This is a genomic window from Shewanella waksmanii ATCC BAA-643, assembly GCF_000518805.1.
Taxonomy (GTDB): Bacteria; Pseudomonadota; Gammaproteobacteria; order Enterobacterales; family Shewanellaceae; genus Shewanella; species Shewanella waksmanii.
The window spans coordinates 57672-101342 of the sequence record NZ_JAEH01000017.1 but is presented as its reverse complement, the minus strand read 5'-3'; the positions used below and the strand labels follow the sequence as shown (position 1 = coordinate 101342).

33 protein-coding genes, 1 pseudogene and 1 other annotated feature (1 of these 35 cut by a window edge) are annotated in these 43671 nt (G+C 44.8%); of the genes and pseudogenes, 19 read left to right on the top strand and 15 right to left on the bottom strand.

Annotation, left to right across the window (positions count from 1 at the left end):
- Window positions 1-281: integrase core domain-containing protein (locus tag L865_RS0110350; protein WP_028773171.1), on the top strand; the 281-nt coding region annotated here is incomplete at its 5' end.
- Window positions 282-528: 247 nt separating this feature from the next.
- Here the strand turns inward: L865_RS0110350 and L865_RS0110345 are convergent.
- Window positions 529-1272, bottom strand: a complete 744-nt coding sequence (locus L865_RS0110345) for a FadR/GntR family transcriptional regulator (protein WP_028773170.1) — start codon at window positions 1270-1272, stop codon at window positions 529-531.
- Between the two features lie 412 nt (window positions 1273-1684).
- Here L865_RS0110345 and L865_RS0110335 point away from each other — a divergent pair, with 412 nt between their 5' ends.
- From L865_RS0110335 to L865_RS0110300, 7 genes are all read left to right on the top strand, one after another.
- Window positions 1685-3997: a polysaccharide lyase 6 family protein gene (locus L865_RS0110335; protein WP_084632515.1), complete on the top strand. Its 2313-nt coding sequence runs from the start codon at window positions 1685-1687 to the stop codon at window positions 3995-3997.
- Between the two features lie 77 nt (window positions 3998-4074).
- On the top strand, window positions 4075-6294 hold the full coding sequence (locus L865_RS0110330; RefSeq protein WP_157577525.1) for a heparinase II/III domain-containing protein: 2220 nt from the start codon (window positions 4075-4077) through the stop codon (window positions 6292-6294).
- Complete coding sequence (locus tag L865_RS0110325) at window positions 6291-6638, top strand: cupin domain-containing protein (protein ID WP_028773167.1); 348 nt, start codon at window positions 6291-6293, stop codon at window positions 6636-6638. Before L865_RS0110330 ends, L865_RS0110325 begins: the two co-directional genes overlap by 4 nt.
- On the top strand, window positions 6635-7927 hold the full coding sequence (locus L865_RS0110320; protein WP_028773166.1) for an MFS transporter: 1293 nt from the start codon (window positions 6635-6637) through the stop codon (window positions 7925-7927). The genes L865_RS0110325 and L865_RS0110320 overlap by 4 nt, the downstream gene beginning before the upstream one ends.
- A 63-nt stretch (window positions 7928-7990) precedes the next feature.
- Window positions 7991-8932: a sugar kinase gene (locus L865_RS0110315; RefSeq protein WP_028773165.1), complete on the top strand. Its 942-nt coding sequence runs from the start codon at window positions 7991-7993 to the stop codon at window positions 8930-8932.
- Between the two features lie 822 nt (window positions 8933-9754).
- The gene (locus L865_RS0110310) at window positions 9755-12739 is read left to right on the top strand and encodes a TonB-dependent receptor (RefSeq protein WP_028773164.1); all 2985 of its coding nucleotides are present in this window, start codon (window positions 9755-9757) and stop codon (window positions 12737-12739) included.
- Between the two features lie 295 nt (window positions 12740-13034).
- Entirely contained in the window at window positions 13035-13913 is an 879-nt protein-coding gene (locus L865_RS0110300) for an NAD(P)-dependent oxidoreductase (protein ID WP_028773163.1), read from the top strand.
- Between the two features lie 171 nt (window positions 13914-14084).
- Here the strand turns inward: L865_RS0110300 and yaaA are convergent, their stop codons facing one another.
- Window positions 14085-14858, bottom strand: coding sequence for a peroxide stress protein YaaA (gene yaaA, locus L865_RS0110295; protein WP_028773162.1), 774 nt, complete (start codon window positions 14856-14858; stop codon window positions 14085-14087).
- Window positions 14859-14981: 123 nt separating this feature from the next.
- Window positions 14982-16460, bottom strand: a complete 1479-nt coding sequence (locus L865_RS23530; RefSeq protein ID WP_084632516.1) for an alanine/glycine:cation symporter family protein — start codon at window positions 16458-16460, stop codon at window positions 14982-14984.
- A gap of 435 nt (window positions 16461-16895) precedes the next feature.
- On the opposite strand from L865_RS23530, the gene L865_RS0110285 reads away from it, so the two are divergent.
- From L865_RS0110285 to L865_RS0110265, 5 genes and pseudogenes are all read left to right on the top strand, one after another.
- Complete coding sequence (locus L865_RS0110285; RefSeq protein WP_028773161.1) at window positions 16896-19262, top strand: phosphoketolase family protein; 2367 nt, start codon at window positions 16896-16898, stop codon at window positions 19260-19262.
- A gap of 232 nt (window positions 19263-19494) precedes the next feature.
- Window positions 19495-20591: pseudogene (locus tag L865_RS23525) on the top strand (OmpA family protein).
- A gap of 273 nt (window positions 20592-20864) precedes the next feature.
- Window positions 20865-21821 carry a transaldolase gene (gene tal, locus L865_RS0110275; RefSeq protein WP_028773160.1) on the top strand — a complete coding sequence of 319 codons (957 nt, stop codon included), beginning with the start codon at window positions 20865-20867 and terminating at the stop codon, window positions 21819-21821.
- A 12-nt stretch (window positions 21822-21833) separates the two neighbouring features.
- Window positions 21834-23471 (top strand): glucose-6-phosphate isomerase, encoded by a 1638-nt coding sequence (gene pgi / locus L865_RS0110270; protein ID WP_028773159.1) that lies wholly within the window; start codon window positions 21834-21836, stop codon window positions 23469-23471.
- Window positions 23472-23697: 226 nt separating this feature from the next.
- Window positions 23698-23886 carry a DUF3545 family protein gene (locus L865_RS0110265; protein WP_028773158.1) on the top strand — a complete coding sequence of 63 codons (189 nt, stop codon included), beginning with the start codon at window positions 23698-23700 and terminating at the stop codon, window positions 23884-23886.
- 53 nt (window positions 23887-23939) lie between these two features.
- Here L865_RS0110265 and L865_RS0110260 read toward each other — a convergent pair whose 3' ends face one another.
- Window positions 23940-24482 carry a hemerythrin domain-containing protein gene (locus L865_RS0110260; protein WP_028773157.1) on the bottom strand — a complete coding sequence of 181 codons (543 nt, stop codon included), beginning with the start codon at window positions 24480-24482 and terminating at the stop codon, window positions 23940-23942.
- Window positions 24483-24791: 309 nt separating this feature from the next.
- Between L865_RS0110260 and nfo the strand changes: the two genes are divergently transcribed.
- On the top strand, window positions 24792-25646 hold the full coding sequence (gene nfo / locus L865_RS0110255; RefSeq protein WP_028773156.1) for a deoxyribonuclease IV: 855 nt from the start codon (window positions 24792-24794) through the stop codon (window positions 25644-25646).
- 10 nt (window positions 25647-25656) lie between these two features.
- On the opposite strand, the gene L865_RS0110250 is transcribed toward nfo, so the two are convergent.
- The 4 genes from L865_RS0110250 to thrA form a co-directional block, all read right to left on the bottom strand.
- Complete coding sequence (locus L865_RS0110250; RefSeq protein ID WP_169732699.1) at window positions 25657-25953, bottom strand: hypothetical protein; 297 nt, start codon at window positions 25951-25953, stop codon at window positions 25657-25659.
- Between the two features lie 267 nt (window positions 25954-26220).
- Window positions 26221-27501: a threonine synthase gene (gene thrC / locus L865_RS0110245; protein WP_028773154.1), complete on the bottom strand. Its 1281-nt coding sequence runs from the start codon at window positions 27499-27501 to the stop codon at window positions 26221-26223.
- A 32-nt stretch (window positions 27502-27533) separates the two neighbouring features.
- Window positions 27534-28466: a homoserine kinase gene (thrB, locus tag L865_RS0110240; RefSeq protein WP_028773153.1), complete on the bottom strand. Its 933-nt coding sequence runs from the start codon at window positions 28464-28466 to the stop codon at window positions 27534-27536.
- Entirely contained in the window at window positions 28463-30931 is a 2469-nt protein-coding gene (gene thrA / locus L865_RS0110235) for a bifunctional aspartate kinase/homoserine dehydrogenase I (RefSeq protein WP_028773152.1), read from the bottom strand. The genes thrB and thrA overlap by 4 nt, the downstream gene beginning before the upstream one ends.
- Window positions 30932-31648: 717 nt before the next feature.
- Here thrA and slyD point away from each other — a divergent pair.
- Window positions 31649-32266 carry a peptidylprolyl isomerase gene (gene slyD, locus L865_RS0110225; protein WP_028773150.1) on the top strand — a complete coding sequence of 206 codons (618 nt, stop codon included), beginning with the start codon at window positions 31649-31651 and terminating at the stop codon, window positions 32264-32266.
- A 157-nt stretch (window positions 32267-32423) separates the two neighbouring features.
- Entirely contained in the window at window positions 32424-32804 is a 381-nt protein-coding gene (locus L865_RS0110220; RefSeq protein ID WP_028773149.1) for a hypothetical protein, read from the top strand.
- A 15-nt stretch (window positions 32805-32819) separates the two neighbouring features.
- Here the strand turns inward: L865_RS0110220 and trpR are convergent, their stop codons facing one another.
- Window positions 32820-33095: a trp operon repressor gene (gene trpR, locus L865_RS0110215; protein WP_028773148.1), complete on the bottom strand. Its 276-nt coding sequence runs from the start codon at window positions 33093-33095 to the stop codon at window positions 32820-32822.
- A 332-nt stretch (window positions 33096-33427) separates the two neighbouring features.
- On the opposite strand from trpR, the gene L865_RS0110210 reads away from it, so the two are divergent.
- Complete coding sequence (locus L865_RS0110210; protein WP_157577523.1) at window positions 33428-33889, top strand: c-type cytochrome; 462 nt, start codon at window positions 33428-33430, stop codon at window positions 33887-33889.
- Between the two features lie 44 nt (window positions 33890-33933).
- Here the strand turns inward: L865_RS0110210 and L865_RS0110205 are convergent, their stop codons facing one another.
- Window positions 33934-34626 (bottom strand): cytochrome b/b6 domain-containing protein, encoded by a 693-nt coding sequence (locus tag L865_RS0110205; RefSeq protein ID WP_028773146.1) that lies wholly within the window; start codon window positions 34624-34626, stop codon window positions 33934-33936.
- Window positions 34627-34968: 342 nt separating this feature from the next.
- Between L865_RS0110205 and hpf the strand changes: the two genes are divergently transcribed.
- Window positions 34969-35322 (top strand): ribosome hibernation-promoting factor, HPF/YfiA family, encoded by a 354-nt coding sequence (gene hpf, locus L865_RS0110200; RefSeq protein WP_028773145.1) that lies wholly within the window; start codon window positions 34969-34971, stop codon window positions 35320-35322.
- 783 nt (window positions 35323-36105) lie between these two features.
- Window positions 36106-36222: a sequence feature (Phe leader region), on the top strand.
- 39 nt (window positions 36223-36261) lie between these two features.
- Entirely contained in the window at window positions 36262-38235 is a 1974-nt protein-coding gene (locus L865_RS0110190; protein ID WP_028773144.1) for a chorismate mutase, read from the top strand.
- 70 nt (window positions 38236-38305) lie between these two features.
- On the opposite strand, the gene L865_RS0110185 is transcribed toward L865_RS0110190, so the two are convergent.
- The 5 genes from L865_RS0110185 to L865_RS0110165 all read right to left on the bottom strand — a co-directional run.
- Entirely contained in the window at window positions 38306-38641 is a 336-nt protein-coding gene (locus tag L865_RS0110185) for a hypothetical protein (RefSeq protein WP_028773143.1), read from the bottom strand.
- Between the two features lie 74 nt (window positions 38642-38715).
- Window positions 38716-39765 (bottom strand): FAD-binding oxidoreductase, encoded by a 1050-nt coding sequence (locus tag L865_RS0110180; protein WP_028773142.1) that lies wholly within the window; start codon window positions 39763-39765, stop codon window positions 38716-38718.
- A 59-nt stretch (window positions 39766-39824) separates the two neighbouring features.
- Window positions 39825-41489, bottom strand: coding sequence for a hydroxylamine reductase (hcp, locus tag L865_RS0110175; RefSeq protein ID WP_028773141.1), 1665 nt, complete (start codon window positions 41487-41489; stop codon window positions 39825-39827).
- A gap of 240 nt (window positions 41490-41729) precedes the next feature.
- Window positions 41730-42869: a bifunctional chorismate mutase/prephenate dehydrogenase gene (tyrA, locus tag L865_RS0110170; protein ID WP_028773140.1), complete on the bottom strand. Its 1140-nt coding sequence runs from the start codon at window positions 42867-42869 to the stop codon at window positions 41730-41732.
- Window positions 42870-42883: 14 nt separating this feature from the next.
- Window positions 42884-43671, bottom strand: the 3' portion of a protein-coding gene (locus L865_RS0110165) for a 3-deoxy-7-phosphoheptulonate synthase (RefSeq protein ID WP_028773139.1). 304 nt of this gene lie beyond the right edge of the window; the window shows 788 of its 1092 coding nt (coding positions 305-1092); its start codon lies beyond the right edge, outside the window — the gene reads right to left on this strand; it ends in the stop codon at window positions 42884-42886.

The following is a 43671-nucleotide window of genomic DNA, read 5'->3' as shown; positions in this document are numbered from 1 at the left end:
AGTACTGCTCATCTGAATACCAAGCGGCACTAGCCGCCTATGGAATGACCCCATCAATGACAGATGGATATGACTGCTACCAAAATGCACAAGCAGAGCGTGTGAATGGTATTTTGAAGCAAGAGTTTTTGCTTAATCGCTGCAGAACGATGAAAGAGCTTGGCGTTTTAATCAAGGAATCGATAGAGATTTATAATCAATTACGGCCGCACCTTAGTTTAGGAATGAAAACCCCAAATGAGGTGCATGAAAAAGCCAGTTGGGAATACCAACTGGCTTAATAAAAACCGTCAACCTATTTTAGGACTAGACAACCGACTAAACCGCCTTTCATCGATACCAACTTAAAGCAGCGATACAAACTAAGTGCATCTATACAAACGGGAGCTTTGTATCCTATTGCCAATTTGTAACGCTCACTTAGAAAGTGTGAACAGGGCAGGCAAAAACAATCGTGCAAAAGGCAGTGCGACTTATAACCGCTTTATTAGTACTCGAGGCGTCCAATTGCATCGACTGTAATGCCATTTACTCAGCGGCTCGATTGACTAAGTTATTGATCGAATATAAATCGCGCTTTTCACTATTTTTACGTCTAACTTCTTCTAATGCTTGCGCTTCAACAGTATCAAATAACACATTGATAAGTCGATTAAAGTGACTATGCATTGCTTGTCTAGCTAAAGAGGCTTCGCCCGCCATCAGAGCTTCATAAATGGCAGTATGCTCATCCAAAGTCTTTTGATTATCTTTACTACAAACACTGTCGTAATCAACAATAATTTTTTGACTGGAAGTTCTCAGTGCCCACAGGTTTTGAAAGGAGTTGATCAAGGCACTGTTGCGGGTAGCGCCAGCTATAATTTGATGGAACATTTCATCTGCTTCTTCAACATATGATCTGTTTTCCATCATGGTCAGTGTTTTCTTTAACTCAACAAGCTCTTCTGCGGTTATCGTTTTCGCTGCAAGTGCGGCAATTTCACCCTCAACCAACGCACGAGCTTGGGTCAGTTCAAAAGCATTTATCTTACTCATCGGGTTCGATGTCGCTGCCGAATGTAAGACATATACGCCAGAACCTGTTTTAACTTCTATCTTCTCGCGAACTTCTAACGCAATAATGGCCTCACGTATTGTCGGTCGGCTCACATCAAATTTCTCAGCCAACTCTCTTTCCGGCGGCAAACGACTACCAGGCGCATATTCACCGTTAACAATAGATGCTTCAATCTCATCAACTATGCGCCAAAACATACGCCGACTCTTCATATCTAGTCCTTAGACAGTTAAATCATTTACATTTCTATACGGTCCATAATATCGATTTACATTACCAACGCAAACCGAATTTTGCTTTTTTTATCAGAAATATTGCGACTTCGCGCTTAAATCGGCACCTAATACAAACAATATTGGTAATAACCAAGTATCCACAAAACCTTTAAATTGGTAACACAAATCGGTTGACAGGTGTAAGTGTAATTGGTTAGTGTCTAATCATTGTTAATTTCTTGTTTGTTTTTGTGCAATTCAACCACAAACGCTAACAACTCATAAACAAGCAATAAGTCGACAGTCATGGTCGACGACTAAGTCACTGCATAACTATCAATAGGTCGAGCTGTAGCCCAATGGCACAGTGAGGTTGGTTACTCAGACAACAATAATAAAGAGAGTCTTCATGCAATTACATCATCAAGCTGAAAGTCTACTAACACAAAAATTGGTTTCACTTTCTGTTTTAGTTAAGCCCGCCCTCTTTATAGCGGCATGTATAAGTTCAGCCTCACTATATGCCGAAACCTATACCGTCAGTAACCAACAAGAATTCAATCAAGCAGTCAGCAAGCTCACCGCCGGTGATAATGTCGTTCTTGCTAACGGCATTTGGCCAGACTTTGAAGTTGTGTTTACCGGCAATGGCCGTGAAAATGCCCCGATATCACTGTCAGCCCAAACCCAAGGGCAAGTTATCTTAACCGGTCAATCCAATCTGAAGCTGTCCGGCAGTTACTTACATGTTTCAGGTCTGGTTTTTAAAGACGGATTCACTCCAAGCAATGAAGTCATTGCTTTTCGCACTTCGAAAAATCAGCTTGCCAACCATTCCCGTGTTAGCCAAGTGGTAATTGACAACTACAACAACCCCGATCGCCATGAATCTGATTCTTGGGTGTCAATTTATGGCAAACATAATCGATTCGACCATAACCATTTAGTGGGTAAACGAAATAAAGGCGTCACACTAGCAGTAAGACTCAACACCGCTGCAAGCCAAGAAAATCACCATAGAATTGATCATAACTACTTCGGTCCGCGCCCTATATTGGGCTCCAATGGCGGCGAAACACTGCGCATTGGTACCAGCCACTATTCAATGAGCAACTCATTCACTGTTGTAGAAAACAATTATTTTGACCGGTGCGATGGGGAAGTAGAAATTATCTCGGTTAAATCTGGTAAGAATATTCTACGTAACAACACCTTCTTTGAGTCTCGCGGCACCTTAACCATGCGCCACGGCAACGGCAATAACATTAGCGATAATGTATTTATTGGTAATGGCGTTGATCACACTGGCGGTATCCGGGTAATTAATCGCGACCAGACCATTACTAACAACTATTTAGAAGGGCTAAAGGGCTACCGTTTTGGCAGTGGTTTTACTGTGATGAATGGCGTACCTAATTCACCTATCAACCGTTATCACCAAGTCGTCAACGCCAATGTAAGCCATAACAGTTTTATCGACGTTGACCACATTCACCTTGCAGCAGGCAGTGATAAAGAACGCTCAGCCATTCCGCTAGATTCTCTGTTTAGTCACAACCTTTTTGTTAACCGCAATTCACAAGCGCCGTTTTCTGTCTTTGATGACATTAGCGGTATTCAGTTTGCAGACAACCTCTCCAACCAATTGGATAATAACCTCATTAAACAAGGCATCAAAGCGGACAGGGTATCACTTGAACGTGCCAGTAATGGCTTGCTTTATCCGGCAAACGAACACAGTGAAACTTTCGGTGCTAGCAAGCAGCTCAACCCGATAGCTAAAGAGGCAACAGGGGTAAATTGGTATCCGAAGCGCGAACCAGAAGTTGCATTTGATTCGGGCCAAACCCATACCGTGAGTGATAGCAATGCATTAGTGGCAGCGGTTAAAGCCGCAAGCGCAGGTGACACCATTGTTTTGACTGCCGGTGACTATGCAATTGAAAAAATCATCAAAATCAATAAAACCCTGAGTATTGTGTCTGAGCAGCCCAAACAAGCAAAACTGACTTTTAGCCGGCCAACCTTATTTGAAATTCAAAACGGCGGAAGTCTAAAACTGGCTGGGTTAACGATATCTGGAGAAAACAGTTTAGATTCAGCTGGCAATACTGTTGTAAGAACAAGCAAATGGGGCATGTTAACTAACTACCGATTTAGCTTGTTAGATAGCGATATCAGCCAGTTAGACATCAACCATTCCTTTCATTTCTTTGATTCTGGGGCACGTGCATTTGCCCGAGATATCACCATTGCCAATAACCGATTTAGTAACATCACCGGCGATCTATTCAGACTCAATAAAGAGAGTGACGACTTAGGTATTTACAACGCCGAATACCTCACTATCGAAAATAACCAATTTACTGATATCGAAGGCGCACTGGTTAAATTGTATCGTGGCGGCACTGATGAAAGTACCTTCGGTCCCCACCTTATTTTCAACAATAACCAACTAATCAGTGTCGGTAATGGCAAGCGTAACAAGCAAAAAGCAAGTTTGTACTTACACGGTACCCAAGTGGCAAGTATCAGTGGCAACAACTTCACACAAAGCGCTGGTATTAATATTGAACACACCACGGGTGAGCCCATCACTCAAGTGACTGACAACCAGTTCATCGATACTAAGCAACCGCAAGTTGCCGAACTCTATGCCGTTGGTACAAGCACAGCTGTGATTCGTAATAACACGACAACTTTTTCTAACGACCGTAAATAATCATCATGACTTATAAATACATACCAAGCTTGAAGATATTCAACGCCCTACTGATAACAGTAATCGGCTTGTTGCTAATGCCCCTAAGCGCTCAGGCTGCAAAGCTAAACCACCCAACATTGGTCGTCAATCAACAAGATGTCGACACAATGCGCGAAGCGATTAAGCAGCCAGGGCTTTTCCAGCAAGCGTTTATTGCTAAAAAGGCCAGTGTCGACACTTTTATCGGTCAAGCTACTGATGTCCCCACCCCGACAGATGCTGGAGGCGGATACACCCACGAAAGACACAAGAAAAACTATCAGCATATGTACGATGCGGGAATGATGTATCAACTCACTCAAGAGTCAAAATATGCTGATTTCGTTCGTGACATGCTGTTGCAGTATGCAGTGCTCTATCCAACACTACCTCGCCATCCCAAGCGCAAAAGCAGTAATGAGGGCAAACTGTTTTGGCAAGGATTAAATGAGGCTGTTTGGCTAGTGCACACAATACAAGCCTATGACTTTATTGTAGAGACACTGTCTCCCGCACAAGTAGATAGTATTGAGTCAAATCTATTGTTGCCAGTCGCTAACTTTCTGTCGGTTGAATCTCCACATACCTTTAATAAGGTACATAACCACGGCACTTGGGCCACTGCAGCTGTGGGCATGACAGGCTTTGTCCTTGATCGACCTCACTTAGTGGATATCGCCCTTTATGATTTAGAAAAATCGGGTAAAGGCGGGTTTCTGCGTCAGCTAGATGAGTTGTTCTCACCTGATGGCTATTATAACGAAGGCCCTTATTATCAACGTTATGCGTTACTGCCATTCGTGACTTTTGCTAAAGCGTTACAGCAAAACCAGCCTGAACGAAAGATCTTTGAATACCGAGATGGCATTCTGTTGAAAGCCATCTATAGCACCATAGAGTTAAGCTACAACGGTCTATTTTTCCCACTTAACGACGCCATTAAAAGTAAAGGCATCGATACGATGGAGTTGGTTATTGCCGTTAGCATGGCCTATGGGTTAACCGCCGACCGCAATTTGGTCGATATCGCCAAGCAACAAGATACCATTCTATTAACGGGTGATGGATTAAAGCTGGCACAGGCGATCGCGACAAATACCGCTACACACTACCCGTTTAGCTCTCGACTATTTACCGATGGTAAGAACGCAGATGAGGGTGCACTTGTTGTGATGCGCCACTCAACTCCTAGCCAACCTGCCGTAGTGTTTAAAGCCACCGCACAAGGGTTAGGCCATGGCCACTTCGATAAGCTGACTTGGCAGTTTTATGATGGCGGCAATGAAATTATCTCCGACTACGGCGCCGCACGATTCTTAAACATCGAAGCCAAAGCTGGCGGCCGCTACCTACCAGAAAACAAAACTTGGGCGAAGCAAACGATTGCCCACAACACCCTAGTTGCAGATGAAACCAGTCACTTTGACGCCGATGTCAAAGTAGGCAACAGCAACCATCCAAGCATTAATTACTATTTTAGTGATGCAAAAGTGACACTAGCCTCGGCCAGTATTGCCACTGCATATGAGGGCATAGATATCACCCGAACCATGGCGTTAGCGACTATCGGCTTACCGCAAGGCCCTGTTCCTTTGGTGTTTGATATTGTTGATGTCAAAAGCAATGATGAGCACCAATATGATCTGCCAGTGCACTACCAAGGGCAGCTAATTGACACCAACTTTAAGCGTATTGCAGCAACAACTGAACTCAAGCCGCTTGGCACTCAAGCTGGGTATCAACATTTGTGGTTGCGAGCGAAATCGGCAACGAATGTCGACACTGCTCAATCATCTATCAATCAAATCACTTGGCTCAACGACAACGGTCGCTTCTACACTCACAGCAGTATTACTGACGGTAACGTAGAAATGCTGTTTACTCAGCTAGGTGCCAATGATCCAAACTTTAATTTACGCACAGAAGATAGCTTCATCCAACGGGTGGCTCAAGCCAAAAATCAGCGTTTTGTCAGTGTGATTGAGCCCCACGGTGAATACAACCCGTCGGCCGAATACACCTTAAACGCCACCAGCAATGTGCAGGCACTGTCATTCCAAAAACAAGACGATGTCAATGTCATCGGCTTCTCTTTGGCAACACACAGCGGTGAAATTAAGCAGTACGTGTTGGCAATCTCAGATAAAGCACAATCTAACCACACTAAAAATAACGTTAAATCGTCAAACCTGAATAGCTTTTACTATAACGACAAGCCATATCGCTTCGCGGATAGATACCAGTTATTAGACATTACTCAGCGGGAGTCAAAATGACGCAAAGTAAACATTTTTCCTTTGGAAATGAAACTGAAATTGAAGATATCGGTGGCGGCCTAAAGCGTCAAATGCTTGGGTACAATCATGAGCTTATGGCGGTGAAAATATGGTTTGAGAAAGGCGCTATTGGGTACAACCACGCCCATAGACACTCTCAAGTCACTTACGTTGTTGAAGGTGAGTTTCACTTTAATATTGATGGCGTAACCCAGATTTTAAAAGCCGGTGACAGTTGTATGATTCCGCCGCACACAGACCATGGCGCAACATGTCCTACCGGTGGAATACTAATCGATACCTTTAGTCCAGCACGCGAAGACTTTCTTGAGGCCTCATCATGAAAATTACCAATTTAAGATGGTGGGTCATTTTGCTCATCGCTCTGGCCACAGTGATCAACTATATTGATCGTTCCGCCTTAAGCGTGCTTTGGCCAGATATCGTCGAAGAGGTTTTTCCAGAGAAAACCACACTGGAACGTAAGCAAATTTATGCAAACATCTCCATTGTGTTCATTTTATCCTATGCATTTGGCCAAGCCATTTTTGGTAAAATTTTTGACTGGCTCGGCACCCGGTTGGGCTTTGTGTTATCAATCGGTGTATGGTCGCTGGCAACCGCAGCCCACGCATTTGCCCAAGGGGCATTAAGCTTCTCAATTTTCAGAGCGATATTAGGTGTCGCTGAAGCCGGAAACTGGCCTGGTGCAGCAAAAAGTAATGCCGATTGGTTTCCAACTAAAGAACGCGCCTTAGCACAGGGGATTTTCAACTCTGGTGCCGCAATCGGCGGCATCGTGTCTATCCCACTTATCGCCTATATGACAGTGTATTTCAGCTGGCAAATGGTGTTTATTCTTATCGGTTTAATTGGTCTGTTATGGCTGATCCCATGGATAATTTTAGTTAAAGCTCCGCCTCAATCTCACCCATGGATCACAGAGGAAGAGCGCGAATACATCCTCACGGGACAAAAGTGTACTCCAGAGGAACAACCCGATGCTAAAGAATACAACCCAACGACCAAAGAGCTGTTATGCCATAAACAAAGTTGGGGCGTCATTATTGCCTCTGCAGCAATCGACCCTATTTGGTGGCTATTTGTTTTCTGGATCCCCATCTACCTTAATGAAGTTTATGGTATGGATGTTAAATCGATTGGTATCTACGGTTGGGTTCCCTATGTCGGCGCAATGCTAGGCGCTTGGTGTGGTGGTTTACTCGCTCAGAACCGCCTCAAAGCCGGTTGGACTGTAAACCGCACCCGAAAATTCACAATTACCTTAGGTTGCCTGATCATGCTACCCGCCTTGCTTGCAATGGCAGATCCTGGCGCACCAACCACAGCCGTACTGATTATGGCGGTGATTTTGTTTGGCTTTCAAACCGCTATTGGTAATGTGCAGACTTTACCCAGTGATCTCTATGGTAAAAAGGCCGTGGGTACACTAGCAGGCTTATCTGGCATGGCCGCCAAATTAGGCGCCTTGGGGTTAACAGCACTAGTGCCCTACTTAACCGCTGATGGTAACTATACCCCAGCGTTTGTTATTGGCGCTTCGTTAGCCGTTATTGCAATTGCTGCTGTATGGGTACTGATCCCTAAAATAGCGCCAGTTTGCAAGCACTAACCAACAATATTAAGTGAACATTGGCAATTCAATTTAAAGTTTTAAGCAGATAGGAACCCGTTAATGAAGAACATTTATTTACTTGGCGAATGTATGATTGAGTTAATGAATACCTCGGTTAATACCATGAAGCAATCTTTCGCCGGCGATGTTTATAACACTGCGGTGTACCTTAAACGGACGTTTCCACAAACCAATGTTCACTTAGTCACCGCCGTTGGCACTGATAGGTTTAGTCAGAACATGATTGCATGTTTTAAAGATGAAAATATTCAATCGGATCTGGTATTCCAATCTAAAAACAAAACGCCAGGGCTTTATGCGATCGATCTCGATGAGAACGGCGAGCGTAGTTTTACCTATTGGCGAGAAAACTCAGCAGCTCGACAAGTTATGCAGCATATCGATGATGCGGCCATAGCCCAACTTAGCCAAGGCGATATGTTTTTCTTTTCTGGAATTTCTATCGCCGTCATTGAACCGCATGCCCGAGCAGGCTTTTGGCAGATGGTTGACCAATTAATACAAGCGGGTGTACAGATCGTCTTTGACCCAAACTATCGCCCAAGAATGTGGTCAAGCGCAGACGAAGCCCAAACCCAGTTCAAATTGGCCTTCGCAAAAGCATCAACTGTTTTACCCGGAATCGACGACTTTGAGCAATTGTTCGCTATCGACACAGCACAAGGGGTTATCGACTTTTTGGATCCTTACCCCATCACAGAGCTGATCATCAAAAACGGCCCAGCATCACTGATTGTGGTTAAGCAAAACCTAAACGATGGCCACCCCCAAGAGATACAGGTCAGCCCTGTTAAGCACGTGGTTGATACTACGTCGGCCGGAGATTCATTTAATGGGGTATATTTAGGCGCTAAGCTCAATGGCATCAATGACCTCGAGGCTATCAATATGGCAGCACAATCCGCCGCCTATGTTATTCAACATAAAGGCGCCATAGTGGATAAAAGCGGCTTCGAAGCGTTTTGGCAAGCACAATTTTAACCACCCGCCTCATCTATCTATACGGTTCACCTTATCATTTTACTGATTAAGGTGAACCCACTCCTCATTCGTAGACGACTTTAGCAAGCTCCTCCCCACATCTCTCGCTCAACATCTCTCGCTCAACATCTCTCGCTCAACATCTCTCGCTCAACAACTCTCGCTCAACAACTCTTGCTCCATATCTCTCACGGCACTTTTGCTCCACAGTAAAGGCTCCCCCGCCTCTACGGCTACTCGGCACTAAGGTTGTCCATCACGGTTTAAAACATTTAGCCACTCGGTTAATCAATTGTAATACCAATCACCAGCCAGACCTTACCAATTATTTAATTAAGCTATCCCCGTGAGATAAATCATTAAACCTATGTCCAAAAGGAACTTGTGAAAAACAGCAGTTTACAAGGCGAGATAAAAACAATTTAAAATCAACAGTTTACAAAAACCACAACTCAATCTAATACATCAGTATTCATCTGTAACGAAAGCGATATAACTGTGAACATTAAGCCCAATTAGCAGAGTTTACCTCTTTCACAGTGATTAATTCTTAATTATTTTCTGCTACCAGCAAAATAATTGGCCTTAAACCCCAACACGCTAAGACGCTGATAAATAGTAACAATTCAACCAAACCTTGAATGAAAGCGCTTACATAAAACCAAGCCAACTTACCCAGATGTATGACAGAGGGCGATTATTTGGTAATAACAATTTGCATTCACCGGTCAGGTGTTATATAAATGTTACTAGCAGTTAAAAATACAGCAATTGGTAATACAACATCACAACATAATTAAAATTGCGTTTTTGGGGGAGACAATGAAACTGAATAAAATAAGTGCCATGTTTAGTCATGCCAAGAGTAGAACCAGCAACCGAGCTCTTTTTGGTACAGCACTAACAGCACTGTTAAGCATGCCAGTTGTTGCAGCAGAGCCAGCAACTGATGCACAACAATCAGACACCAGTGAAATTGAAGTTATCGCCGTAAAAGGTATCTTTGGTAGTTTAAAGGCTGCCAATTTGATCAAGCGTGCTGATGACCGCATTGTCGACGCCATTGTTGCAGAAGATATTGGTAAGTTACCTGACAACAATATCGCTGAAGCGCTACAACGCATTACCGGCGTTTCCATTGGCACTGATTTTGGTGTCGGTGAATCTGTAACTATCCGCGGTGTCTCCGAAAACCTTATTCTATTAAATGGTCGCTCGACTGCAGGTTCAGGTCGTGGCGGTATTGGCCTAGATGATTTCCCCTCTAGCTTCCTTAAAACCGTTGAGGTCATTAAGTCACCTACCCCAGATATGATTGAAGGGGCGCTTGGTGGTACGGTAAACATGGAAACCATTCGCCCATTAGAACTTAGCGAACCGCTAGTGGCTATTACACTTGATGGCGAGTACTCTGACAAAACTGAAAATACAGCACCTAACTTCTCTCTAGGTATAGGTAATAACTGGGACTTAGGCGCAGCCGGTACGTTTGGTGCATCGGCTAATGTCGCGTACTTAGACCGTGAACTGCGTCGCGATGAATACTTCAACAAAGTCGATTTAGTGGATAACATCGATATTAATGGCGATGGCGTTGTTGATGATTCAAATGGCCCAAATGGAAAATATCTACGCCGTACTCAAACTACGGTAGAGCAGAAAACAGAGCAACGTGAACGCACAGCCTTTGGTGTCTCTTTACAATGGGCACCGGTCAGTGAAGAGGTCAACATCTACCTAGACCTTAATGCAACTAAGCTTGATGGTGGTCAATCAGCATATTCTATTCTCGATGTTGGTGGCAGCTCCGTCGCCAGAAGTGATTCATACTACGACGGCAATGGTCAATTGCATAACTATGACTTAGATGGAGTGCTGGTTATTCCAAAAACTTGGAGTGACTTCACCACATCAGATACCACCTCTCATGCCATAGGCGGTGATTGGTTTATCACCGATAATATTGAGTTATCAGCCGAGTATTCATTATCGAAATCAGAAGAAAAGCAAACCGCTAACGAATTCAACCTACGCCCAATTGAGCGTACTGACCCAACGTTAGACTTGGTTACTCATACCAGTACTGGTAGCTCAACAACAGGTAGCGGCATTCCTGCGTATATGTATGCTGATCCTGGCATGCTGACCAATCCAGATAACTTAGTTTTCCGTGAGTTTTTCCATAAAACTTTAGACACAGATAACGAAGAGCAAGCGTTACGATTTGACATTAAAATCAGTGACGTGGGCGTCGATTGGATTTCAGGTGTTAAAGCGGGGGTACGTTTTACCGAGCGTGACTTCACTGCCAACCGATATGATCTAAAACCGATTAATGGCAATACCACTCTTAAAGATTCTTACAAGAAAGCAGTCAATGCTGATGGCCTATACAGCCCAATCTGGATCGATAACCCACTGCTAACCGACAGTTTTAAAACCGTCAATATGAACAACTCATTTGACCAAACTGGCATCGCAGGTCAAAACGACATGCTGACATACAATGTCTATGACGCTGACCTATTGCAAAACACTGAAGCGACCTATGCTCTTGTGCAGCAAATGTTGCAAGGTACATCTTATGCAATGACAGGCTCACTGGCTGACAACATGGTTGAAGACAACGGTGCCTATAAAGAAATCAATGAGAAAACCGGTGCAATATACGCACAATTCCATTTGGACTTTGATGACTTAACCGCAGTATTCGGTGGTCGTTATATTCAAACCGAGCTTGAGTCGAGTGTTGTCGCATCCGTTGATGCTAACGGTAACAAGATTCTTGAAACAGGTAAGAACGATTATTCTGACTTCCTACCTAGCTTGAACGTGACTTACACCCTAACTGAAGAAACATTGATGCGATTTGCAGCGGCTAAGGTTATGCGTCGTGCTGACTTTAGTGAACTAAGTCCTGCACTTTCTATCGATAACTCTTTGGTAACCGGTACCCAAGGCTCTTACCAACTAGAACCTTATCGTGTAACTCAGTATGACCTTTCTGTTGAACACTACTTTGAAAATGGCGGCATCGTTTCTGCAGCGTTATTCTACAAGGACGTTAACTCCTTTACACAGACTGACAGCAGCTGTTTAGCCGACCCAAGTACCATTCAAGGGCAAAACACAACCGAATGGGGCAATGTGTGCCTACTTGATACTGCAGGACAAAGCCAAGGCGATGTTAACTTTGCCAGCCCAGATCAGGGCCAAGCCTATGTTGACGCAGAAAAATCAGCAGGTCGCACAGGTATTGTGGTAGACACCGACGTTAATGGTGGCAGTGGTGAGGTGAAAGGTTTAGAGCTTGCTTATCAACAGCAATTTACCTCTCTACCTGGATTCTGGGCAGGCTTTGGTGTAAACGCTAACTATACCTATGCCGACAGTGAGCAGCCAGATGGTAATCCGCTACTCAATATTTCTAAAAACACGGCCAATGGTCAGCTTTATTGGGAAAATGAGCAATTGCAATTCCGCTTAGCTTATAACTGGCGTGACCGTTACTTATATTCACAAGCAGAGAAGCGAGTCCAAACTGTGGGTGCATTAGGTTACAACGTATTTAACCAAAATGACCCTACAGCGGATAACTTTGATGCCACAGTAGGTAATAATTACCGCGAAGCCAGAGGTCAGTTTGATTTCTCGGCAAGCTGGGATATCAATGAGCATTTCACTCTGGTAGGTAACGTGGTTAACCTAACTGGAGAACCCATTGAATATACTACCGAACTCGGTTCAGTCTGGAAGTACAGTGAAGCAGACCGCCGCTACACATTAGGCGTTCGAGCTAAGTTCTAGCAACCCCACTAACAGAGCCTATCCCACAGATAGGCTCTGTGCTTTTCCTTAACATAACACTTAACCCCCCTACTGTTAGTTTACTGTACCTCAAGCTATCGGTAGACAAAAACCAAACCAAAAATATTACCAAAAACCAGTATTGGTAATAATCATTGGTTGACAATAATTAAAAAGCTGTAATAAGATGGTTACCAATAGATTAATAAGTTGGTCAGCAAGGCAAAACTGATTGCGAGTAACACCAACCATCAGCTTAAAAAATTTGGTTTTCACATAATATTAGGAGTTAGATATGACAAAGCCTGTCATCGGTTTTATCGGACTTGGTCTCATGGGCGGCAACATGGTAGAGAACCTGCAAAAGCGTGGCTTTGAACTGCAGGTAATGGACCTCAATAAGGACGCGGTTGATGCCTGCATCGCCAGAGGCGCCACCGCTGCAAGCTCAGCAAAAGCGTTAGCAGCTTCCAGTGATATCGTCATGCTTTGTCTTACAACTTCAGCGGTGGTAGAAAAGCTAGTTTATGGTGATGATGGTATTCTTGCAGGCATCAAACCAGGTGCTGTTTTGATTGACTTTGGTACCTCAATTCCTGCTTCTACCCGCAAAATTGGTGAGGACTTAGCCGCCAAAGGTGCCGGTATGATTGATGCACCACTAGGTCGCACACCAGCTCACGCCAAAGACGGTTTGTTAAACATCATGGCTGCGGGTGACTTAGACACCTTTAACAAGGTAAAGCCTGTGCTTGAGCAACAAGGCGAGAACGTGTTCCACTTAGGTCAATTAGGTGCCGGCCATACCACTAAGTTGATCAACAACTTTATGGGTATGACCACCGTTTGCGCAATGTCCCAAGCATTTGCCGTTGCAGATCTTGCCGGTGTTGACCGCCAGCAACTGTTTGACATTATGTCGACAGGACCCTCTAACTCACCTTTTATGCAATTTTGTAAAAACTATGCGGTAGATGGTGTCAGCGATCTTGGATTCTCTATCGCCAATGCCAATAAAGATTTAGGCTACTTCTTGAAAATGGTCGAGGATTTGGGCACGCAGTCTAAGATAGCAGAAGGGTCATCTGCTAACCTTAACGCGGCTTTTGATGCTGGTATGGGTAACGGAAATGTTCCGGAAATCTTTGATTACTTTCTCAAGCTTAGCAAGTAAATTTAACAGCTAGCATCACTACCGTTTAGTGCTCTCCCCACTAGACGGTAGTTTATCAACTTCAAATACTAGCAAGACACCTCACTAGCCTTTCATCCTTGCAGCGCACTAAACTAGCACACCACCATGACAACGCTGTGCATTATCGAGTGAATACCAATGCCCGACAGCTTATTGCTCTTCTCGCAAAAATACTGGAGATAACGCTGTAGAGTCAGCCTCACTGTAATAATAACCCGCCATATCAAATTGCGTTAACTGCTCAATCGAATCCACATTGTTGTCCAACATGTAGCGCACCATCATGCCGCGGGCCTTTTTGGCATAAAAACTGATCACTTTATACTGGCCGGCTTTCTTATCTTTAAAGACTGGTGTGATAATCGTGCCATCAACCAGCTTAGGTTTTACCGCCTTGAAATATTCATTGGACGCTAGGTTAACCACAATATTATCTCCCTGCTCTGCCAAAGCTTGGTTAACACTGTTAGTTATTGTCTCACCCCAGAACTGATAGAGGTTGGTTCCTTTCGGGTTGGCTAGCTTAGTGCCCATCTCTAATCGGTATGCCTGCATTAAATCGAGTGGGCGTAACAAACCATATAACCCCGATAGCATGCGTAAGTGCTTTTGTGCACGGTGTAGTGCTGCTACTGACAAGGTCTCTGCGTCTAGCCCAGTGTATACATCGCCTTTAAACGCAAACACAGCTTGCTTGGCATTTTCTGGGGTAAAAGCGGCGTCCCATGACTCGAATCGAGCCGCATTTAGCCCGGCAATTTTGTCACTCACTTTCATTAGCGATGCAATATCAGCAGGCGTCAACTGGCGGCAAACTTCAATGAGCTCGCTGCTATACTCAAGCAACGCTGGCACGGTATAGTCTTTCGTTGGTGCCGGGTTTTCATAATCGAGCGTTTTCGCTGGTGAAACTAAAATGAGCATTGTCAGTCCTTCAAAGTCTGCTTAACTGCGACTATCATAATCTGCAAGCTACAAAAAAACCACGCTAAATCAGCGTGGTTTTTTAGATGGTACTAATTCATTTTATCAATGATTAGTCGCTTACTAGGCTTTGGGCGCCTCAGTCACACTTGCGTTGTTTGCTTGCGTGTCTGTCGCGACAGGCTTACCTTTCCAAATACCGCCTTCTAAGCCTTGAATCTCAGGAAACTTAGCCGCATCAAATGTTGGGTTGATACCGGTTTTCATCTGCTTCTCATAATCTTTAATTACCGCATATGCAACTTTAGACAGCATCACAATCGCCGCAATATTCACCAATGCCATCAGACCCATAGATACATCGGCAAAGTTCCAAACTAGCTGTAACGATGCAACAGAGCCCGCCATTACCATGCCTAATACGAGTACACGGAAAGTATATAGTGCCTTTTTGCTCTTGGTTAAGAACATCACATTGCTTTCTGCATAGCTGTAGTTAGCAATAATTGAAGAGAAACAAAATAGAATAATAGCAAAAGCAATAAAGTACGCTGCCCAGCTGCCCATTTCATTGGTCAGTGCTAACTGTAGCAATCCAATGCCTTGTTGCTCGCCAGGATTATCCAACACACCTGACAACAAAATAATTGCCGCTGACGCACTACAGATCACGATGGTATCAACAAATACACCGATCATCTGTACAAAACCTTGTGACGCAGGGTGATTTGGGTTTGGCGATGCTGACGCCGCAATGTTTGCTGCGCTACCCATACCCGCTTCGTTAGAGAACAATCCACGTGCAATACCGGCCATCATCGCGCCCATTGCGCCGCCAGCTGCTTCTTCCCAGCCAAATGCACTCTTAACAATCAGGCTCAGTGCCGCTGGCACTTGGTCGATGTTCATCACCAATACGACCAACGCAATCGCCAAATAGGCAACCGCCATTACCGGTACAATGATTTCTGACGTTTTAGCGACTTTCTGTAAACCACCACAAATGATGTAAGCAGAAAAACCTACAATAACCAGACCAATTAGCGTTTTATCTAGTCCAAATGCATTGTTCAGTGCATCTGTCATCGTATTGGCTTGGGCTGCATTGAAAGCAAAGCCAAACGCGATGATAAGTAGGATTGAGAAGACCGTTCCCATCCAACGTTTGCCTAGGCCGCGCTCCATATAATATGCAGGGCCACCTCGGAATTGACCTTCATCATCTTTAACTTTATAGACTTGCGCTAAGGTTGACTCGATAAAGGCGGTTGCCATACCGAGCAGGGCAATTAGCCACATCCAAAATATCGCGCCGGCACCACCCACTGTGATGGCCACCGCCACACCCGCCATGTTACCTGTGCCGACTCGGGCCGCCATTGAAGTACAAAAGACTTGAAATGAAGAGATGCCATTAATCTTTTCACGGCCTTGTATTACCAATTTAGCACCGTGACCAAACATCCTAAATTGAATAAAGCCTAACTTCAGGGTAAATAGCACACCTGCAGCGACCAACACATAAATAAGTACACTGCCCCACAGCATGCCATTGACCAAGTTAATAGCAGACTCTATGAGTGTAACAAATGATTCCAACATAATATTCTCAGTTCCCATAACAAAACCGGCCAAGCAGGTTCATCACCTATGGCCGGATCTGTTTAATTGATTTTCCTTCCCAAATTGCTTTAAAGAATAACGGCTCTTAATCTTTTAAAAGTTGTCCTTATCACTGCTCAAGTTGAGCGCAGCGTGCCGCATTCGATAATCCAAAATAGCATAGCATTAAAATTACCTCGCGTGATCCCGATCACAAATCTTCTTTTGCGTGACGCTGCCCATACAGGGATTCACAAATGTAAATCACTGTATTAACACTAGCAACTTAGCATTTACCACCATAAAGTTAACATTTAGCCAATTTTCTTACTTTTAAAAAGTAAGAAGTAGCACACACTTTTGTAATAAAATTACAAATATAGTACCTACCAAGAGCTTTGATTAACTTTTTGCTTACTATAAATGGGGTTATTTATGTCACAACAGCAAGAGATCAGCGCACTGAAGAAATTTGTGAGAGCGAGCAACTTCTTAGCGACGTCACAAATTTACTTAAAACAAAACGTACTACACAAACGTCCACTTCAACATAGCGACATCAAACCTAGGCTACTAGGGCACTGGGGCACATGTCCTGGAATTAACTTTGTCTACGCTAATGTTAATCGCCTTATCAGTAAAACAAAACGTCCTTTCTTGTATTTGGTCGGCCCAGGTCACGGCTTTCCTGCAGTACAAGCAAACTTATTTATGGAAGGTTCGCTAAGTCATTTCTATCCGGAGACGATTCCGTACAACGAAACCGGCATCGAAGATATCTGTAAGAAATTTTCAGCGGCGTATGGTTACCCATCACATGCTAACCCTGAAGCACCTGGGCAAATTCTTGAAGGCGGTGAGCTAGGTTACTCGTTGTCTGTCGCTTGGGGCGCGGTGCTTGATAACCCAGACTTAATTGCCGCTTGCTTAATTGGTGATGGCGAGTCTGAAACTGGACCGCTTGCCGCATCTTGGTATGCAAACCGCCTTGTTTCTCCTAAAAATAATGGTGCGGTACTACCTATTGTGCATATCAATGGCTACAAGATTTCTGGTCCAACCCGTATGGGCCGTATGAGCCATGAAGAACTAGACTTAGAATTCCGCGGCTTAGGCTACCACCCAATTATCGTTGATGATCAGCACGAGCAAGACGTCTATGAACAGATGACCGCTGCAATGGATCTGTCCTATGAGATGATCAATGACATTCAAACTCATGCCCGCGCCGGTGAGGATATTGTCAAACCACGCTGGCCCGTTATTTTGATGCGCACAGCAAAAGGCTGGACTGGTACAGCTGAATACGACGGCAAAAAACTAGAAGGCAACTGTGACTCTCACCAGGTCATCGTCAATAAATGTGCTACCGATAAGGGTCATCTCAGTGCACTTAATGATTGGCTCGCGAGCTACAAGTTCGATGAGTTATATCAAATCAATGAAGCCGGTGAGCTTGAGTTTGACGCCGATATTCAATCATTACTGCCACCTAAAGAACTGACCTGTGGCCGTCAGCATTTAAGTTACGGAGGCGAAGTCGTTCGCGCTTTAGCTAAGCCTGATCTTGAAAAGCTCGCTTACGGTGCTGAAACACCTCGTGGCCAACGTGGCTTATCTATGTACAAAATGGGCGAGTGGATGCGTGATGCGTTTAAACTAAACCGCGATCAACGCAACCTACGTATCTTCTGTCCAGATGAAACCTACTCAAACCAACTACAAGCGGTATTTGAAGAAACCGACCGTGCTTGGCAATGGCCTATTGAAAGCTGGGATGAAGATATGTCTCGCGATGGCCGAGTGATTGAGTTGCTATCGGAAAACTTACTATTTGGTATGCTTCATGGTTATACCGTGACAGGACGTCATGCGATGTTCCCTACCTACGAAGCGTTCTCGCAAGTGGTTTCATCTATGGCTGACCAATATTGTAAGTATGTCTATGCCAGCCAAGGCGTACACTTCCGCAAACCCGTACCCGCATGTAATGTGGTGCTATCTTCACTGCTAGAACGACAAGACCATAACGGTTATTCACATCAAAACCCCTCTTTCCTTGGGGCGATGCTAGAGAAACACCCTGAAATTATTTCAGCCTACTTGCCAGCAGACGGTAACAGTACCTTGGTCTATACCGAACGCGCTTATGAGGACAGAGATAAATTAAACATTCTGGTGGCAGGTAAGAAGTCTCTACCACAATGGCTAACTTTAGATGAAGCCCGTAAACAGGCGAAAGATGGCGTCATGGTTTGGGACTTTGCTTCCGACGAAAACCCAGATGTCGTGCTGGCGGGCTGTGGCGACCACGTGACCCAAGAGTGTTTGGCTTCATTGGTGCTGCTGCGTGAGTTACTGCCTAGAGTCAGAGTGCGCTTTGTTAGCGTGACAGAGCTTAACAGTAGTGGTTTAGGTAGCCGTAAGTTCCAATCTAAACCTTGGTTAATGGACGAAGTCTTTACTGAAGACAAGGGCGTCGTATTCAACTATCACGGCTACCCCAATACCATTAAGAAGCTGGTATTTGATTATAAGGGCAGCCATCGATTCCGTATCAAAGGTTATGAAGAAGAAGGCTCAACCACGACACCTTTTGATATGGGTGTCCGTAATGGTACGTCACGCTATCACTTAGTCATTGATATGGCCTACAAGCTATTCCAACAAGGTGTGATTGACGAAACTCAGCATGTGTCAATTACCACTGATATGTTACAACGCTTGGTAGACCATAGAAACTACATCAAAGCCCATGGGGTCGATCCTAGCAGTATTGAAGACTGGGTTTGGACTCGCTAAGCGATTTTTAGAGTCTCGATACTAAAGAGGGCGCCTAAGCGTCCTCTTTTTTTGCATGAAAACCCAACAATTCAGCAATATGTCATCATTTTGTTTGGCAAATTTAACATTTAACGTAGATAATATTAGAGCTAGCGATAAAACCAAAGGATCCCCCATAAAGTGCTGGCATGTTTTTATCTGCCGTAGAGAAAACAGCCTCGGGGAAGACGAATAAATAAAGGACTTGAAAATGATGAACAACACATTGAAAGCAATTTTGCTGACTTCAATGCTCCCACTTGCAGCCAATGCAACTCAAGAACTTAGCCCATGGTATGTCGGTGGCGGTGTTGGTATTAACAACTACGAACCTAACTGCGACCAAAAAACCATGAAAAGTTGTGGTACAGATGATCCCTATGCATGGGATCTATTTGGTGGTTATCTGTTTAGTGACAACTTTGGCGTTGAACTAGGCTATCGTGACCTCGGCCGTGCAGAATGGGTTGACTATGGCAACAAGCTTAACGATGTAGGCGCCAAAGGCATGACACTTGGAGTTGTTGGTATTTGGCCATTTGCTAACAAATGGAGCATCTCTGCCGAAGCAGGTGCCATGAACTACACCATTTCTAACAATCGTCAATGGGGTACTGAGTATTACAGTGACAGCGGTGTAGCGCCATACATCGGCGCAGGAATTGGTTACAACATTACCGATAATATCAAGTTGCAGGCGAAATACCGCCGCTATGAAAATCTTGATGAAAATGAATACAACACTTTAGAGATGCAAAGCAACTACTGGGGCTTAGAGCTAAGCTACCGCTTTGGTAGTCCAGCTCCTGTTGTTGTCGCTGTGGCCGCTGCCCCCCTTGATTCTGATAATGACGGCGTAGAGGATAGCATGGACAAGTGCCCTGATACCCCTGCAAATCATAAAGTCGATGCGGCTGGCTGTACCATTTATAAAGAAGTTACTGAACAGCGCGATGTGGGTTCGATTTTATTCGATAACGACTCAGATACCGTTAAGCAGGTTTCCTATGAGCGTATCAAAAAGTTAGCCGATTATATGGCACAGCACCCCGCTCAACCGTGCTAATTTCCGGTCATGCCTCTGATGTGGGTAAAGCGGACTACAACATGGATCTGTCTGAGCGTCGTGCCAAAGCTGTCGCAACGATTCTGGTTGAGACTTATGGTGTTGAGAGTAAGCGGGTGACCGCCAAAGGTTATGGCATCACTAAACCGGTGATCCAAGGTCGCAGTGCTGAGGCGAACAAAGCAAACCGCCGCATCGAAGCACACGTAACCGGTGTTCGCCAAGAAGCACTGATCAAATAATCTCTATTGATTAACGTGCAACTGCGCAAAAACCAAACGCTGCCCTGTGCAGCGTTTTTTTCACTTTACCATTGGCAAGTGAGCGCTATACTCTGGGGACAAATTTGATGGATTCATGGGTTGTTTTCAGCAATTAAGCGCCCTTTTACTGATATTTTACAACTTTACTGTAATTTTTTTTCAAATATGGTTGGAAATATCGGCAAGATCGCTTCTAATACCCGTTAGTAAACAACACAACTTCAGCTGCTTCTTAAGAAGGATGTAATTTTCATGGCTAATACTCTCGAGCAACTCAAAACCCTCACCACCATCGTCGCCGATACCGGAGACATAGAAGCCATTAAGCGTTATCAGCCACAAGACGCAACCACTAACCCCTCTTTAATATTAAAAGCAGCCCAAATTCCCGAATATGCACATCTAATTGACAATGCGATTGCTTGGGCTAAATCTCAAAGCAATGACATCAACCAGCAAATCGAAGATGCCGGTGACAAGTTAGCGGTCAATATCGGTTTAGAGATCCTAAAAATTGTACCTGGCCGCATCTCGACCGAAGTCGATGCACGTTTATCGTTCGATAAAGCAGGTTCTATTGAAAAAGCCCACAAGCTAATCAACTTATACCAAGAAGCTGGGGTTGATAAATCGCGTATTCTGATCAAACTTGCGTCAACTTGGGAAGGTATTTGTGCAGCCAAAGAGTTAGAACAGCAAGGCATTAACTGTAACCTAACCTTGTTATTCTCTTTTGCTCAAGCACGTGCATGTGCTGAAGCGGGAGTTTACCTGATTTCACCATTTGTTGGCCGTATTCTTGACTGGTACAAAAAAGATACTGGCAAAGACTACTCTACTGCTGAAGATCCAGGTGTCGTCTCTGTGACAAGTATCTACAACTACTACAAACAACATGGCTTCGATACTGTGGTCATGGGAGCAAGTTTCCGTAACACCGGTGAGATTATTGAATTAGCAGGTTGCGATCGTTTAACCATTGGTCCTGCGCTACTAGAAGAAATGGCGAACTCAAACACGCCAGTGGTACAAAAACTGACTGCAACAACAGAAGTGGTCGCCGCTGAGGCACCACTAACAGAGCAAGCATTCCGTTGGGAATTTAACCAAGATGCTATGGCAGTAGAGAAGTTAGCTGAAGGTATTCGTAACTTTGCTATTGATCAGGGCAAACTAGAAGAGATGCTAAAAGCACAACTTGAAGGCTAGGAGTCGCAGGACATGACACAACTAACTGAAATGGATATTTGGCAAGAGTTGGCAGAGCAGGCCAAGCAGCTCCCACACATGCGCCAACTGTTCGCCGAAGACCAACAACGCTTCGACAATATGTCGATTAGTGCTTGCGATCTGTTACTTGATTACTCAAAAAACAGAGCTGATAACAACACATTAGCACTGCTATTCAAACTAGCTAAGCAAAGTCAGTTAAGTGACAAAATTAGCGCGATGTTTGCAGGTAAAATAATTAACAACACAGAACAGCGCGCGGTACTACATACTGCGCTTCGTGCCAATGCCGGACAGCAGATTTTTGTTGATGGTGTTGATATCGTGCCTGAAGTACAACAAACTCAGCAAAAAATGGCTGAATTTGTTGCATCAGTCACCAGCGGTGAATGGCGTGGTTACACCGGTAAAGCGATCACCGATATTGTTAGCATCGGGATTGGCGGTTCATTTCTCGGCCCCAAAATCGTCACCCAAGCCCTACGTCCCTATTGGAATCCAAATTTAAACTGCCACTTTGTTGCTAACGTTGATGGGACTTCTATCAGCGAGAAACTCAAACTAGTCGACCCAGAAACCACGTTATTCGTTATGTCGTCTAAATCGTTTGGCACCCAAGAAACCCTCACCAATACGCTAAGTGCTAAAGAGTGGTTCCTGCAAAGTGGTGCTAGTCAAACCGATATCGCCAAACACTTTGTTGCCGTGACATCTAATGTCGCCAAAGCAACTGAGTTCGGCATGGATGCGGCAAACATCTTCCCGATGTGGGATTGGGTTGGTGGCCGTTATTCTTTGTGGTCTGCCATTGGCTTGCCCATCGCCTTGCTCGTTGGCATGGATAACTTTGCCGCTTTACTTGATGGCGCTAAATCCATGGACACCCATTTTGAAACCGCAGAGCTTGAAGATAATATGCCAGTCATTATGGGCTTGCTATCAGTGCTTTATGGTAACTTCTACAATGCACAATCCCACGTTGTGCTCACCTATGATCACTACTTACGTGGCCTACCGGCATATTTTCAGCAGCTAGATATGGAAAGTAACGGTAAGTCAGTCACCTTAGCCGGTGAGCAAGTTGATCATAATACCGGCCCTATCATCTGGGGTGGAGAAGGTACCAACGGTCAGCATGCTTATCATCAGTTATTGCACCAAGGAACAGCGCTCGTACCAGCAGATTTTATTATGCCGCTGCAAAGCCACAACCCATTAGGTGAACACCATGTGCAACTAGCATCTAACTGCTTTGGTCAAACCCAGGCATTAATGCAAGGGCGCACCTATGAAGAAGCGATGGCGGAGCTCGCCAATAGTAACTTGAGTGCTGAGCAAAAATCTTTAATCGCAAAGCACAAGGTTATGGAAGGCAACAAGCCAAGCAATACCTTGCTTATGGATAAGCTGACACCAGCCACACTAGGTTCGCTCATCGCCCTCTATGAGCACCGGACCTTTGTTCAAGGTGCCATATGGGATATTAACTCTTTCGACCAATGGGGTGTTGAGCTTGGGAAAACCTTGGGCAATGATGTATTAGCCCGTCTCCAAGCTGATAATGACAGCCATGAACTCGATGCATCAAGCAATGCATTAATCAATATATTCCGTCAGCAAAAGATATAGTGATAAGAGTCATCAATAAAAAAGCCAGTTTATGCTGGCTTTTTTATTAATTACAGCACAGAAACCCTTCATGACGGCACAATGACTGTCGTTATTATTTGTTGAACAATTTCCCCATCATAAATACTTCACCTCAATTTAACATTGCTGAAACATTTTTCTTGCACCATAAATTAAAAGTGTGGTATTTAATTGATGACAAAAAATACAACAATAGGAGGTTGCCATGAATCGCTTAGATTATGGTAGTGCGTTAGAAGACACCGTCGTTGAAAGACCAAGTCGAACCAGAAGCTCCAATAAGAAGCGCAAATGGCGTGAAATTGAGGCTCTGAAAGAAAAGCACCGCTTGCTAAAGGAATTGCAAGATATTGACAGTAGCTTTAATAGTGAACTTGATAATCTATTGATGTAAAAACGAACAAAAAAATAGCGCCCAAGTGGCGCTATTTTTATTTAGCCTAGTTTTTAATCACTGGCTTTAGCAATATACTCGCGTAGCTCTTCAAACACTTGGTTGTCATCGTCACTAAACAGTGGATCAACCATTAGCTTTTCTGCACATTGCGCCTCAATATTATCCCAATCATCTTGCCGCATATTACGCTTCCATACTGGAAATACATGTTTTTCTTCAAAACGAAGGTGTGCGCCCTGCAGGGTAAAATAAGCGGCTAAGTCATCACACAACTGCTCTTTTTGTACCGGTACATCCGCTAAGATCAGATTCAAAGTCGACATAATGGTACAAGAAGACTCATTAAGCTTATCGTGTTCAGCTAATAACTCTTCGGTCTGAGTGTCATCGGGAAAGGCCTGTGCATGGTACTTATAAATCACATCTTCTAAAGGGTGATGACTATGTTCAGCGTAGCTTTGCATATACTCCACAATGTCACGGATAAGATTGTAATTTACCATTTCACCAGCAAGTAACCGCTGATGTTTGTCTGCCAATATTTGCAGCAATATCGCGATGTGCTGATGGTCTTTCTTCAATCGAGTGAGCATGAGCGTCTCCATTTGGTACAGCAGCCTATAGAATAATTATAGGATGTTGCTGAATTATTACCCAATACTACATTAAGCGACTGGCGACGATTTCTGACCAAGATCAATAACAAGTCAAATTAAAATAGCGGTTTATCACATTTTTTAAACAAAACTTTAAGGTGAGAACATGCACACTATCGCTAGTGCACGTGCACACTAAGTCACTCCCAAGTTGATGTAAAAACCGGTTTCAGGCAGAATTTGCGCCTATGTCGCTTAACCCAAGCTGTATCACAACCTCAATATCGATAAACAATAAGGGATCATATGGATTCACCACTTTTGGTTGGTGCCCATGTCAGTGCAGCTGGCGGCGTCGCTAACGCGCCACTGAATGCGAAGAAAATTGGCGCGAGTGCATTTGCACTGTTTACGAAAAACCAACGACGTTGGCAAGCTGCGGCCCTAAGCACCGAGCAAATTGATGCTTTCCAGCTCAACTGTCAGCAAGGGGGCTATACGGCAGATGCAATCCTACCCCATGATAGTTACCTGATTAACCTAGGCCATCCAGCCAAAGAGCAGCTTAGCCGCTCGCGTGAGGCCTTTATTGATGAAATGCAGCGCTGTGAACAACTTGGGTTAACCTTGCTGAACTTTCACCCTGGCAGTCACCTCAGACAGATTGACGTCGATGAGTGTTTAGGCAAGATTAGTGAATCGATTAATATGGCTTTAGATCAAACCCATCAAGTTTGCGCCGTGATCGAAAACACTGCTGGTCAAGGCTCGAACTTAGGCCATAGTTTTGAACAACCGGCGCAAATTATCGAGAAAGTAGAAGACAAGTCCCGTATCGGTGTCTGTATTGATACCTGCCATATGTTTGCCGCAGGTTATGATTTAACGAGTACTGAGGCGACACAAGCAAGCTTTGCTGAATTCGATCGCATTGTTGGCTATCAATACCTTAAAGGCATGCATCTGAACGACAGTAAAACCCCACTGGGTAGCCGAGTTGACCGGCACCATTCGTTGGGTGCAGGCTATATTGGTAAAGCAGCTTTTGAAGTGATTATGGCGTTACCAGCGGTAAGAGGCATTCCATTAATATTAGAGACAATTGAACCGGAGATATGGCCGCAAGAAATTAATTGGCTGCGCTCACTGGCGAAGGGTTAGTGTGAGCTTCTTATTGTAAGCACTTATAAACAACAGCAATCACTTTAACACTGTCATCAAGCTCATCCGTTTGCAGCCAGACAATATGCGTACCGCCGATCTCTTCACCATAACGGCGGGCGTTATCTTGCGCTTCTTGCAGTGCATGCTCGCCTCTGCCGACACCAGATGACATGGCAAAGCTATCGCAGTGGGTGACTTCAAAATCGTAAGCATCGTTAATACGATGATAAAACTGCTGCTCTTCAACGCTACTACAGGCCGATAACATCATCATCGACATGCTCACCCAAAACACTCTCAACACAACAATAACCACCCAACAAAAATACTGTTGCGCAAGATAATAAAATTCTGCTTTTATTTAGGTGATCTTGATCACACCAAATGCACCAGCGCAGATACATATAGCAACAGTTAAATCGCAATTTTTATCTAAACAATCAAAAACAACACAATGAAAACAACGAGTGAACAAATAGTGAGTGTAAACAAAGGCGTCACCCTAAAATTAACAACTTAAGCACAGACGAAAAAGGAGCCGTTATGGCCCCTTTTCAAAAGCGATAAAATCTTACAGTATGTCGAAAAGATGGCGCTTTAATTGCGCGAAATCAGCTTCAAGCTCCGTCGACAAAATCGGCTTATCTTTCACTGCTTCTAGCGCTGGCGGCAGCGGGATATCACGCTGCAACTGCACGTCGACTACATCCTTAAATTTGGCTGGATGTGCCGTACCTAAGAAGATGCCTTTTTCATCACTGTCCATCACTAAAGACAAAGCTTGCGCTGCAATCGCTGCGTGAGGCTCGCTTAAATACCCCAATTGGTCAAGTTGCTTTAATGCAGCACTGGTATCGTCCTCATTAAGTGCGACACCGCTGATATCGCTAAGTGACCATCCCATTGCCTTCACAATGGCTTCAACACGAGGCCAGTTGCTTGGCTCTGACACATCCATAGCATTTGACATGGTGGCAACAGTTGCATGAGGTGACCAATCACCTTGCTCTAAATAACGCGGCACTGTGTCATTGCTGTTGGTTGCAGCAACAAAACGCTTAACTGGCAGCCCCATTGCCTGAGCAAACAAACCAGCGGTTAAATTGCCGAAGTTACCACTTGGTACAGATATAACCGGATCTTGATCATGTTGTGCCTTGAACTGGGCAACCGCTTCAAAGTAATAGCAAACTTGAGCCAATAAACGACTAATATTGATTGAATTCGCCGAGTTCAAGTGCAGTCCATCTCTGACATCGCTATCTTCAAAAGCGTGTTTTACCATGTCTTGGCATGCATCAAAGTCTGAAGCAACCGCGACAGTGTGGATGTTATCACCCAACGTGGTAAACATCTTCTCCTGCAATAGACTGATCTTGCCTTTAGGATACAGTACCACCACTTGCACTTTATCGAGCCCATAAAAGGCATCGGCAACAGCTGCGCCAGTATCACCCGATGTAGCAGTAAGAATAGTAATCTTACTGTCAGTCGCCAACTGGTTGAGGCACTGCGCCATAAAGCGAGCGCCGAAATCTTTAAATGCTAAAGTGGGGCCGTGAAAAAGCTCTAGGCAGCTGCGCTTGTCATCTGCTTGCACTAGTGGCAAATCAAAGTTAAAGGCATTATCTACTAAGCTATCGACCATATCTTGACCAAGCTCATCAGCTAACCAAGCACCGAGTATTTTCTTACTTCTCTGTGCAAAAGGCAGTGCCAGTAAGCTATCAACGTCATCGAGTGTAGGAATGCTGGTTGGGAAAAACAGCCCCCGGTCTTTACCTAAGCCCAGTCTTACCGCTTGTGAAAAACTGACTACTTGTTCAGGGTGTTTGAGGTTATAGAGTTCCATCTTAATGCCTTAAATTCTTATAGTGTTACGACTTAACAGCGGCGCGTGCCCTGCTCATCTAATTTACAAATATGGGAAAAGCCCTGCTCGTTGACTAAGTAGTGCGCATCTAACCATGCTTGAGCCTTTTGGGCAGTCGCTAGGTCATCGGTTACCGAAAATAGCGTTGGGCCACTACCGGAAATACCCGTAGTGAGCATACCTAAATCAGCCAATGCGGCACGTGCATCGCTATAACCGGGAATACCTTCTGCACGATAGGGTTCTGCCAACACATCTTTCAATACACTCAGCGCCAACTGGCTATCTTGCTGATATGAAGCATGCACAAAAGCGCTTAAATAACGGCCAAAGTCAATGGCCACAGCCTTATCATATTGCTCTGGCAGCAAGGCGCGCATTTTCGCAGTAGACAGCGAAATACCAGGATAAGCGACTACCCAATACCATTGTTTAAAATGAGGAATCGCATCACAAATTTTCCCCGGCGCATCTAACATCAGTTGCATGCCACCTAAGTAACAGGGCGCGACATTGTCATAATGCACTGAGCCACTGATTTGTCCCTCGAAATCTCCCATCAATTTCAGCAAGGCTTGTTGATCATAAGGCTGCTCAAAGTATTCGTTAAGCGCATAAAGTGCGGCAACAACCGAGCTTGCACTTGAACCTAAGCCACTGCCTACCGGCAAGTTTTTCTGCAGGTGTAAATTCAATCCCTGTTGAGAGTTCAGTTTTTCGACAAAAAACTCGGCGCATTGATAGACAATGTTTTGCTGCGGATCAGAAGGTAATTTATCTGCCCAGCGGCCAGATGCTGTCAAGTTAATCCCTTGCGCTGCTGCCGATACACTGACCTTATCACCCAGTAGTTGACCATCTAGCGGCGCTAAAGCTGCGCCAAGCAAATCAAAACCAACACCCACATTCCCCATCGACGCTGGTGCATAGACAGTTACGCTCATGCGCCCATCTCCCTTGTCCAATTTAATGTACGCAATATATCAGCAAATGCCCCAGCAGCTGTCACTTCGGTACCGGCGCCGTAACCCCGGAGTACAAAAGGAATGGGCTGATAATAACGGCTGTAGAATGCCAACGCATTTTCGCCGCCCTTAACGCTGTATAGCGGATCACTACTGTCTACTTCGGCAATTTTTACGCGGCAGCCCTGCTCGTCAATCTGACCAACATAACGCAGCACTTTGCCTTTTTCACGGGCGCTAGACACCCAATCAGCTATTTGACCGTCGAGTTCAGGTAACTTCGCCATGAATTGCTCCACATCGCCACTAGCATCAAACGATGCGGGTAAAACCGATTCAACCACCACATCATCAAGCTCAATATTGATGCCCACTTCGCGAGCGAGAATAAGCACTTTACGAGCAACATCCATACCGCTGAGATCATCACGCGGATCCGGCTCAGTAAAACACTTTTCACGCGCAATTGCGGTCGCCTCTGACAATGTCATCCCTTCATCAAGCATGCCAAAGATATATGACAGCGAACCTGAAAGAATACCGTTGAACTTAATTAATTTATCACCCGCAAACAGCAGTTTCTTCAAGTTGTCGATAACTGGCAGCCCTGCACCAACCGTTGTTTCATAGAGGAACTGACGGCGTTGTTGCAATGCAGTTTGACGTAGAGACTGATAATAAGCCAAGTCTCGTGTGTTAGCTTTTTTGTTCGGTGTGACAACGTGTAAGCCGGCTTTCATCACCTCAACATACTGGTCCGATACATACTCACTGGAAGTACAATCGACTAATACTGGATTGAGTAACTGCTGCTCTTTAGCCCAATCAAGCATTTTGGGCAGGTCGCATGGCGTTTGACAATCAGCAAGTAGTGCAGACCAATTGCTTAAATCAACACCTTGTGCATCAAGCAACATATGTCGAGAGTTGGCAATACCACACACACGCACCGTAATATGCTGCTGTTTCAACATCTGCTCTTGCTGTTTAATCTGTGCTAATAAGCCAGCGCCAACATTGCCACTGCCCACTAAAAATACATCAAGATAGTGTTGCACATCGAAAAACTGTTGATGGCAAGCAGCGATAGCATGTTTAGTTTTACGCAGCTCAATAACCGCCGAGATAGAACGCTCAGAAGATCCTTGTGCAATCGCGACAATATTAACGCTAGCTTGTGCCAATGCTTGGAAGAACTTGCCCGCTACGCCTTTATGGGTGCGCATACCATCACCAATCAAGGAAACAATCGCGAGGTTATGGCGCATCTCAATTTGCTCTAACACATCATTCTTTAGCTCTAAGTCAAACTCGACCTCTAGGGCATCTTGTACTTTTGCCGCATCGGCAGTCGCAACACAAAAACTGATACTGTATTCAGAAGAGCTTTGAGTGATCAAACTAACAGAGACCCCGGCGCGAGAAATCGCGCCCAGTGTGCGACTGGCCATACCGACCATGCCTTTCATGCCTGGGCCTGCGATATCAAACATGGTTTGCTCATCAAGATTGGAGATAGCTTTTACATTTAGGCCTGTTTTGTCATCTTGATTGGAAACCAGCGTCCCCACTGCACTGGGGTTAAAGCTGTTACGGATATAGCAAGGGATATGATATTGCGCGATAGGTGCAATGGTTTTTGGATGCAGAACTTTCGCGCCGAAATAGGACAGCTCCATTGCTTCTTGGTAGCTTAACTGTGACAGCAGTTTCGCATCGGCAACAACACGTGGGTCAGTATTGTAAACGCCATCAACGTCCGTCCAAATCTCGCAGCAATCAGCATCAATACAAGCGGCAAGTACCGCGGCTGAATAATCAGAACCATTGCGGCCTAAAATGACTGTACGGCCCTCGGCATCACCGGCGGTAAAACCAGGCATCACCCACACCTGATGTTGACTAATATCAACTTGTGCGAAACGTTGACGACTTTGTTCGATATCTACCGAAGCCTCAAGTACTTCACCTTGACCGACAAACAAAGCTTGCGGCACCCATTTATCACTTGATAGCGACTTAGCGCGCATCAGTTCAACCATTAACGCTGCAGATAGACGTTCGCCACCAACAACCACTTCGGCTCTGACATAATCAGGGCACTCGCCCAATAAAGCGATGCCTTGGAGCTTTGCAGCCCACAAGCTCACCTGCTCTTCAAAAGCTTGAGTCAGTACATCGCTTTGCGCGGCGGTCAATACATGCTGTGCAGCATCAGCAAACAGGCGTTCAAATACCTGTTGAACTTGGCTGAACACAGTCTGAAAGTCTGCTCCTTGGGTCGCGGTATCAACCATCTCCAGCAAGCCGTTAGTTACCGTTGCGGGTGCGGATAGCACCACGGCTATACGCTCTTGCTTGGAGCTGGCGGCCACTATGTCTGCTGCAGAGCTAAAACGCTCCCAGTTGGCCAGCGAGGTACCACCAAATTTCATGACTTTCATACTTTCTCCTTGTACCACACGCCCTAAGAAACGAAAAAGCCCGCTCCTTGTTGAAGGGAGCGGGCTGTTAAATTCAAAATAATTTTGAGTATACCTAGCCCGCCCCCACGTGTGTAATCGTGGTGGTTGTAATAATCGTGGTAATTACAATATTTAAGCTAGACATAAAATAATTCGATGACATCCAATAAAGGTTGTTTATATGCCTACAGAATTGCTTTTTTTGCATACAACTGTCAACCCCCTATTTTAAAAAAGATGACCTTTCAGCCTCTTGATGACAAAAATTCATATAGACCGCCAGTGAGGCCACTCCTATTCATTTGCAATAGTCTATATTGACCTATAAACCACCAACGTAACGTTTACGTAAAGTGAACAAATAAACCCTAAGCCACTGTTTATTAATGACTAAAAATACCATCCGAGCAATAAAGACAAGAAAACCTTAGATTAGGGCGCAAATTGTCATTGCTGATTTCAAAACCTTCATAATGCACAGTTTTAACTTGATAACACTCAATTAACAACTTAAGTAATAAGTCAAAATATATGAAATTATATTCAGAAAACTGTATTCGACATATTGCACCATGCAAGTCGAGGCTAAATTCAAACTGTGAAATAGTGCTATTTTGTTCGCAAATGCTGCGCCAAATCATCGCCAAGCCAGTAAAAGCAGGCTAGAATGCCGCCACATTTAGATTTGGAGTCATTATGAAAATCACTCAACATACTGCTGTTAGCATTCATTATCGTTTAACCAACGCTAAAGGCGAGCTTATTGAAAGCTCGTTTGAAGCAGAGCCTATGCTATATCTCCATGGCGCTGAGAATATGATCCCAGGTCTCGAAGCTGCATTAGAAGGCAAGTCAGCTGGCGATAAGCTCGATGTCAATGTTGATTCAGAGCAAGCGTACGGCCCTTACCACGATGGTCTCAAACAAGAAGTGCCAATCAGCGCTTTTGGTGATATCGAAGATATCGTACCGGGCATGCGTTTTATTGCGGAAACAGAAATGGGACAACGTCCAGTTCAAGTCACAGCAGTTAATGATGATACTGTCACTGTTGATGGTAATCACCCGCTTGCAGGACAATCGTTAGCCTTCAGTGTTGAAGTACTTGAAGTACGCGCTGCTACTGAAGAAGAGATTGCCCATGGCCATATCCATGCACCAGGTAGCAGCTGTGGTAGTCATGAACACAGCCATGAAGGCGGATGCTGCGGTGGTGAAGGCCACGATCACCAAGGTGGTTGTTGCAGCGACAATAGCGATGAACCCGCTAAAGAAGGTTGCGATGGCAACGGTGGCTGCGGCTGCAAGCACTAACCCTGCTAACCGCTGTTATTAACGGCGGTATAAAAATTAACCAACTGATATAAGATATCAGTCTAAACCGATAGGCCTATTCACTAAGCTTATCGGTTTTTTTCTTTTATACTTAGTAGATCATTGTTGAAGGAATATACAACTAAGGAGCACAAGGATGATCGCTAAATCGATCTATGAAGTACTGCCCTATAGCTATCTCACACTAGGTGGCTCGAGCATGCTAGTGTTAGAAAACAGCTTTGCTGTCGCTGCATCGTTGGTGATATTTATTATGGGCGGGCGCGTTTACAGCCTTAGATCAAAAAACCGCCGCACCGACCCTGTGCGTAAACGCAAAGCTCGCGGACTGCCTGAGTCGATGTACGATTTATTGCCGTTTTTATACCTGTGCACCGCATTTTTGCTGTTTAGGTATTATCCACAAGGGTTGGGGCCGATCCTAGGGATCTGTCTGCTCACCTACTCACTGTATATCTTAATCAGGCGTATTAGCTACCGACAGCACCGCATCCCAGCCGAGAATAATATTATTTAAACAGCCTAAGCAGTATTAAAGAATGAGTGCCTGAATACTTTGCCGTTGCTGCGCACTCATATGTTTTAAATAATTTGAACAACGTGTAATTGTCGCAATGCTGACTTGATACTGCGCCGCAATTTGACGTTGACTCAGCTCACCTTGCAGTAATAGCTGAAACACTTTCAAGCGCCCCGCGACTGCACTGCGTTCATCTTCGGTTAGCAACAATTCAAAGAGCTCTTGTAATGAATCTCGTGTTTGTTGCAGCTCAACTTTATCAACCACCTGCTGCCATTCAGCGCGCATAAAACCACTTCCGTACTATTACACCATGACAGTGAGTGTAACAAGGATTGCTAAGCTTGAGTACAAGCAAGCACACAGATTTCGACTCAGAAAGCGTAAATAGGCATTTATTGACGCAATTTGTTACTAACTAATCTCACCCTGATCAATTTACCCATGACAAGTTAAAGCCAGCACTGATGCGGCTTAGCTCCTACCTACAATGATATATCTATGAAACCGATGAAGATTTACCAAGTAAATCGTAAAAAAGCTGTGGAGTCGATGGGATATTTGCGCATAGAATAGCGGAGCAATGTCACATAACCATAAAAATCGTGAGAGTAATCAAGATGAAAAAGCAGATGAAAGTAGCCCTTATCGCGGCAGCTGGCGCATCGGTATTCGCCGCAGCAGTTCAAGCACACAATTTCAAAGAGCCTGAAGACGCTATCGACTATCGTCAATCAGCATTCAGCCTTATTGCTTATAACTTCGGTGATATGGGTGCGATGCTAAAAGGTAAAAAACCTTTTGATGCTGATGTTTTTGCTAGTCGAGCAACTAATGTTGCCGCATTGAGTGTTATTCCAGCAGAAGGCTTTATCGCCGGTTCAGATAAAGGCAACACGGAAGCGCTAGGTAAAGTTTGGTCTGATAAAGCCGACTTTGACGCAAAAATGAAAACTTTCCAAGAGAATGCCGCTAAATTAGCTGTTGTGGCGCAATCTGGCGACAAGAAAGCTATCAAACAAGCTTTTGGTAACACAGGTAAAAGCTGTAAAGGTTGCCACGACGTTTATAAGAAAGATTAATATCGATTTTACGAAAAAGGGCGTTCGCAATGAACGCCCTTTTTTTATATCAACTGCTGCCATACCGGCATAATCAACCAGGCCGTAATCGGCAGTGCCAAGGCGGCAAGTAATATTAGCGCCAGCACGACACTACGAAACGACAGCTCGACATGATTATCGAGACGCTTATATCCAGTTATCATCGCCAGGACTAACTTTTCACCTTTGAGACGATGCAGTAACACCGCCAATACGTGCACACCACTTAGCACTAATATCAAGTCAAAATTTTTCTTGTGCAGCCAGGTCAGCCAACTGCTTACCTCTGAGGACACATAAGCATAAAGTGGTCCCTCAGTAAAAATATCATCTGTGGCAAATAGTCCCGATATCAACTGAATAGCGACGACACTAATTAACACCACCACCATATAACCACCGAGCGGGTTATGGCCCACAGCCATTGGCGCTTGCTTGCTCTTAACTTGCTGAGCATAGCTAATCACTGCCTTCGGAGAATGGACGAAATGCTTAAATTGCGCGGTTTCACTACCGATGAAACCCCAGACAATTCTAAAAGCTAATAGGATCATCAATCCATAGGCACATATTTGATGCCACTCCATCTCACCTTCTGAGGCCGCCCAATAGAGCGCGACTAATAAGGCTAACATGCCCCAATGAAATACACGGGTAGGAAGATCCCAGACTTTGGTTTTAACGGGGGATTGAGTTGAATCAGAAGTTGCTTGCACACTATTTCTCACATCGAATATTGGCTACGCTACCGATGATATTTCAAGCATTTGTTTGGTGCAATCCAAATCACACTTTAAACACCAGTGGTAGCCGTACAATTACAATGTAAAGTAAATTTTGGCGGACAATTTTGATAGTGAAACCAGAGTTATTCAATCAAATATGAGCCTATTGGCAAACGATATCAAGGGTTTTTACTTAAGGTTTTAGCAAATTTGTCTAAGGGTTCAAATAAATAATCACAGTTTATCAAGCGCAGCTAAACTATGATCTGGATCACAAACTCTACGCGGGAAATTGGTAGTCTGAACTCAAGGAAACAACATAAGGTTCGACATATGATAAAGATTACCAGCAAAGATCTTGAAGTCACCACACCTATCCGTGAACGTATCGAAAGCCGCCTTCGTAAACTAAGCCGCCGAGACGTCCAGCTCATTAATCCACATGTGATTATTGTGCAAGAGAAGCAACAGTTCATGATTGAAGCTTCAGTTGGTATTCCGAATAACAAGCTATTTGCCCAGGCCAGAGACAAAGACCTCTATGCCGCCATTAATTCCATGGGGCAAAAATTAGAGAAGCAATTAAACCGCGTAGTACACAAGCCAGAAGCACAGCGCCATGAAAGACCCGTACTACAGCAAGAAGTTATTGATGACGATTTTGACGATGAGGAGTACGCTGCTTAATCAGTTTGTACCTAGGTTGTGATACTTAGATGACGCACTAGTCCTAAACCGATAGGGTCAACAGGCATTGCTTAATCAGCACACGCGGCACGAGTATCACAACCCTATTTTGCAAATTGGTCTATACTCAATATAACTTACGTAACAATATGGTAGATGGGTTTGAGCGTTCTCAATCCCTGATGACAGTAAGAGTTCAAGAAAAATAACCAAGAGAGGCTAACCAACATTTTTGCGTTTTTTAGGATAACAGCTTGTATCGTTTGGTGATATTAAAGCCCATTATGACGCTTTGTTAGCGCAACAGGGATAACCGCTACCTTGTAGCACATCACCACCTAGCCACTTGGCTTCGATTGCCACTAGGTCGCCTAGTCATAACAGTCGAGCACTAGCATTAGCGAGGTATTTACGATTTATTATCCATGTTACATAGTTAGGTTTACTCGGTAGGTGAACAACAGTGCCCAACATGAACCACAGTGTTTAAGGGATATTCGCTAGTAAACTAGTGCCATCACCTACCCTTATTGGTGAGGCTAATATCTGCAACAGGCAGTGACAGCCGCATTAGCTTGAGGGGGATAGAAACCGATTTGATCTCTAAAGCAAAAATAGCTTAATGCAACATCTCTAAGCGCACCACCTTGGTGCGCTTTTTCTATATTTACCGCTAAAAATTCCGTACTGCTGTCACATTACATAATGAAACAGGAATAATTCTCTATATGCATAATTTTTCATTGACACTCAGCTGCCAGCAATTTACTTTGATTGGATGAAAATGTTAAATCAGTTCTTTTTTACTTTCTTTTTTATTCCCCCCTATTAGGGAGGCGGATTTTCGGTGTAAAAACGAAAGTGAAAATTCCAAGCCTCCCCTACGGGAGGCTTTTTAGTATTTAGCGATCCATAACAAGATTTGTATTAGAGGCCAGTATGAGTAAAGCACAACCCCTAAATCACACCCGGGAACAGATCACCGCGCTTGATAACGAATTGCTGGCGCTGCTCGCCAAACGTCGTGATTTAAGTCTTGATGTCGCTAAAAGCAAAGAAGTTGACGTACGCCCAATCCGCGATACATTGCGAGAAAAAGAGCTACTTGCCCGCTTAGTCAAGCAAGGGCGAGAGCAAGGCCTAGATGCTCACTACGTCTTATCTTTGTACCAAAGCATTATTGAAGACTCGGTTCTCAATCAACAAGCTTACCTCCAAGGTAGAGCCAACCCAGATCTGCAAAAGCAGCAATATTGCGTCGCCTACCTCGGTGCACGAGGCTCATATTCCTATTTGGCAGCAAATCGCTATTGCGACCGTCGCCAAATCAATATGCAAGACTTAGGCTGCAGTAGTTTTGATGAAATTGTACATGCTGTTGAATCGGGCCATGCCGACTATGGCTTCCTGCCCATAGAAAACACCTCGTCAGAATCCATCAATGAAGTTTATGATGTATTGCAACACACCAGTCTCGCCATTGTTGGTGAAACCACCATTGAAGTAGGCCACTGTTTATTAGCCAAGCCCGGATCACGACTCGCTGATATCACCACGGTTTATGCTCACCCACAACCAATTAGCCAATGCTCGCGCTTTCTAGCTCAGTATCCCAACTTCAAGTTAGAGTATTGCTCAAGCAGCGCAGAAGCCATGGACAAGGTTATGCAAGCTGACAATGGAAGCGTGGCTGCGATTGGTAGTGCAGAAGGTGGCGCCTTATATCAACTTGAAGCCGTTGCCAAAGATTTAGCCAATCAAAAAATTAATCAAAGCCGCTTTATCGTGGTAGCCCGCAAAGCTATCGCCGTACCAGAACAACTATTGGCTAAAACCACCTTAATCATGGCGACAGGCCAAAAACCTGGAGCATTAGTTGAGGCGTTGTTAGTGCTAAAAGCCCACGATTTAAATATGAGTAAACTGGAGTCTCGTCCTATCCCTGGTACCCCATGGGAAGAGATGTTCTATTTAGATCTTGAGGCTAACTTAGCCAATGATGCTATGCAATCTGCCTTAAAAGAACTTGAGCGAATCACCCGGTTTATCAAGGTACTAGGCTGCTATCCGTGTGAAACCGTAGACCCCACACAATTGAGCAATAGTCAGTTAATGATTGAGCCAAATACAAGTCGCGAACAGCAAGTAAAACCAGCTAGCAGCGTCAGCGCTCAAACCAGATACAGCAAAGCTTACAAACAAAGTGCAACCCAGATCATCAGTGGCCAACTGCAAATTGGTGAGCAACAATTCGGTGCTATTGCGCAATTATCTTTGCCACAATCTCCAGAGCTGTATAGCCAAAAAGCCAAGCAAATTAAAGAAGCCGGCTTCCAAGGTGTTGTCGTAGAAGGCTTAAGTCGCCAAAGTGATGTCACCCGTAATTTAGCTAGCCTAAAACGCGCCCTTGACCAGTTTGGTCTTGAAGCCATTATTGCCATTGAGCAAGAAAATGAGCTAAAGCTAGCCACTGAGTTCGCAGCCCTCATCATGATCACTGGCAAACTTATGGTTAATGAGTCACTGCTCAAACAGGTGGGATCTTTACACATTCCAGTCATTCTGGAGCGTAATACTATGGCCAGTACTGAGGAGTTTCTCAATGCGGCGGACCTAATCCTTTCTCAAGGAAATCAACAATTGGTCTTGTGTGAGTCAGGGGTGCGAACCTTTAACGATGATGCCATGCCCGCGCTCGATCTTTCAGCCTTAGTAAGTATTAAAGCGCTGAGTCACTTACCCGTTATGGTTAACCCTTGTTACGCGACACCAACTGCACAAGTTGGCGCGGTGGCCGTTGCGGCAAAACAGTTACATGCTGACGGGGTCATATTGAATCTTGCAGAGGAAGCGGAATCACTCGATAGCAGTTTAACATTGAGCGCGCAAACCTTAACGGCCTTGTATAGTTAGTAACAACCCTTGTCCTCACGGGCATAAAACGCAAAAAGGAGCCTATTGCTCCTTTTTTAGTGGTATGGGTTTAAACGCGCTTGCCTTCAACCAATAGCAGCCAACCTTTCAAAACTCGATGGCAATACCAAAGCATTGCCACCGCAGCCATCGCAATACTCAGCCAGACTAACGGCACAATATAGCTTACAGCCAGCATGGCTAGGGTCGCTACAATAGACCAGCGCTGCCAGCGAATATGGGTATATAAAACCTCATCCATCAGGGCGGGTTTCTGGCCATAGTTGATGACGAGGCTAAGCAAAGGCGGTAAAAAAAATACCGGAAACGCCGCCATAAGCCCATATAGCAAGTGGCCAAGGCTCAAGTCATTTATTACCGCATTACCTGAAGAGGTTGATAGCATTGCAGCGCTCCATCAAAGAATCAGTTTTTACACTCTACTTTAACAATACTGCCAACCTGAGCAATGCGCAAATATTAAAGCTCAACTAATGCATCTGAGCGGATCTTGGTGGAACAAGCCAGCACGTAACCTTGCTCAATCTCATCGCTGGTTAATGCCATTTGGCTCGAAGATTCAACCTCGCCTTTTATGACCTTACATTTACATGCCCCACATACACCTGAGCGGCACGCTGCAATAATGGGCAAGCCTAGCTTTTCAATGCCATCTAGTAGGCTCTGATCTAGGCTCAATTCAATCTGCTTGTCGCTAATATGTAGCATGAAAGGCGTTGCATCATCACTTGGGCTGCTCGCTGTTGCAGTCGGCGCACCACCAAAGCTCTCTTGGTAAAAGCGGCTCATATCAAAACCTGCTTGTTGCAGCTGCGCTTTAACGGCATCCATATAAGGCGCTGGCCCGCAAACAAATATGGTTCGAGATTGAAAATCAGCCACTTGCTCTGTCAACCACTCAATACTAAAGCGACCCGCGGTGACTGAACTGCCATCTTGCAGCTCACCTTCTTCTAACGTATAAGCCAGATGGAAGTTTTGATTATGCTGTTCAAACTGCTTCAAATCACGGTGAAACACTAAATCTCTTGTCGATTTAGCGCTGTGCAGAAACGCGACATCACTGCCTTTTTGAGTATCCTCTAACCAACGAGACATCGAGTACATGGGGGTGATACCACTGCCAGCGCTCAAAAACAGGTACTTATCCGTTTCGATATCCACAAGGTTAAATACACCGTCTGGTCCTGTGGCCAGCACTCGGTGGCCGACTTGCAGATTATTTGCAAGGTAGTTAGATACGAGTCCGTCAGCAATGGACTTGATGGTCACAACAATTGAGTATGGTCGCGATGGTGATGACGAGATAGTGTAGCTTCTGGCGACACGTTCTCCTTGGATATCCAACAACAGCGTAATAAATTGCCCAGGCTTAAATTGAAACTTTACTGGCTGCTCGGCTTGAAAGCGATAACTGACCACATCGTGGGTTTCGTGCCAACGCTCAACACAAACAAGCCTCACCTCACCATGTTGCCACGTGGCGGAATTCAACAACTGGCTATTCATAACCCTGACCCTATAGAAATTGGAAAAAAACGCCCACCAGAACAGTGGGCGCTGACACACTATGCGACGTTCAAAATGTCATTGAGATCGGCTTCGACTGTGGTGGTCGTTTTCAAGCCAAATTTATCTTCTAGCGCCTTCACTAAGTTAGGCGTTAAGAAAGCCGGTGGTGTGGGCCCAGTACGGATGTTTTTCACCCCAAGCGACAGTAGGGTAAGCAAGATAACAATCGCCTTTTGCTCAAACCACGACAACACTAGGCTCAAAGGTAGCTCATTAATTTCGCACTCAAACACTTCAGATAACGCAATAGCCAATTGAATCGCACTATAAGCATCATTGCATTGACCAATATCGAGTAAGCGTGGGATACCGTTGATATCACCGAAGGCCAGTTTGTTAAACTTATACTTACCACAGCCTAAGGTCATGATGATCGAGTCTTTAGGCGCAGACTTCGCGATATCAGTGAAGTAGCTTCGCTCGTTCTTGTCGCCGTCACAGCCACCCACTAAGAAGAAGTGCTTGATTGAGCCGTTCTTAACGTTTTCCACTACGGCAGGCGCAGCTTCCATAAGCGCATTGCGGGCAAAGCCGATGGTGATCATATGGGGGATCTCATCATAGGCAAAGCCTTCTAATGCTAAGGCTTTATCTACCACAGCAGAGAAGTCTTCACCTTCAACGTGGGTCACTCCCGGCCAGCCCACAATGCTGCGAGTAAAGATACGGTCGCCATAGTTTCCCACATTAGGATCGATAATGCAGTTAGAGGTCATGACAATAGCGCCAGGGAAGTTAGCAAACTCTTTTTGCTGGTTTTGCCACGCGCTGCCGTAGTTGCCGACTAAATGGGGGTACTTCTTAAACGTTGGATACGCGAGGGCTGGCAGCATTTCACCGTGGGTGAATACGTTAACCCCTTTGCCTTCAGTTTGCTGCAGAATCAGTTCAAGATCTTTCATATCATGGCCAGACACCAAAATCGCTTTGCCTTTCACTGCCACAGTATTCACTTGTGTTGGCTCTGGATGACCAAATGCATCAGTTTCACCGGTATCTAGCATCGCCATCACACGATAGTTTAACTGGCCAATGTCCATTGCAGTGGCAAACAGTTTGTCAGCATCCACAGAATCTGAGCCAAGAAACGCCATGATTTTATGGAACTCACCAGCGACTTCAGCATCAGTTTGATCTAACACCCGCGCATGCTCCATGTATGCTGCCGCGCCTTTTAGGCCATATAGGCAAAGTAAGCGTAAGCCGATGATATCTTCATGCACATCTTGATGACCACGGTTAGGCGCCGCATCAACAGCTTGAGTGAGCATTTCAGGTTTCGCTGTCGCTAACACCAAGTTAGCCGCAGCAATCATAGTGTCTGGTGTTTTACCTGCTGCTGTGCAAGCGGCTTCGTATTGGGCTTTTAAGCTATTACGGTACTGGTGAGCTTGTTGAGCGTATTCAACCAAACGTTCGTCATCAAAGTTTACGTTGGTCAATGTTGAGAAAAAGGCTTTTGGTACAAAGGTATCAACATCATGATCAATAATGCCAAATTCGCGGGCTTTTTCAGCATAAGCTGACACCCCTTGAAGTTGATAAATTAGCAGGTCTTGTAGATCTGAGGTATCGGCCAGCTTGCCGCACATACCTTGAGAATAACTACAGCCATCGCCAGCTGGGGTTCGGATTGTCTGCTCACACTGAATACAAAACATTTTACGGCTCCTGTTTTTAATCATGCTTTTTATTTGCATGTTTTAAAAACAGTGTACTGCGCCGATAACCTGACGCTAAGTGTTTTTTGTAATTGATCGACAAAACTATGAGTTAGATCAAATTAGCATTGTCGTAATTACAAGGTTAAACAAGTTTATTCCTTATAAATATTAATAACTTAAACTAATTTCATACAAAAAAGGGAGCCAATGGCTCCCTTAGATGTCGATATCTAAATGCTAATTAGTCTTCATATCATTGACCGATTGCAGCATGGCCCGACTTTCACGTTGGAACTGTGGCGCGAAATCGCCAAACCAATTCGCCACTTCTTGGAACTGGTCGATAAACCCTTGCCTATCACCTTGCTTTAGCATCGACAGCGCTTGGCTGTAATTGTCTAAATAGTCACTGATTGCCACCATACTCTCTGACTGGGCAAAGATAATATCAGCGTACAATTCAGGGCTTTGAGCAAATAGCCGTCCCACCATGGCCAGTTCGAGGCGATAAATCGGCGAGCTAAACTGCAACAAGGCATCAATATCTGCTTCTTCGCGGTACAAATTAAGACCATAAACAAACGATGAAAAGTGGCGCATGGCCTGCACGAGCTGCATCGCTTTATCATGCTTATCCGCTTCAGCTTCTACTAAGCGTGCGCCCCAGATCTTTATTTGCTCCAGTAGCCAAGCATATTGCTCGCTGCCGCGACCATGACACACCACCACCACCTGTTTTGCTAAGCTTCCCACATCAGGTCCAAACATGGGGTGAAGCCCCAGCACAGGACCTTGGTGTGCAGTTAACATCGCATCAAGTGGTGCTGACTTAATTGAAGTTAAATCGGCCAAAATACACGCTGGCGGTAAGTTGTTTAACTGATTTAGTATCACCTCACAGGTAATAGAGATTGGCACAGTGACAATCACTAACCCGGCACCATCAAAAATGGCATCTGCTTGTTGCCAGTCGTCTTTATCAAGGCTACGAACCTCATAACCGGACAGTGTCAGCATCTGTGAAAATAGGCCGCCTAATTTACCCTCGCCACCAACAATAACTACCGGCCCCAGATCAGCTTTCACTTGCTTAAAGCCGACATCTTTCTCATTAAGATAAGATTCGCGCATCAAACGGCGCAAAATATCTTCAATCAGCTGCGGCGATACATCCATACCCACAGCCTCTTCGCGACGCTTGGCCAACATTGCCGCTTCGCGTTGAGGGGCATAAATCGGTAACCCGGCACCATGTTTTACCGCGCCCACTTGCGCCACCAGATCGAGTCTTTTTCTTAATAGATGCAGTAACTGCTGATCCACGTTATCAATATGGCCACGCAACTTCTCTAATTCAGCTGTGGTTTTCTCATTCATTTACCGGCTTTCCTTCACGCGTTAACTGCTTTGAGCATATCAAATCTGCTGGGTAAAACCGATGCTAATTGTTGCGCGCCTTCACGTAAAAGGGTTTCGGTATCTTGCCAATTAATGCAGGCGTCAGTAACTGACACACCATATGCAAGTTCGCTCATTGGCTGACTGCTGCTTTGATTACCTGCATTAAGGTGACTTTCCAACATGACCCCAATAATCGATTGATTACCATTGAGGATCTGTTCAAACACATCACGGCAAACAAGGGGCTGACGATTATGATCTTTATTCGAATTACCGTGACTACAATCTACAACCAAACGAGCATTTAGATTGGCACCATGCAGTTGGCGCTCACATTCAGCAACGCTATGTGCATCGTAATTAGGCTGTTTACCACCTCGTAAAATCACATGACCGTCAGGATTGCCGGCGGTTTGCAGTAAAGCCACCTGCCCTTGTTGGTTAATCCCCATGAAGCGATGGCCACTGGCCGCAGATTCAAGGGCATTAATTGCTACACCCAGTTTACCGTCAGTGCCATTTTTAAAGCCCACTGGCATAGAAAGACCAGACGCCATCTCGCGGTGCGTCTGTGACTCGGTGGTACGTGCACCAATGGCTGACCAAGTCACTAACTCTGACAAGTACTGAGGGCTAATTGGATCCAGCGCTTCGGTCGCCACTGGTAAGCCTAATTCCGCCAGCCATATCATTAGCTCTCGGGCTTGGCGTAAGCCCTTTTCAACATCGAACGACTCGTCCATATCCGGATCGTTGATCATGCCTTTCCAGCCAACCG

Bases quoted from the DNA above. Each gene is read 5' to 3' on its own strand.
- L865_RS0110345 (WP_028773170.1), bottom strand. From the start codon at position 1,272: ATGAAGAGTCGGCGTATGTTTTGGCGCATAGTTGATGAGATTGAAGCA.
- L865_RS0110335 (WP_084632515.1), top strand. From the start codon at position 1,685: ATGCAATTACATCATCAAGCTGAAAGTCTACTAACACAAAAATTGGTT.
- L865_RS0110330 (WP_157577525.1), top strand. From the start codon at position 4,075: ATGCCCCTAAGCGCTCAGGCTGCAAAGCTAAACCACCCAACATTGGTC.
- L865_RS0110325 (WP_028773167.1), top strand. From the start codon at position 6,291: ATGACGCAAAGTAAACATTTTTCCTTTGGAAATGAAACTGAAATTGAA.
- L865_RS0110320 (WP_028773166.1), top strand. From the start codon at position 6,635: ATGAAAATTACCAATTTAAGATGGTGGGTCATTTTGCTCATCGCTCTG.
- L865_RS0110315 (WP_028773165.1), top strand. From the start codon at position 7,991: ATGAAGAACATTTATTTACTTGGCGAATGTATGATTGAGTTAATGAAT.
- L865_RS0110310 (WP_028773164.1), top strand. From the start codon at position 9,755: ATGAAACTGAATAAAATAAGTGCCATGTTTAGTCATGCCAAGAGTAGA.
- L865_RS0110300 (WP_028773163.1), top strand. From the start codon at position 13,035: ATGACAAAGCCTGTCATCGGTTTTATCGGACTTGGTCTCATGGGCGGC.
- yaaA (WP_028773162.1), bottom strand. From the start codon at position 14,858: ATGCTCATTTTAGTTTCACCAGCGAAAACGCTCGATTATGAAAACCCG.
- L865_RS23530 (WP_084632516.1), bottom strand. From the start codon at position 16,460: ATGTTGGAATCATTTGTTACACTCATAGAGTCTGCTATTAACTTGGTC.
- L865_RS0110285 (WP_028773161.1), top strand. From the start codon at position 16,896: ATGTCACAACAGCAAGAGATCAGCGCACTGAAGAAATTTGTGAGAGCG.
- tal (WP_028773160.1), top strand. From the start codon at position 20,865: ATGGCTAATACTCTCGAGCAACTCAAAACCCTCACCACCATCGTCGCC.
- pgi (WP_028773159.1), top strand. From the start codon at position 21,834: ATGACACAACTAACTGAAATGGATATTTGGCAAGAGTTGGCAGAGCAG.
- L865_RS0110265 (WP_028773158.1), top strand. From the start codon at position 23,698: ATGAATCGCTTAGATTATGGTAGTGCGTTAGAAGACACCGTCGTTGAA.
- L865_RS0110260 (WP_028773157.1), bottom strand. From the start codon at position 24,482: ATGCTCACTCGATTGAAGAAAGACCATCAGCACATCGCGATATTGCTG.
- nfo (WP_028773156.1), top strand. From the start codon at position 24,792: ATGGATTCACCACTTTTGGTTGGTGCCCATGTCAGTGCAGCTGGCGGC.
- thrC (WP_028773154.1), bottom strand. From the start codon at position 27,501: ATGGAACTCTATAACCTCAAACACCCTGAACAAGTAGTCAGTTTTTCA.
- thrB (WP_028773153.1), bottom strand. From the start codon at position 28,466: ATGAGCGTAACTGTCTATGCACCAGCGTCGATGGGGAATGTGGGTGTT.
- thrA (WP_028773152.1), bottom strand. From the start codon at position 30,931: ATGAAAGTCATGAAATTTGGTGGTACCTCGCTGGCCAACTGGGAGCGT.
- slyD (WP_028773150.1), top strand. From the start codon at position 31,649: ATGAAAATCACTCAACATACTGCTGTTAGCATTCATTATCGTTTAACC.
- L865_RS0110220 (WP_028773149.1), top strand. From the start codon at position 32,424: ATGATCGCTAAATCGATCTATGAAGTACTGCCCTATAGCTATCTCACA.
- trpR (WP_028773148.1), bottom strand. From the start codon at position 33,095: ATGCGCGCTGAATGGCAGCAGGTGGTTGATAAAGTTGAGCTGCAACAA.
- L865_RS0110210 (WP_157577523.1), top strand. From the start codon at position 33,428: ATGAAAAAGCAGATGAAAGTAGCCCTTATCGCGGCAGCTGGCGCATCG.
- hpf (WP_028773145.1), top strand. From the start codon at position 34,969: ATGATAAAGATTACCAGCAAAGATCTTGAAGTCACCACACCTATCCGT.
- L865_RS0110190 (WP_028773144.1), top strand. From the start codon at position 36,262: ATGAGTAAAGCACAACCCCTAAATCACACCCGGGAACAGATCACCGCG.
- L865_RS0110185 (WP_028773143.1), bottom strand. From the start codon at position 38,641: ATGCTATCAACCTCTTCAGGTAATGCGGTAATAAATGACTTGAGCCTT.
- L865_RS0110180 (WP_028773142.1), bottom strand. From the start codon at position 39,765: ATGAATAGCCAGTTGTTGAATTCCGCCACGTGGCAACATGGTGAGGTG.
- hcp (WP_028773141.1), bottom strand. From the start codon at position 41,489: ATGTTTTGTATTCAGTGTGAGCAGACAATCCGAACCCCAGCTGGCGAT.
- tyrA (WP_028773140.1), bottom strand. From the start codon at position 42,869: ATGAATGAGAAAACCACAGCTGAATTAGAGAAGTTGCGTGGCCATATT.